The organism is Microcoleus sp. AS-A8 (assembly GCA_039962225.1).
Classification (GTDB): Bacteria; Cyanobacteriota; Cyanobacteriia; order Cyanobacteriales; family Coleofasciculaceae; genus Allocoleopsis.
The window spans coordinates 1-57,671 of the sequence record JAMPKV010000030.1 but is presented as its reverse complement, the minus strand read 5'-3'; the positions used below and the strand labels follow the sequence as shown (position 1 = coordinate 57,671).

Genomic DNA, 57,671 nt, shown 5'->3' with positions numbered 1-57,671 from the left:
GCTGTCCCAAATGGCTATGGGGTCTGAATCTTAAAGACCAGTAGAGCATCCCACTACACTAGAACACCAAGCGAGTCATCATTGTGAGCGCTCAAGACGGTCTTTACTCACGATGGAATCAGCAGGAAGCTACGTTACTTCAGTGCGCCCACGAATGCGGAGAGACCGACTTTAGTGGCAGTGACAAGGGTATTGCCATCGGTACTCAACTCGACGCAACACGTAACTTAAGTTTATTATTCATACATCCCCCCGAAGACGTAATTATGGAGCTATTGCCTAGGGTAATCTGTCTTTTTTTGATTTGGGGAAAAATACAGGCTTCTTGTGAGTGCAAAGCCTTGCTCTAAAAAGATTTTACGTCTTGAGCCATGTTTTTTCTTGAGGACACTGAGTTGTAATCGGGAGAACGCCACACAGCCGTGGGCTGAGTCAAACCATCGCAGAGATAGCGATCGCTTTCTTCTATCTTGGCATCGGTTGTGAGAAATCTACCTGTAGCGTGCGTCAGCTAGGCAGCCTTAACTATAGGACAATAAGGCTGTAGCAAGTCCGCAGGTGATGAGCGAGGTTATTGTGACCGCATTTTTATTTATAACCGATTTGGACAATACCTTAGTGGGTGATGATAAGGCCCTCAAAGAACTCAAAAAGCAACTTAGTCAGCATCGCCAAGAATACGGCACGAAGATCGTCTATGCCACAGGGCGATCGCGCAGTATTTACCACGACCTGAAGCGTGAGAAGCAACTGTTAGATCCAGATGCTCTGATCGCCTCTGTGGGTACGGAAATTTATGATGAGGATGGTCAGGAGACTCCCGATCCAGCCTGGTCAGACAAACTGGCTCAAGGTTGGAATCGAGACTTAATCGTGGCAACAGCCGCCCATTATTCTGACTTGGTTCCTCAACCCGACTCCGAACAGCGTCCGTTTAAAGTCAGCTATTATCTAACGGAAGAAGCCGCCGTGGAAGTACTGCCTCAACTGGAAGCGCTGCTGGCTGAGCGAGGTCTTGATGTTAAGTTGATCTATAGCGGGAGTAAAGACCTCGACCTTCTACCCCGCCATGCTGACAAAGGGTTAGCTGTACAGTTTCTGAAACAAAAGTGGGGATTCGATAGCACACAAACGGTCGTATGTGGCGACTCAGGAAATGACATCGCCTTATTTAGCGTTGGTGAAGAACGGGGAATTATTGTCGGCAACGCACGACCGGAACTGCGCCAGTGGTACGAGGAGAACCCAGCCGATTATCGGTATATGGCTCAAGCGCACTGTGCTGGTGGAATTCTCGAAGGCTTGCACCACTTCGGATTCTTGAACAGTTAGATAAGAGTTGTAGGTTGAAGGTTGGTTGGGGTTGAAGGTTTGCAGGTTACGAGTTAGAGTGTTCAACCGACGCTACGCGTTACACAGAGGTTAAGCCAACGCCTTCTGCTAAGGCGTACCATCTTCAAACCTTTAACCTTCAACGTTCCAACCTTCAACCCTGTGACTCATGATCAGCTATCTCAAGGGGACTGTCGCAACGATTCAGAAAAGCAGTGGCAATCGCGTCACGCTGATTTTGGACGTGAACGAAATCGGCTATGAATTGCAAATCCCTAAGCGTCTGTCACAGGAACTATTAGCGGCGTCAGAAGGGAAGGTGCAAGTCTTTACCCATTTGCAAATTCGGGAAGATCAACAAGTTCTGTATGGGTTTGCCTCCGCAGCAGAACGGGATTTATTTCGTCAGTTGATTGGCGTGAGTGGAATTGGGGCGCAACTAGCGATCGCACTGATTGATACTCTGGGACTACCCAATTTAGTGCAAGCGATTGTGACGGGCAATATCCGCGCCTTAGCCAAAACTCCGGGTGTAGGGAACAAAACGGCTGAACGCATTGCTTTAGAACTGAAAACCAAGCTAGCCGAATGGCGTCAGCTAGCCGGAGTGAGTACACCCGCTTCTGCGACTGGGCCATCCCCAACCATTCTAGAGGATGTGGAGATGACGCTACTGGCTTTGGGTTATGAGAACAGCGAAATTAGCCAAGCGCTAGAAGCCGTTAGCCAGGATACTTTAATAGCGAAAAGCAAAAATCCAGAAGAATGGATTAGAAGTGCGATCGCTTGGTTGAGTCGGTGATGCTCATGATGTTAGCGAAACTCCTGGCAAAATGTTTGCCTATGTCCTGGTTAGCTCACAGATATAGGATTATGCAGGTATTTGGCTAAATTGCTAATGGAGGATTTTTTGATGCGATCGCATTTTGAGATTGGGCGAATTTAGGCGATCGCATCTCTATAGGTACGATAATATCGTGCCCTTACCCTTATTTTTTTTTAACGCCTGCGACGCTTATTTTTCCCACGTTTAACGGGTTCTTCCTCATCTTCAAATTGGCTCAATTTCTGACTGACTTGGGCAAAAACATCGGGTTGTAGATAAGGATAATCACTCACAAAACGGTTCAGACTAGGGATATAAATATCCGTTGTCTTAACAATATTCCTCAAGTCAGGTTGATAGGACAATACCAACATCTCCGCGACTTGACCGGCAGCAATTCCCTTATGGATGCGCCGCAGAGGAACTTGTACTCGTGTCCCGAATCCGTTTTCGTCCTCCACTTCTACATTGAGGCGTCGTTCCCGGTTTTCAACGATGACTAACTCACCGCTATTATTCACCGTTTCTTCTTTACCAATCAAATCCTCTGTGACATATACATCCACCACTTCACCGCGCCAGAAGCCACTGTATGGGTAGCGGCGAATCTCCATATTACGCATCGTTGCCCAGTAAATTGGCCCCCATAGCCAATAAAGCCCAGCAACGATACAGAGTAACAAGATTAAGCCATCAAAGCTACTGCCAAAAAACACTCTTAAAAGCGACACTCCGACGACGGAAAGTAAAGAAATTAAGAGTCGTTTTAAGAAATCCGGAAACTTCCCCCAAAAGTAACCGTACTGGGGGCCGGTAGCAAGGATGGGAATGATTTGTTCAAACTTCTGGCGGGTGATGGGAACTAGCATAGTTAGCGTTTAGAGGATTTTTTCTAATCCGTAGACAAGGGATTTAAGTTGGGTGACTTTGCGAATGGCGAGCAGCACTCCAGGCATGTAACAAGATCGATCTGAGGTGTCGTGACGCAGGGTATAGATTTGACCGGGTGCGCCAAAAATGACTTCTTGGTGAGCAATTAATCCGGGCAGGCGGACACTGTGAATCCGAATATTTTCTTCGGCTACACTTCCTCTAGCACCGGGTAATTTTTCGGTTTCTTTAACAACGGCTGGATTAAATGTTTTTCCTAATTCAGCTAACAGTTGGGCGGTTTGAACGGCAGTCCCACTGGGGGCATCGGCTTTTTGATTGTGATGGAGTTCAATAATTTCAACGTGGTCGAAGTATTTGGAGGCTTGAACAGCAGCTTGTTGAAGTAATACCATCCCAATGGAGAAATTAGGAATTAGTAAGCAACCTGTGCTGGCTTTTTCGGCAAAGTCGGCGAGGTCTTGAATTTGTTCTGGAGACATGCCAGTGGTACCGACAACAGGGCGAACTCCGTAGGCGATCGCAGACCGAACATTGTCATAAACGCTATCAGGGTGAGTAAAATCAACCATGACCCCCTGTACTTTTTCCTGGGTAGCCAGCACTAAATTCGCTTGTAGGTCGTTGAGCACCGGAATTTCCAGAGGGCCACATCCGATCACTTCACCAATATCTTGACCGATGTATTGGGGATTGCGCTCGATCGCACCCACTAAGGTCATATCCTCGGCTTGGGAAACCGCCTTAATGACCTCGCGGCCCATTTTGCCACAAGCTCCGTTGACAACGACTGGGATAGGAGACTGATTCGACATAATTTAAGGATATCCTTAGGAACAATCAAGCGAATTTTAGACTATAGTTGGCAGCCAGCGAAGCAAATCGCTCTGAGACTCATAGAAATTGGGACGTCGGAATTTCCCCATTGGACATGAAGGGTACGATGACTTGTCAGGACAAGCATCGCCAACTGTGAAATTAAGAGGCAATTGCAGTACATTTACATATAGGCGTAAAAATGTTTGTGGGAAACAGATCTTTTGGAACGAATTGAGGTCGCCGAAACTGTCCCCCTTCCGGTGGCAGCCGTCTGGGAAGCTCACGAGGATGTACAGCTCCTAGAACGCATCGCTCCACCTATCCTTTCAGTTCGGCTCAAGGAATCTAATATTGTTTGTGGTTTAGGCACTCACTTGCCTCTGAGGTTTGAACTGTTCGGTTTAGGAATGGACTGGCGAGTTCAAATCACCCACTGGGACCCACCTGTCTGTTTTAAAGACGAACAGGTAACAGGCCCTTTCCGTGTCTGGGAACATACCCATCAGTTCATGGCGATTACGGCTGAATCAACCCGCATTGTGGATGCTGTCAAATTTGAGCTGAATCCTTTACTCGATAGTACAGTAATTCGCTGGGGTTTAGAGGGAATGATTAAAATGCGGATGCAAAATCTGAAACAGGCACTGAGTAGCCACATTACCCAGTAATCCGGAGCCAGAAGTCATTTTTTGAGAGTCATGTGCAGAGTTTCCAGATTTTTACGGGTGGCAAGTGTCAGGGGATGATCGACCCCTAACTTTTGCTCACAAATTTTCAAGGCTTGCATAGACAAGGGTTCGGCTTCTGTGTATCGCTCCTGAGCATAATAACTCCATGCCAAAGTTTGTAACTTGGTAACCAGATCGGGATGATCTGAGCCAAGGTAGTTTTGCGTGAGTGAGAGACATTGCTCCCACCAGGGTGTGGCTAAGTCATAGAACCCTTGACTTTGATAAAACCAGCCCAAGCCTTCTAGGGATTGGATTAAATCTTCATCACTTAAATATTCTGGTAGTGTTGTAGCGGCTTCTGCTATGTGGGGGATGGCAGAAGTCACAGCCTCTATTAAATCACGGTTGGGTGAGTCAGGTATTTGCTTGGCTACAGCAGCCATGACTTGACAAAATGATTCTTTTAAGTTATTTTTTTGTTCTAATTCTGCTAATTTATCTCGCCATAACTCCCGAATTAGCGGATGCAGTTGGTAAGTTTCTTCTCCTATACATTGCAGGAGATGTAGCTGTATTAATTGGTGTCTAGCTGATTTTAAATTTTCCAGTAGCGCTGTTATCAGATTTTCGATATTGGCTTCTGAATCACTGGGCGAAATATCCAGTAATTGTCCTAATAAAGCCCCTGGTAGGTATAGCTGACCGTATACACTTTCCACTTGTGTCCAAGGAATAGGAGCTGAGGCGAATATACTAAGCAAATAGCCTAATTCTTGCGCCTCTTTATCTAAACGCTTCCAACTTAATTCAAAGGCTGCGGCTAGACTCAATTGAGCTGTTAAATTCTTGTTTGTGTTATTTTCATCTTGGATAAAAAACTCGTGAGTAATGCGTTGTTTCTGCCCGTGTAATTGGGTTTTAGAGCCACGTTCAAGGCGCGATCGCATCTTTTCTAAGGATAGATTTGGCTCTTGTTCTAGATATCGCCCTACTAACTCTATTCCTAAGGGTAAGTAACCCAGTAGTTCACACAGATGTTGGGCTACGGTTAACCTCTCCCCCTGCCCCTCTCCTATAAGGAGAGGGGGGACAGACGCGGAAGTTCGGTTCGCCTTAACCTTGTGTTTGCTTTGTTGGCGTTTAGAGTCCATTCCAAAAGGTTTGCCCCTGGTATCTTTCACCCGGTATTTGCCAATGCGCGATGCTAATAATTCCAAGGCGGCAGGTGGTGTGAGAACTTCTAAGGGTAGCATCTGTACTGATGTTTCCAGTTGCAGCTTTGTGGTTATGAGTACTTTAAAACGGGATGAGGGTGGTGGTAGGTAGGGCTGTATCTGGGAATAGTCAGTGACATTATCAATGATGATGAGAACCTCCCCATCTTGCCCTTGGGAAGGGAGGGTAAGCAGAGATTTCCAGTGCTGCCAGCAATACTGAACTTGAGTGGTGGGAGTTAGCTTATCGGGGATAGTGAAATGGGGGAAATGGACTCGCGCAAATTCTACAATCTGCACTCCTAGATCAGAACGGGCAAATAACCAGCAGACGCCGCCTGTGTAATGGTTTAAATTAGCCTTGGCGTATTGAATGGCTAATTCGGTTTTACCGATGCCAGTGATACCCGTGACTGCAACTTGCTCATGTTCCTGTAATAGTTGGTGTAAAGTTTCGAGTTCCTTGTCTCGCCCGACAAATTGGCTGACTCCACTTTGGGGAATAGTATCGTAGGGGTAGGGTAATGCGGGGCTACTTCCGGCTGATGGTGATATGTTCTGGCTATTCTGGCTCATGCGCCCAATCCTTGCGTCTTTATCTAGGCTATCAATTTAATTATTTATGCAACTACAAACACAGAAACGCTACTATACTCCAGAAGAATATTTAGAACTTGAGGAAGCGGCGGACTATAAAAGTGAATACCGAGATGGAGATATCGTTCCTATGACAGGAGGAACAACGAATCACAATAAAATTGCTGGGAATTTTTATGCTTACTTGAAGTTTGGTTTAAAAGGGCAAAAATACGATATCTATATTGGTGATGTGCGGTTATGGATACCTCGTTATCGCCAGTATACTTATCCAGATGTGATGGTAATCCAGGGGGAACCTATCTATACGGGAACGAATACAACGACTGTGATGAATCCCTTGCTGATTGCTGAGGTGTTATCGAAGTCTACTAAAAATTACGACCAAGGCGATAAGTTTTTATATTATCGGTCAATTCCTGAGTTGAGGGAATATATTTTAATCGACCAATCTCAATATCATCTGATGCAGTATGTGAAAACGGCTGAGGGGCAATGGCTGTTTACTGAGTTTGAGGCTGAAGATTCGGTATTATCTCTCCAATCGGTAGATTTTAAAATTGCTTTTAACGACCTTTATGAAAGTGTTAATTTTGCCGAAGGTGAGGATTGATGCTTCTCAGCCTAAGCGCGATCGCTTCGCGCTGCCCCTTGGGGATAATCGGCTTTTTTGTTTCAACGGTAGGGGCGTAGCATTCGGAGGATAACCTTTGAAACTAAACCAAGATTTACCTATCCGAATGCTACGCCCTGTCCCGCGATCGCCAATAACATTTGTACAGAAACATGGGGTTTGCCTACACACCTTGAGGGCGAAGCATTTGGATACAAGAATTCAGGCTGATTAAGTTCAATTGTCGTCCAAATGCTGACGCTCCTTCGTCGCTACCGCTTCGCTAACGCCCCTACACCCATATAAGACAACTGCAATCCGTGCATCCGTGCTTATCCGCCTCGTGCCACCCCCTCCAACCGCAAGAAATGCACTCGCCCCGACGCCTCACCTGCTACAATTTTTACCCCATCCGGCGCAACGGCACAGCAGAATAACGCACTATCTCCACTAAAACTGGCAATTTCCGTCCCACTCTCCAAATCCCAGATTTTGAGGGTGTTATCGCTGGAAGCAGAAACCACTTGTTTCCCGTCGGGGGTGATAGCGACTGCCTGTACCGAGTTGCTATGTCCAGTGAGGGTTAATCGTTCAGCTCCACTGTGCAAATCCCAGACTTTGAGGATGTTATCCCATGAAGCAGAAACCACCTGTTTCCCGTTGGGGGTGATGGCGACTGCCCGTACCGAGTCGCTATGTCCGGTGAGGGTGAATCGTTCAGCTCCACTCTCCAAATCCCAGACTTTGAGGGTGTGATCGTCCGAAGCCGAAACCACTTGTTTCCCGTCGGGGGTAATGGCGACTGCCTGTACCCAGCCGCTATGTCCAGTGAGGGTTAATCGTTCAACTCCACTGTGCAAATCCCAGACTTTGAGGGTTTTATCCCATGAAGCAGAAACCACTTGTTTCCCGTTGGGGCTGATGGCGACTGCCCCTACCGAGTTGCTATGTCCGGTGAGGGTTAATTGTTCAGCTCCACTCTCCAAATCCCAGACTTTGAGGGTGTTATCAAATGAAGCAGAAATAATGAGTTTCCCGTCGGGGGTGATGGCGACTGCCAGTACCCAGTTGCTATGTCCGATGAGGGCTAATTGTTCAGCTCCACTCTCCAAATCCCAAACTTTGAGGGTGCTATCGCTTGAAGCGGAAACCACCTGTTTGGTGTCGGAGGTGATGGCGACTGCCTGTACCGGGCGGCTATGTCCGGTGAGGATGAATTGTTCGGCTCCAGAGTGCAAATCCCAGACTTTGAGAGTGTTATCGTCTGAAGCGGAAACCACCTGTTGCCCATCGGGAGTGATGGCAACTGCCTGTACCCAGAAGCTATGTCCAGTGAGGGTGAATTGTTCGGCTCCACTGTGCAAATCCCAAACTTTGAGGGTGTTATCCAATGAAGCAGAAACAATGAGTTTCCCATCTGGGGTGATGGCGACTGCCCGTACAGAGCTGGTATGTCCAGTGAGGGTGAATTGTTCGGCTCCAGAGTGCAAATTCCAGACTTTGAGAGTGTTATCGTCTGAAGCGGAAACCACCTGTTGCCCGTCGGGAGTGATGGCAACTGCCAGCACCCAGTTGCTATGTCCGGTGAGGGTGAATCGCTCGGTTCTACTGTGCAAATCCCAGACTTTGAGGGTGCTATCGCTTGAAGCGGAAACCATCTGTTGCCCGTTGGGAGTGATGGCGACTGCCCGTACCGGGCTGGTATGTCCGGTGAGCGTGAATCGTTCGGCTCCACTGTGCAAATCCCAAACTTTGAGGGTGCTGTCGCTTGAAGCGGAAACCATCTGTTGCCCGTTGGGGGTGATGGCGACTGCCAGTACAGAGCTGCTATGTCCAGTGAGGGTTAATCGTTCAGCTCCACTGTGCAAATCCCAAACTTTGAGGGTGCTGTCGCTTGAAGCGGAAACCACCTGTTGCCCGTTGGGGGTGATGGCGACTGCCAGTACAGAGCTGCTATGTCCGGTGAGGGTTAATCGTTCAGCTCCACTGTGCAAATCCCAGACTTTGAGGGTGTTATCGTCTGAAGCAGAAACCACCTGTTTGCCGTCGGGGGTGATGGCGACTGCCAGTACAGAGCTGCTATGTCCGGTGAGGGTACGTAGTAATGGTGTACCGGGCGGCATCAAGCTAGGTGTGAAAGGACGACTGCCTGTAGGTAGGCGGTTTAACGATTCAGCTAACTTACCCATTGCCAACCGCCCCTCGCTACATACTATTTGCCATCATTTCAATAATCCCTTGAAGCGTTATCCCCGATCGCTTCACTGTCCTCTCATTCCGCAAAAAATCCCGGAAGCTGCTGTGATACACGCTGTAGAACGTTTGCCCGTACTTCTCCTCTTCCCGTAAAAACTGCATCCATTCATCGAGTATCGCTTGCACCTTCACGGCTAATCCTCTCTCCTCCTCACCGTCCGCTTCCAGGATGGCAACAATCTCCTCAAACGGGATAGGCACGGGAGATTCCGACAAGATGTAGACAATCTTGATTTTAAATAGCGGCTTGGCATTCATGCCCATGCGTTCCCAATGCTTGTAATAGTAGTCTTGCAAGTCACTGGGCAAATCCCGAATCTCTAAATCTGGATATGCGCCTTTCTCAATGTCATCCAACACATAGCGCAGGTACATGAAGTTTCCTTCGCTCTTTTCCACCAGTGTCGAGACGAATTCCTCCTCATCAGCACCCCGACTTTTAACCCACTCTTGTAGGGGCGACACATGTGTCGCCCCTACGGAGGTGAGGCGCTGTCGAATATAAGCCTCTACGTCTTCTTGGTTTCTCGCCGGATACTGCATCAAGTCAAAAAGCCGCTTGTCTTTTACCTGCAACGGCAGTTGGTCAGGTAGTAAGGGTCGTTTTGTGACAATAAAGTAGATCCCATCCGGTAAAACTCCAGGCAGGTAGAGGACGTTAGCACCCGCACTCTGGCTACTCAAGTCAACTTCATCTAAGGCATCAACCGCAATGACCAACCGTTCACCCGACTTCAGCGTCCCACTCACTTCATTGAGTAGCTGCGAGAGAAAATTGCTATTGCGCGTGTTTTCTGGTTGGATGTCTTTAGAGTGGGATAGCTCGTAACCTTCAATGAGCTGGATGCAGACACTCCTGAGGAATTGTTCAGCGCTCGTTATCCCTTCATTGCGCTGGTTGAAATAGACAATGCAATCATTCCGCCGCACGAATTCTGCCAGGATGGAACTTTTGCCCATCCCCGGATCGCCTTCGATGATAAAGTAGCCTTTGCACTGCTGGAACAACTCTTCAATTGCATCAAAGACGAATTCCCGCCCGACAAATCCCGTCGTCTTATCCTCAATAATCCACCGAAAATCATCCGGAACAGGTAGCTGCCGGACTTGCGAGACTGCAATTGTTTGCAACACCTGTTTAATCTCCGCCAACTCACCCCGAATTCCAGACTCTACCCTCGCCATCACTGCACACACCTGCTGGGTTGTTGCCACACTCTCCAATCGTTTGACAATATCCGCATATTGTGTATTAGATTGCTTGAGCGCCGCCGTAATCTTGCCCAGCAGCAACAACAGCATTTCAGAAAACGCTTGCCCCCCTTTACTTGCGTCATGTTTTAACACTTCCCGCAATGCCTTAGGGAAAGTGATGTGCAGTTTCCCAGCAACGTACTCAATTACATCCTCTGGTAATTGCACCCTCGCCTGATTGCTCAACCAACCCAGAGCGTGTTCCCAAGTTGGTATGTCTAACGCTGTAACTTTGGCAAACTCTGCCGGATTCGTGGAAAAAACATCGATTAGCTGCTCTTGGTGAACCCCAACATAGTCTTTATCACCTTCCGTCGCTACGGCAATCGTTTGCCAATCCTTAACGCTTCTCTTGGCTAATCGCTCTAGAGCTGCCTTATGGGCTGAATATCGCTTGTCCTTCGCTACAGAATAGATGACAAGTGCGATCGCTAATCCCACTGCTTGAGTTAATTCGCGATCATTCAGAATCTCCTCATCCTCACCCAACCCCTTGACAATATCGCCCAAATCGTTGCTAAAGATACCACCCGCCACACTCGCTGCCAGATTTCCCAGTGCGCCTGCAACCAAAATCCCACCTGCTGCACCTCCGAGTGCGCCTCCAACCAACGTCCCACCCACCATCAGCGCCCCCGTAGCCAGTAGGCGCGTTTTTGTCTGTCCCAAATTTGGCATAGAGAGAACTCAGCTATCTTGACTGCCTTCTAACATAATCTCCAGCCCAGAGTGCCTCATATCCAGAAGCGATCGCTGAAAAGATGCGATCGCCCAAAGGGCAGCGCCAAGGGCGATCGCATGAGAGCGCTACTCCTTTGGGGCGATCGACTTATTAGTTTTTTTTAAATTGCTTTTGCATCTATATAGCAGTTCTCAGTTACACGCATGTACATTCAGAAGAATCAAAGCCTCTCTCAGCTAAAAAAAATTATCCGCTTCCCTCTCCTGTTAGGAGAGGGTTAGGGAGAGGTGGAGAGAGGTTTTCTAGAAAGCTCAGAATCTACCGCATCCAATCGAGAAGGGCTATATTGTGATGATTTCTCCTAAGCAAAGAGCCATAGCCCCAACCCTAAAAAAAATTCATCCCACAGCTACTAACTGCGGGATGAACTACGGACTTAGTTAAATTTTTTATTGCAAGACACCGCTTTGCATCATCATCACGACAAAGATACCAACACTCGTTGCCACTAAGACAGCACCCAGAGCAATTGATTCACCTAAATGTTTTTTATTTTGTGAAACTTTCATTATTTGTGTCTTTTTCTAAGGTAGTAAATGAACAATACCAGGATTTCCCTCAATTACCTTAGAAAAATACATGTGTCTTTACAATATGCAAATAAACTACATATTATGAGGGGTTATATGAGCTGAAATTGTGAAGAAAAGAAACCTTGTAACGATTCACTTGGTTAAGCCATGTTCCAAAGCGTAACGAACCAACTCCGTGCGACTATTTGTTCCAGTTTTGCTAAATAAGCGGCTGACATACTTCTCAACATTGCGGACACTAGTGTCGAGGCGTCGGGCAATTTCTTTATTCATCAATCCTTCCGCCACCAAATCTAAAACACTCTGCTCTCGCGGCGTAAAATCAATGCGAATGGGGGGAGGAGTTTGAGCAATGCCCGGTCTTTGGTCTAACATTGCTCGAATTGTCGCAATTTCCTGGGCAATTTGCTCCAGTTCGGTACTGCCTGATGTCTCTCCCGCCGTAGCAGTGCGGCGTCCCAATAAGTTCTCAACAATCGCGACTAATTCATCCGGATCAAACGGCTTCGGCAAATAGGCATCAACCCCTGCGTGATAACCCTGTATTCGGTCTGAAGTCATCCCTCTGGCTGTGAGAAATACCACTGGTAGAGTTTTAAACCGGGGGTCATCACGTAACTGTTTCAGAAACTGATACCCATCAACTTTGGGCATCATGACGTCAGAAATCACAAGGTCTGGTGTTTTGCGTTGCAACATTTGCCATGCTTCATCAGCATTACTGGCAACCTGTACATCAAAACCCCCAACTTCTTGCAGGTATTCTTTGACCGATACCCGTACTCCTGGTTCATCATCTACCAGTAACAGTTGTGCTGACATCTATCTTCCTTCGCCGTGACTTCTTTCAATTTAACGGAAATTGCCAGATTCGATGACTGCCAAAGGCTGAGGCAGTCAATCACTAATTTCTGTACTAGCGAAGTCGAGGGCAATCCTGAACCGACTAACCACTAAGTAAAGCTTCAACAAACTCGTAGCTAGAGAAAGGACGCAAGTCTTCAATTCCTTCACCCGCACCAATAAATCGAATAGGCAAACCCAATTGCTGCACCACCGCCAGGGCAACGCCTCCTTTGGCCGTGCCATCCAGTTTGGTCAAAACCACACCGCTGAGTTTTGCCGCTTGTGAGAAGACTTCCGCCTGACGCAGACCATTTTGACCGAGGGTGGCATCCAGCACTAAGAGGGATTCAACCTGAGTGTCAGGAGCTTTTTTATCGATAATCCGCCGAATTTTCGCGAGTTCCTCCATCAGGTTTTTCTTGTTTTGCAGACGTCCTGCCGTGTCTATTAGGAGTAATTCTGTATTTCGGGCTTGTGCTGCTGTAATTGCATCAAATACTACAGCCGCCGGGTCAGTATTTTTACCCGGATTAGCAATCACCTCAGTGCCACTGCGTTCTCCCCAAATCTTCACCTGTTCCACCGCCGCCGCCCGGAAGGTATCAGCGGCCCCAATTAAGCAGCGGTAGCCAGATTTCTGGGCGAGGTGAGCGAGTTTTCCGATGGTTGTAGTCTTACCCGCACCATTCACCCCAGTCATCAGCCAAATATTCAGGGTGTCTTTTTCCGGGACAAAGGTTGGGCTGTAAGATTCCTGGAGAGGTCGGTCGAGCAAATCTCGGATAATTTGTTTGAGATAGGCGATCGCTTGCTCCGGGGGCAAGACTTCCTCCCGCAATTTTTGTTGCAGGGTATTGATGATATAGTCCGTTGCCTCAACACCGACATCAGCCTGCAACAGCAGTGCCTCAATCTCCATTACGGCGTCTTGATTCAACGGCCCTTGACCAACAATCGCTTTGAGCTGGTTAATTAAGCTGCGACGGGTTTTATCCAGTCCTAGGCGCAGTCGCTTGAGCCAACTAATTTCTTCGGCTGAAACATCTTCGGGACGACGCCCCTGTGCTGCCAAAACTTGGGCTGACCACATGAACCCTTCATCAAATGCAAGACCTGGAACGGCCTCTCCCTCAACTGTTGTGGTTGCCACTGGTGCAACGGGCTGGACAGATGCCCTCACGGGTTCAGGTTCTGGCAGTTCAATGGCGGTTTCCTTGAGGCGTTCCAGTCGTGCCTGCCGTTCCGCACTGGATCGCGCCCAGATGGGTAAGGGGGCAGCGGGGGCTGACTCAGTTTCTGCAGCAACTGGGGATAGGGTTTCAGATTCTACGGGGGTCTGAGCCTGCGTAACGGGGGCTACTGGCGATGTTTCTTGCTCAGTGGATGCAACCGTTACGGGTTCTGCTGTGGGAGGTGGGGCTGACTCAACCGTTACCGATTCGATGGTGACCGGTATTTCTGCCTCTACTGCCTCTAAGGCTTCCGCCAAGACTGGGGATTCTACGGCTTCAGCTTCTGGTTCTGGTACGGCCTCTATTGCCTCTGAGGCTTCCGCCACAGCTGGAGATTCTACGGCTTCAGCTTCTGGTTCTGGTACGGCTATCTCTTGTTGAGATTCAGCCGATACCACATCGGGTGAGGCTTGGGGTAAGCTTTCAGCGGTCGGTGCCGTTTCCTCTACCGTTTGGTCAGCCAATTGAGCCATTGTCGGTTCTGCGGCTTCTGTGGTAATTTCTACCTCAGATTCCGCGACAGCAGGTTGTTCGGAAGCAGACTCTTCTTCAGGAGTCGCCTCAGTCGGTTCTGAGGAGGGTTCCTCCTGAGGTTCTGTCGCCTCCTCTTGCTGCTTTTGAATGTTTTTGTAAGCCGTTTTCGCCCAATTCAGGAGGTCATCGTCGGCGACTCCTGCTTCCTGCTCCTCAGTTACCTCTTGTTCCTGTTCAACCTGGGGAGTTTCGGTAGAAGTCTCCTCTGAAGACCCGTCGCTATTGCCAAACTGTCGGCGGAACCAATTAAAAACCATTTGACTTTTCTCACACAGATCGAACCCAGGCAACCCCAGGGGAATTGCCCCTCCACCTTATCCAACTATTTGACGCTCTCTACCGTCAAGTCTAACGACTATCAACAGAGATGAAATTGCACAGCTAAAATAGACTTTTCTATTGCAGATGCAGGCGGGCTTCTATTTTCAGGCGGTCAGTGACGCGACGCAACACACCGTTGATAAATCGGTGTCCTTCGTCATCGCTGTAGCGCTTAGCCAGCTCCACGGCTTCGTTAATGGCGACGCGATCCGGGATGCCCAAGAATGTAATTTCTGCAACAGAAATCCGCAAGATGTCTCGGTCAATATGTGCCAAACGGTTCAGTTGCCAATCTTGCAGGGCTTGGGTCAAGCTTTGATCAATCTCGACCTGTCTACGGTTGATCGTTTTGAGAATTTCTAAGGCGTAAGTGCGGACTTCTTGCTGATTCGTTAGCTGAACCACTTCTGGGATTTCAACGGCTGTTCCCAAGCGATTGATGGCTTTCTGGGCTAGATCAATGGCATCCGCCACCATGGCTTTAGCACTAAGCACATCGCTAGCACGGGTTTCACTCGTAAGGAGGCGATCGCTCCCTCTTTGGAGTTCAGCCGCTGCGGTTTCTAACGCTTCTTGAATTTCTCCGGTGAGAGTGCGGACGGCGGCTAAGACGAGATTATTCATCTGCTGAGCATCTAGTCTATCCGGCGTACTCGGCATTTGTGAGAGGCTCAACAGAGCCAGTTCGCGGGCTATTCGGCGGGGTTGAAGCATGGTTAGCGTCGGGGTTAGGGTAAGGTTATACAGATTTATACACAGATTTGAGATAGGGATTTAGAAGTATTTTCTCTTGCCTCGTCGCTATCGTAGTTCACCACGTTAATTCTGACTATCCCACGCTCTTGAAGGGAAATTAAACCTCTTCTGTGGGTAATGCCTGCCGTCTCAATTCAGGCAAGGGTTGTTCTAGTGGTTTTTTGGCATAGGTTGTCTTAGGAGAAATTGCGAGCGCGGACGCTGAGGGACTGACAATTCCACCGGAAATGACGACCTTGAAGGCATCTTCAATGGACATGGAAAGATTAATGACTTCGTCTTCTGGAACAATGGCATACCAGCCGGTTGTGGGATTAGGGGTTGTGGGGATAAAAATGCTCAACATGGGCCGAGCCATCTGAGATTGAATCTCGCTGCTCATCACGCCCGTCACAAAAGCCAGTGCCCACATTCCCTGTCGGGGATACTCAACTAAAATCACACGCCGGAACTTTCCATTCGTATCTTTTAAAAGCGTCTCCAACAACTGTTTCAATGTTTTATAGACTGCCCCCGCTAAGGGAATAGCCTGTAAAACCCGCTCACCAAAATCCAGCAACCACCGCCCTGCAATATTGCGTGCCATTAAGCCAATCACCAAAATACACAGCAGGGGCACAGTCAATCCCACCAGCAAATTCAGCAAATTGACCAAGATGGGATGGAGGTTATCATAGGGGTTGATTTGCTTGGGAATACGAGTTAGAAACTCAATCACCCAACTGGCAATCGTGATTGTCAGCCAGATTGTCGTAGCGAGAGGAATCACTACCAGAAGACCCGCAATCAGGTCATTCTTCAAGTCCTGCTTTAAGCGTTGGATCACAGATCACCGACTCTCCTTACAATGGCTCTTTAATTTTTGTCGTTACCGCCTCAATCACTGGTTTGAGGGGAAGACAAGCTCGGAAACCTGAACCAAACAAACAGCAAGCGCTATAAGCGCTGCACGGTGCGCGAACCTAGCAGAGAAACCCGCTTTTATGAGAGTCTGCTCCTGCCAAACCACGCTTAGCTGCCCCCAGTGAAACAGTGTTCGTAGCAGAGGGTTCCTTTCCTATTTGTAAGGCTTGTAAAGAATTGTTGCAAGTATCGATATTTGTGTTGAAGTTCCAAACCCTCCACGTTTCTTTCTCCTTTTAGAGGTCAAATACGTGAGCTAGGAGGTAAGTGCCACAAATTGGACACCGAACGCAAGCCTGAAAATTTTTCCAAATAAGTGGTATCACTGAAAACATTTTAACAGAGAGAGCCTATAGGGTTAGGAAGACACAATCCAACAAAAAAGAGACTACTCCACGCCAAAACAGGGACGGTTCAACCTTCAATAGGATGGAGCATGCTAAAATATCCATCACCTGAACAGATCAATCAAGGATGATGGATTTGAGTTAAAAAACCAGAGCCATCTTACGGATTCTCTGGTCTTGTGTAGAGCTTTGGCTTCTATAAATTTGGGCTTATACCTTTGGATAGATTTGAGGACTCCTCTCAAAAAAAGAGGACATGTTTTCTCATGGGCTTTTAGAGCTTAGTAGCCTTTAATCAGACCCTGTTGCCGTGAATTCCTGCGACTTTCTGCGCTTGGCAAAGGGTCATTGGGCTTTGATTCACCATAAGCCCGGTTCTCAGCAACACTGAGAATTCTGGTGTCTCCAATCAACTACGATTTACAGAATTTACCGAAATGGGAACAGCGATGAGGCAGCCGTTTCTACCTGCCAGCGTTTCGCAATCCCGACCAACCAATAGTAATGTAGCCGATCGCTAATAGCAAGCTGCTCAAACCCGTCCTTAAAGCAGACTTCATCGCTCCAGTCTTGGTCTGGTTTTCTAAATCTTGCTTGTCTTTACTGATTTTGGCTTTCGCGGCATCAACTTCTTGACTAATCGCTTTCGTGGGATTTTGCGTAATAGTCTGTAAGAGTTGTTGGTAAGCCTTGGCCTGAGGCTGCTGTTCGGCTGGAACTCGACCACTCTCAAGCGCTTGGTTTAACTCTGTTAGCTGTTGTTTGAGCTGTGCCAGTCCTTTGGGATCTTTGACAAGGGCAGCGATTTGTTGCGCTCGGCCTTCAATTTGAGATTGGGCTAAAGTGACTCGATCATTGAGCTGCTTGAGTTCAACATCGCTTTGCTGAACCACATTATTGATGTGCAGCGGCAGCAACAGGAGAAAAATAAGTCCCAATAGGCTGGAAAGCAACAGCGCCCAAAATCTTAAATCTTGTATCAGCGACCTTCCCTCGGACGAGGGTGCCCCCATGCTGCTTTCCAGCCAATAGCCTAGTAGCAAAAAGGCGATCCCGACCATCGGCAAGATCCCCCGATCCACCAATTGACCTACATAGGCTAGCTGCCAAGCCCTCTGTCCAGCATTCAAAGGAATGGCTAGAAAGATGTAATCCACCAGGGAAGACACAATCATAATCAGCCCGACAACCTTGAGGGCCAGAGCTGTGAAGGGGGAATAGACAGGACTACTTTTCATCGGTTATGTCTGTTGAGAACTGTATGAGCCATTTACAACTTTACTCTCGCAAGCTGTCCTAAACGTACCGCTTTTCACCGACGCAGGAAGATCCGATCCAGAAGAAGCAAGGATGGCTCAACGATAGGGACTTGCCCATGTTAACGCATTGAATTGGAGAGGCTTGTTGGGGAGACTCCAAGTTTTCTTTGAACTTCTCCAGAATAAAAAAACACCTTCAATTGACCGATTTCTAGTCGGCTTTGTGGTAGTGTCATTCTCGCATCAGCTTCATAGTGGTAGTTTACTGTAGCGTATTGCGAGGCAAAATTAACGCCAGAACCCCTATGTAGAACGACAAAGTCACAAACGTAGAGTTTATGAACAAAACAGTTGAAGTTTTACCCGATAAAGAAGCACTCATTGCGCGATCGCTCGAAGTTGTCCTCTCCCAAATGCAAGCTGCCATCTCCGAACGCGGTCAGTGTACGATCGCCCTGGCCGGGGGTGGCACACCGAAGCCTTTATACGAAGCGATCGCCACCCAGGAACTCCCCTGGGATAAAATCCATGTCTTCTGGGGTGATGAACGCTACGTGCCAGCCGACCACCCCGATAGCAATCAAAGAATGGCGCGTCATGCCTGGTTAGACAAAGTCAGTATCCCAGCGGCTAACATTCACCCGATGTCCACCAATGGCGAGAGTCCAGCCGCCGACGCTCAGAAGCACGATGACCATCTGCGTGAGTTCTTCAAGGCAGCCGTAGGAGAGTTTCCCCATTTCGATATCATTCTGTTAGGCATCGGCGATGATGCCCATACGGCTTCCCTGTTTCCTCATACCGATGCGCTGCAAATGACAGACCGTCTGGTTACGGTCGGTAACAAAGATGATCAGCCTCGCATCACCTTTACCGCGCCCCTGATCAACCATGCCCACTGCGTCATGTTTTTGGTTGTGGGTGCCAGCAAAAAACCGGCTCTGGCTCAGATATTTGCTCCTGAAGCCGACGCCATGACCTACCCAGCACGCTTAATTAACCCCCAAGGAGAACTTTGGTGGCTTTTAGATGAGGCAGCCGGTCAAGAGTTGAAAAAATAGGACTCGTTTCTGTTAACAATTTATAAAATTTTACTGTCTATTGTGCTTACCCATTCCGCTACAAGGCTCTTGACAGACTCGTGAGGTGTGACGATGTTAGCTCTTTTCGCCGCTAGGCATAGCCTAGTGAGACATTCGTCCGATGAATGGCACTCAGGGATTTGCTATTATCAGACAGGTTGCAATACCCCGTCCCACTACAGCGTAGGGCTAAATCATACAAAATGTAGATTCTCTCGTATTCGAGAAGACTTACATAGAGACCCATCGGTGGCGAGAACCATCGTCATCCTCGCTAGGGAAACAAACGGAGTACCAACATCAAAAAAAGCATTTGCGGCGCGTTAGCGTCGCTTCGCTAACATCAACAGTACCTAAAGGCATTAGGAAACTGGAGCCAAAAGCTCGAAGGCTCAGAACTCCACCTCTGGCTGGCGACTACGAGAGTAGTGTCAATGATGTGGACTGGATGAACTGAGAACCGACTAAGGGAAACTGAGGTTGGGAATCCCTCGCTACAAGAATTTAGCGGCGGGAGCATGTCAAATAGGGAGGATCAATACTGGCGGCAAGGAGGTTCTATGATTGTCTGCCCTAACTGCAATCACCAAAATCCAGATGGAGCAACCCAATGTGAAGCTTGCTATACCCCTTTACCCGCAACTACCACTTGTCCGAACTGTGGTTCTACTGTTCAGACAGATGCTAGCTTCTGCGGTCAGTGTGGGTTTAATCTGCTGAATGCAGGTGACCCTATAGAGGCAGCAATGACATCTGCTCCTAACTCAATTCCTGATATACCGGACTTGGTGCCCCCTGAACCCCTTGTTGCACCTGAACCTGTGTCTATCAGTTCTCAACAGCCTAATGTGGAACCGAGTTATACGAGTCCACCCACTTCTAATCCAGTCACCCCACTGCCAGCTACCGTTGTCAGTCAGCCGATTAGCGCGGAGGTCGAAAACGAGAGTTCTCCTGATCCAGGAACCCTGCCCCCGTTTCCTGTGGCCAGTCAATCGGAAGCGTCAGCCAAAACGTCCAGTAGCGCCCCCCCACCCCCGGTATCTACTCCTGGCGCTGCCAGAACTCAATTGCAGATTCAGTCGGCGTACTTGCTGCACGTCCAAACGAATGTGAAATTTGAGTTGCCTCCGAATCTATCCGTGGTTCATATGGGTAAGCCCAATGACCAGATTCCACCGGATATTGATGTTTCTGGTCTTCCTAACTCTGAGATCGTTTCTCGGGTTCATGCCGATATCCGGGTTGAGGGCGATATCTACTACATTGAGGATGTAGGAAGCTCTAACGGCACTTACATCAACCATACTCCCCTTCCTCCGGGAAATCGACATCGATTGCGCTCAGGCGATCGCATTAGCTTGGGGAAAGGTGACCAAGTGACATTTTTGTTCCAAAGCACTTGATGGTCGGCAAATTAGGGTCTGCGAATTGCTCTAAACCAATTCACCGACTAATTAGGGGTGAGGGGTCAAAGCAAATTGCAGACCAAGTTTTTAAGTGGTAGCCTGAAAGTGCTAGTTTAGTCAAGATGGCACTCCCACGAGTTGCCAATTTTTAGGAGTCGGATGGGCGACTTCCAGACCGTGCAGGCTAACTGTACCGAAAAAAGAGTTAACTAGCGATGGGAAGTGATAATTTATATTAATCTAGCAGCCTACCTTGACTTATTAGATAATTCAATTATGAAGACTATGACGCTAACACTTTGCCTCTCGTTCTCTTTGCTAAAGCAGTCGAAAGACCGAAGTGTGGAATGCTCAATAGTCGTCGGCGAAAATAAGTAGAGTGAATTCATAACTATATGAGTTTGGATTCCCTCGAACTTACTTAAGCAAAGGCGTCAGTTGATTCTCAAAGGAAACTCCCGTTCCTAGCAAGGCGGGGGGAGTCTAAAGAGTCAAGAGGCCGCAAGGCGAAAGTCTTTGAAAGATGTAATATCGGTGATTACTCTGACCCTGCTGCATCCTCTCCAGTCCGTGCCTGTTCAAAGTTGGACCTTTGAACCCGAATCTGTGATTCGGATTGGGCGCTCGACAGATAATGAAGTCATTTTATACAGTGCTGTGGTTTCTCGTCATCACGTAGAGATACAGCGCAATGGTTTAGGTTGGGAAATTGTCAGTTTAGGTGCGAATGGAACCTATATCGATGGCAAACGCATTACCCAAATGCCGGTCGTAGATGGGATGATCATTCGTCTAGCTAGCTCAGGACCGAAAATTCAGATTCATCTTGAAGGAGAAACTTCTAAGTCAAAGCTCAAAGCGGCTTTAGGGAAGCGCTCATCGTCCAAGCTCCAAGGGATCGATATCTCTAAAGAGACGTTCGTCAACTCCAAAAGGACACATACAGAGGAGGGGAACTAACCCCAGAAGCGGTACTCTTGGCGCACAGAAAACGCAATTGACCCTATCCTCTTGACTTTTAGGGTGCGTTAGGCATTCCTCTGACCTGCTTTCCACCCTCGATATAGATTACCTAGGGCTAGGTAAAAATATTCTTCAATTATTAAAAAATATTTCTGTAGTAACTCGACAAGTAGGGTGCGTCCCAACGCACCCTACTTAATTTTTGAGCGATGGTATCCTAATGATTAAAATTGTCCATTAGTCCCTGATGTAATCTCGTTTTGTCAAAAATTTAAGAATTTTTGGCATAAAATTCCTAAAAAAGACTGATAACACAAGAAGTGCCGCCTAAAAACGGACGGATGTGATTGTTCTAAGTCTATGGACGCTTACCTCCTACATCGCTTAAGCCTCAATTAAATTTTCATAACTTAGAGCTAGGCAGGACAGAGGCTGCAAGGTTAAGGTTATGGGAAATTTAGTAGGATAGCGATTCCTGCAAAAGATTCTCCTACCAAGACACTCAAACGCCTAGACACAAGAGAGAAAACACTCCTCGTTCCTAAACATGGAATGGACGCTGCGGGAATCGCACAAGAGCATATTTTTGGAATGGGTGAACGCTAATGAATTCTCCAAATGATCAAGAAAACGAGTTTCAGCGTCTGGAGCGAGAACTGCATGAACGAGAGCGAGCGATGCGACTCCGGGACATAGAGGCTGAAATCAATGAAGCACAACCACCTCTCTATCAAACCAAAAAGCATCAGCCGCCTGAGAGTTCACTAAAACAGCGGTACAGACAACTTTTGAACGTTGGGAAGTTTTTCCTCCTTGTCGTTGCTGTGGCGGTGAGTTTTAAAATAGCCAGCTCCCTTGCCACAGTGATTCTGGTTGGAGGAGTGTCTTGGGTGGCTTACAAACTATTTTTTGAGCGCGATCGCTCCAAACGTTAACACGACATGCCTGCTCATTGGGATGAGCGACTGGTTTTGAAATTGAAAGATTGCCGAACAACCCTATATCTGGGAGCTAAGACTCTAAGGGTTCCCGCTCTTGTCTCCCAACCAGCTTGGCAACGGCAGACTCAGCCTAATTCCTTGCTCTACTTTGTCCAACAATCGGAGGTTACCAGGTCACAACCATGAGCGATACAGTTGAAACGGACAGTTTTATCAATGATTTGGGGCGAGTTGCAAAAGTTCGCTCAGAGGTGGCTAGTTGCCTGAAGCAGATGGTTACCACTCTAGAGCAAGCCGAATCTGAAGGGAAAATTACCTTTGGGGAATTGGGTTTAGAGGAAGAAATAGAAGACCTCAATATTGCTAGTAAAAATTTACGCCAAGGTGTATTTCGTTTACTCGTTTTAGGCGATATGAAACGGGGAAAAAGTACGTTTGTCAATGCTTTAATTGGGGACAATTTGTTGCCGAGTGACGTAAATCCTTGTACAGGGGTGCTGACAGTTTTACGTTATGGCCCTCTGAAAAAAGTAACGATTTACTTTAAGAACAACAAACGTCCCGAACAACTGGGATTTCAAGAATTTAAGCAGCAATATACTATCGATCCGGATGAAGCTAAGCGGCTAGAAAAAGAGAACCAACCAGCCTTTCCCGATGTAGACTATGCTGTCGTTGAATATCCCTTACCCTTGCTGGAAAATGGTATTGAAATTGTAGATACTCCGGGGTTAAATGATACCGAAGCGCGAAATGAACTCTCTTTAGGTTATATCCATAATTGCCATGCTATTCTGTTTATTCTCAGAGCTTCTCAGCCCTTAACGCTGGGAGAACGCCGCTATCTAGATAATTACATCAAAAATCGAGGATTAACGGTTTTCTTTTTAATCAATGCTTGGGACGAAACTCGCAAAGAAATGCTCGATCCCGATAATTTAGAAGCCCTCCAAGAAGCAGAGAATAAAGTCCGTCAAGTTTTTCAAACCAATCTATCAGACTATTGTCAAGTTGAGGGGAGTAATCTTTACGAGGAGCGCGTCTTTGAAGTTTCCTCCTTGAAGGCGCTGCGTCTAAGGTTGAAAAACCCTGTAGATCCGCTAGAAAAAACTGGCTTTCCCAAGTTTATGGCGGCTCTCAACACTTTTTTAACCAAGGAGCGAACGACTGCTGAATTGAGACAAGCGAGGACTCTAGCACGACAAACTCACACTCGTGTTCATGAAGCTGTTGAACGCCGTTTACCTTTGCTGAGTCACGATGTCAAGGAATTGCAAGCCAAAATTAATTCTCTAGAACCGGAATTTAACCAACTCGCTGATATCCGCGATCAATTTCAGGATGGAATTCGAGAAATGCGAGATCGAAAAGCAACAGCGATCGCAGACTCATTTCGTAACTATGTTTTGAACTTAGGGAACACGTTTGAAACCGATTTTGTTCAATATCAGCCGACACTGACCTTTGTGGATGCTCTGCAAAAAGGGAAACGAGAAGAGTTTAGTGTTTCCTTCCAACAAGCGTTTGAACAATACATTAATAACAAGATTTCGGCTTGGGAACTTACTATTGAGCAAGAGATGAACGATGCCTTTTCCCAACTCGCAAAAAGTGCAGCAAACTATGGGGCTTCCTATAGCCAGGTCACTGAGAAGATGAGTGAAAAGTTAATTGGGCAAAAGATATACACCCCAACAGTCAGTGAGGAAGAGAATTCTCCAGCTTGGGCAAGTTGGGCAATGGGGTTTTTAATGTTAACGACAGGTAACGTTGCTGGCGTAGCACTGGCAGGAGCGGGTTTTGATTGGAAAAGTGTGCTAGTAAACGCTCTGGGCGTGATGGGTATCTGGGGCTTTTTAACAATTTTTTCGATTCCGTTGATTGCTATTACAGGGCCGCTTGGCATTGCCCTGCTAGGGTTGGGAGTTGGTGCAGTGCAAGCTGATCAAGCTCGTCAAGAATTGATTAAAGCCACCAAGAAAGAGTTTGTGAAATATCTACCTAAAATTGCCCAAGAGCAATGGACACCGATTAATCAAGCCGTCAAAGAATGTTTTGATGCCTATGAACGTGAAGTGGCTAAGCGGGTGAACAATGACATTAAGGCTCGAAAAGCCGAGTTAGATAATCTGCTCAAGCAAAAGAGTTCTCAAGAATTTAATCAGGATGCTGAATTAAAGCGTCTGAAGAGTTTAGATGCTGATGTATTAACCCAATGTCGGAGTATTGAGGTTATTTATGAGTGTTTATTAACTTCACCTGCTTAAAGTTTTACTTCTAGTCAGGTGGGCAGGAACCACCTAAGTCTAGACATCTAGTCTTTCACCAAGGAATTTCAATGAGTTACAAAATTGAAGCTGACAGTTTCATCAACGATTTGGAACGAGTCACTCAAGTCCGTTCTGAAGTGTCGAATTCTCTGGCTAAAATTGCCGAAACTCTCAATCAATCTGAAACGGAAGGAAAACCAACTTCGGGAGGACTGGGGTTAGAGGTAGAAATTGACGACCTCAGGGTGGCGAGTAAAAATCTCCGCAGTGGTGTATTTCGGCTCCTGGTTTTAGGAGATATGAAACGGGGGAAAAGTACGTTTCTCAATGCCTTAATTGGAGAGAATCTATTACCCAGTGATGTCAATCCCTGTACGGCGCTATTAACTGTTTTACGCTATGGCCCTGAAAAAAAAGTGACGGTTTACTTCAATGATGGAAGAAGCCCGGAACAGCTAGATTTTAAAGAATTTAAGCAGAAATACACGATCGATCCCGCTGAAGCCAAGCAACTCGAACAAGAGAAAAAGCAAGCTTTTCCAGGGGTTGACTATGCCGTCGTTGAGTATCCCTTACCTCTGTTAGAAAAGGGCGTGGAAATTGTTGATAGTCCGGGACTCAATGATACAGAATCTCGGAACGAATTGTCTTTGGGTTATATCAATAATTGCCATGCTATTCTCTTTGTGCTAAGAGCCTCACAGCCTTGTACGCTTGGGGAACGCCGTTATCTGGAAAATTACATCAAAAGCCGAGGATTGACGGTTTTCTTTTTAATTAATGCTTGGGATCAGGTGCGAGAGTCATTAATTGACCCCGATGATGAGGAAGAACTGCAAGAATCCGAAGAGAAATTGCGTCGAGTTTTTAAAGCGAATTTAGCTGATTACTGTCTGGTGGATGGTCATAATATTTATGAGGAGCGAGTGTTTGAAATTTCCGCGATTAAGGCACTGAGGAAGCGGATGAAAGATGCTTCTGCTTCTTTAGGAGGAACAGGATTTCCGGAGTTCATGGGCGCACTCAACACGTTTTTGACTCAGGAGCGGGCAATCTCCGAGTTGCGGCAAGCGAGAACCTTGGCACGCCAAACTTGCAGCCATGCCAAAGAAGCGATCGCACGCCGTGTTCCTTTACTGGAAAAGGATGTCAAGCAACTCAAAGAACGGATTTTTTCAGTTGAACCTGAATTTACCAAATTAATCGATATCCGCGACCAATTCCAAGCTGAAATCCGTTCCACCAGAGATAATAAAGCAAGAGCGATCGCCGATTCCTTCCGCGCCTATGTTTTAAATCTGGGCAACACCTTTGAAACGGATTTTCTCCGCTATCAACCAGAGCTAAAATTACTTGATTTTTTGAGTAAAGGTAAACGGGAAGCCTTCAATGCTGCACTGCAAAAAGCCTTTGAGCAGTACATTACGGATAAGTTTGCTGCTTGGAGTCTGACCGCAGAGCAAGAGATGAATGCGGCTTTCTTGGGATTATCTCGAAGTGCGGTAGAGTATGGTGCATCCTACAACCAAGTGACGGATCGGATTACGGAAAAACTCACCGGACAAAAAATAAACCTTAATTCCAACGCCTCAGTAGACGAGGATAACTCACCCGGATGGACAAAGTGGGCAATGGGTTTATTTTCCCTGGCTCGTGGTAACATCGCGGGTGTGGCAATGGCGGGAGCCGGTTTCGATTGGAAAAATATCCTCTTCAACTATGTAGCCGTGATTGGCATTGGTAGCATTCTTTCTGCTGTTACAGGTATTTTTCTAGGGCCACTTGGACTGGCATTAATTGGCATGGGAGTTGGCTTTATGCAAGCCGATCAAGCCCGACAAGAGTTGGTGAAAACAGCTAAAAAAGAATTGGTGAAATATCTCCCCCAAGTGGCAAATGAGCAATGGTTACCGGTTCATGATGCAGTAAAAGAATGTTTTGATGCCTATGAGCGTGAAGTCACCAAGCGGATTGATGATGATATTCAGTCGCGCAAAGCGGAGTTAGATAATCTGCTCAAGCAAAAAGAATCCTATGAAATTAATCAGGGGGCAGAATTGGAGCGTCTGAAGAAGCTGGAGACTGATGTTTCCTCCGAATTACGGAGCGTGGAGACACTGTATCAGAACTTCCTATCTGTCGTGGCCTGAATTTGACGATTCAACGACTAGTAAATAAGTGTAGGGAACGAAAAATGAGAAATTGGCCCGCTTGGATTCCTAACCCTAATTCGTGGATGAGTGCAATTCTCCTAATTTTGCTCGTCCGGGGAATTGCCGTTGTCATCAGAATAATTGGGCAATACGGCTACTCCCTGATGGAGATTTCACCGAAGTTGAGAATCGTATTCTATTTTGCAGCGTTACTGTCGCCTATCTTGGTGATTGCCGTTGTCCACCATTTGCTTCACATATTTCTGGATCGTTATGCTCCTAGTAGCCGATCGCCAGGGATGAGTAACGCGGAGGGGCTACTTCCTAGTTTAATGAGTTGGTGGGAAGGGTTCTATGGCTGGATGGCGATCGCTCTGGCGCTAGCGGTGAGTAGCATGATTGAAATTATCTTCTCATCCTCGTTTAACTCTCTCTACGATTTGCTGGGTTGGTGGGATGAATTGAGAGATTTATTCACACTGCCTACACTGTATCGAGTGATTACCGCCGCGTACCTTTACCAGTTTGAATATTTAGTTCGCCATCATCTGATGGCTGTTGGTTCTGGTACTCAGTCTCATCGGGAGTGAGGCAAAGGCAGGAAGTCTCAAGTCAGCTATTGGTCTAATTGATTTTGAGTCGGACTCGCAGTTAAGAAAAAATATAAATTGCAGAGTCTTGAGTGGTCTATGCAGGTTGACTGGCATCTAAAACAAACAATTGATTTAGCAAGTGCGCTCTTGGCTCTAGCTTTTTTCCAGGGAGTTTCATGTTTTCCTGTTTATGCACTCCAGGAGACGGGGACTCCCAAAGGTTTTGCGGATTGGTGTGTCAATAAAGCCAACCTTCCCCTGGATACAAGACGTACTGTGGATGCGTTATTGCAGAAGGCGGGTACTCAACAGTGCGATCGCGCCGAAAAGCAGCTTTCGACTCTCACAAAACTCGACCTTTCATCAAGTCAAATCGCTGATGTCAGACCACTCTCATCTCTCAGCAACCTGATTGAGCTTGACCTTTCCTTAAATCAAATTACCGATCTGACAGCGCTATCCTCCCTAACCAATCTCACTTATCTTGACCTTTCCAATCCCGTCGATCAGCTACTGTCCTCATTAGAATTGTCATCCCCAAATACACCTAGCCTCTTCTACAATCAAATCGCCGACCTGAGACCGTTATCATCCCTGACCAAACTAACCACTCTTGACCTGTCCTTAAATCAAATTGCCGACTTAACACCCCTATCATCACTGAGCAACCTGACAACCCTTGACCTCTCCTACAATCGAATCAGCGACCTAAAACCCTTATCATCCCTGAAAAATTTGAGGAGGCTTGACCTCTCCAATCCCAGCGAACACCAGACATCTTTGGTATACCTCACTGCTATTGGTTTTAAGCTCCCCTTAAATCAAATTGTCGACCTAAAACCCTTATCATCCCTGATTAACCTAAGTGAGCTTAACCTCGAATCCAATCAGCTTAGTCGAGTGACGGGTCTATCATTCCTGAGCAATCTAAGCAAGCTTGACCTTTCCCACAACCAAATTACCGACCTAAAACCCTTATCACCCCTGATTAACCTGAATCAGCTTGACCTTGAAGCGAATCAACTTAGTCCACTGACGGGGTTATCACCCCTGATGAATCTAAGTAAGCTTAACCTTTCCCAAAACCAAATCGCTAACCTGAAACCCTTATCATCCCTGACCAAGCTGAGTGAGCTTAACCTCACATTCAATGAAATAAGTGAAGTGAGTGGGTTATCACCTCTGACCAACTTGAGAGAGCTTACTCTCTCGTTTAATCAAATCAGCGACCTTAAGCCATTATCATCTGTCACTAATTTGAGTGGTCTTAGTCTCGACAAAAATAAAATTGCCGACTTGGAAGGGGTATCATCCCTAACCAATTTGACGAGGCTGAGTCTCAACAACAATCAAATAGCCGACGTAACACCCTTGTCATCCTTGAGGAAACTGAGTCAGCTTGACCTTTCCTACAATCAAATAGCCGACCTGAAACCACTGTCACCTCTGATCAAGCTGAGTAATCTTAGTGTCAACAATAATCAAATAGCCGATTTGGGAGGCTTATCATCCCTGAGCAACTTGACGACGCTGAGTCTCAACAATAATCAAATAGTCGGCCTGAAACCGTTGTCACCTCTGAGCAACCTGACGACGCTGAGTCTCAACAATAATCAAATAGCCAACCTGAATGCCTTGTCACCTCTGACCAACCTAACTGAACTCTGGCTCGGAGAGAATCAAATAGCCGACCTTACACCCTTGTCATCTCTGACCAAGCTGACTTTCCTCTACCTGAACAACAATCAAATAGCCAACGTGAAACCGTTGTCATCTCTGAATAACCTGATTTCGCTTTGGCTGGAAAACAATCAAATAGCCGACCTGAAACCGTTGTCATCTCTGAATAACCTGACTCTCCTGGAACTGTCCAACAATCAAATAGCCGACCTTACACCCTTGTCATCCCTGACAAAATTAGAACAACTCAGAAGTAGAGAAAATCCGCTGACTAATCAAACTTGTCCTGTCACGCCAGAGTCTGTCTGTTCCTTCTAGACTACCAATACTTATTGATTGATATTTTTTAATTTTCTATTTCAGATATTTGGGAATGCATATTTTGGAAAATATAGGAATAGTCGTATGCAAAAACAGGACGTTTATCAAAACCTTGTAAGTAACCTTAGGTCTGCCTTAGGGGTACTTGAACTCAATAAAAGTTCACAACTTTACCGGGATGCAATATCCATTTGCGACTATCTCGAAGACCCAATTTTTCGGATTGCTGTTTTTGGCCCCTTTAATTACGGCAAGTCCACCCTACTGAATGCCATTCTAGGAAATCGTACCTTACCCATTGATTTGATTCCAACAACAGGCGCGGCGATTCATGTGCGATATGGTAACGAATTACACACTCGAATTACCTTTAAAGATGGTACAGAAATTAGTGAGAGTGGCACTGGAGTTCTGAAGCAATATGCCATCCTAGATGACCAAAGACGGATGCGCGGCGATGTTACCTCTGTTCATGTTTACTGTCCTCATCCTTTCCTACAAAGGAGTGTGGAATTGCTGGATTTACCGGGAACGAATGACAGAGAGGCACAGGATGATTTAGTGCGCGATCAACTGCTAACGGCAGATTTGGTGATTCAGGTACTTGATGCTCGAAAACTAATGACATTATATGAGCGTGAGAACCTAAGGGATTGGCTGCTGGATCGTGGCATCAAAACTGTTGTTTTTGTTGCCAATTTCCTGAATCTGCTAGAATCTGAAGACCAAAAGCAAGTCTATAATCGCTTGCTGTTTGTGGCTGAAAGTTTTCGTTCAGAGTTACCGAATAATATCAGTAATTTGTATCGCGTGGATGCCTTGCCAGCCTTAAGAGCCAGACTCAAAGGCGATGCATCAGCGGCGCAAACGACAGGACTTGCGATGTTTGAATCTGCCTTACAATCGATTGTGGCAGTGAAGCATGAAAATCAGGAAATTCGGTTTCCCCGCGTACAGGCGATCGCCACCCAAATTCAGCAAGCCTTACAAACCAAAGCGCAAACCATTAGCGGCGAATTAGAACTGGCTGCAAATAAACGCAATCAGAAACTTGAGATTAAACAAAAAGCCCAGAAACTCATTCAAAAAGGGTTTTCTAAAAGTGTTTCTGATTTTATGAGTTGGCTGTACCTGCCAAAACTCCAAGACGCCTATCAATTTCAGATTGTTTCAGCACTCCAACAAGGTACTTTTAGTAATTGGGAACATGGAGTATTTAAGCAGGCGATCGCAGAATATGAACAGTCAATTATGAAATGGGTTCATCAAGCCTGTGAGTTTTTTGATTATCCTCAGCCTGCCGAACTATCGATTCCATTTCCTAGCCAGCCACAAGTGATTCTCCCCGAACCCCCTCAACAATCAACCAGTTCCAAATCATCGCCTGATGTTACTCCTATTGCTTTTACATCGAGCGTCGGTTGGATTTTAGGTGGGCCAGTTGGAGCCGTAGTCGCGGGTGGTGCTTCTTATTTACTAAATAAGCTTACTCAGGATTCTGAACCCCAGCAACCTATCTCTTCAAACGCTTATTTAGAGCAAGTCCAAGAAGCTTATAATCTGGCAGCTAAAGACTATTTGACACGATTCAGCAATCAAGGGTTTTCTACTCTAGCTCAATATCAAAAGTTAGCTGAAAAAATGATTAACATTGAAATTACAAAAGAGCCACTCAAACAAACAACACAGCATTATCAGTTGCAGTTATTGCAGACATTGCTGGCTAACCTGAATCAAGAATTAGAGGTAGTCAGCACTAAATTACCAACCTAAACGGCATGAACTAAAGCGTAAAATTGGGTTTGAGTCGTTCATTTCCTTCTGTTATAGCAATCGCCAAGGCAATTAGGACTCTCGCCAAAATCTAAACTCTTGAGTCGTCAATTTTTTACCCTATTGAGCTATAGATGCTGGGTACTTCCACTTACGGAACTTTCCATAATCGGATAGTTTTATCCGCGCTTCCACTGGCAAGAATTGAGCTGTCAGGACAAAAAGCTAGAGAATAAACAGCATCAGAATGCCCAGTCAAGGTGTTAATTAAGTCTCCCGTTAGGGCATTCCATAGCTTGATAGTTTTATCATAACCACCCGTTGCGAAAAACTGTCCATTCGGACTGAAAGCAATCGCCTTAATTTCTTCGGAATGTAGGGTATCTTTAATCACTTCTTCCTGAATTTTCAAGGCCCATAAGCTGAATGCACCTTTTAATCCACCAGTTGCAAAAGTCTGACCATTTGCATTGAAACAAACTGACCGAGGTGCTGAAGAGGCGGCAAAGGTAATTTGTTCATCCGTATCCAGTTTCCAAAGTTTAATGGTGTTGCCGGCTGTACTAATGATGCAGGATTCAACAGGGCTGAAGGCGAGGGAAGCAATCGCGGATGAATGTCCAGTGAGCGTAGAGATTTCTGTCCATGTTTGCGTGTCCCACAGCTTAATGAGTTTATCACTTCCTCCACTCGCAAGAATTTTTCCATCTGCACTGAAGGCTACCGCTCTCACACCTTGCGCCAACAAACTCCCTTGAGAGTGTCCGGTTAAGGTGCGGGTTTTTCCTCGTTCTGACCGGAGAAAGTGCTGCAAGTGCCATATTTTAATGGTCTTATCCGTGCCACCACTGGCAATAAACTTGCCATTGGGGCTAACACTTAGCGATGTCACGGCTGATTCTGACCAATTGTCCGCGTGTCCTCTCAACGTTCGGATGAGTTTGCCACTGGTCAGGTTCCACAGTTGAATTCGGTTATCTCCAGCGCTGAGCAGTATTTCTCCGTCAGGACTAAATGCAATCGCTGTCACTGGAAATGTATGACCATTAAGAATACCGATCTGTGTGTTTTGTTGTACACTAAGCATACTGATTCCCCTGGAATGTATAACATGAGGAAAGTGCAGTTAATTCTGCTAAGTTGAAAGAATTAACGTCTCTTCGCAGACGCAATTGCACTGAATTTCTCTATTCAGTGTGCTGATTATAAAAGCCTCTTTCCCTCACTCGAAAAGAGACTATCTTCCAACACCTTAGCAGGGGTACTGTAGCGATCGCTATTTGTTAAGCAAGACCTAATGAAAACTTCATTAAGGCTTTAAGGTTGATCTAACGCTGCAATGCTCAAAAAAGCAGGTTAAGGGTGCGCTTTGCCTACTGATTGGATCAATGAAAAATACCTTACCTGTGAACCTTAACTCGCTTTCCCCGTGGGTTCCGTTAAGGATTCCTCTTCCATCTTGATGACTAAGTCAATTAGGTAGCGAGCGAAGCGAATCGTATCGGCCAAACCTCTTTCGGTAACAGGATAGCTATAACGAGCGAAGCTTTCTCTAGGGTGCTGCCATCGCAACCATAACTGTCCATCAACAACCTTCGTACTAATCAACCAGCCTCGATATCGCAATGGTTTCATCTGCAAGCTGATTTCAGGCGTGTTTGCAGTTACTGGCATTCTCCGTCTCCTTCATCATCGTTTATCGGCGTCTCTAGCTCGCTCAACCCCTACCCAAACAATGCATTTCTGCATTACCTAGCAATCGGTTGACAAATCCGCCTAATTTTGATATCTATGTTGGGCAATATCCCGCTAAAAGTGTAGAATGTTTTTTGATTTTTCTCTATCGTGTATTTTTTCACTCACCTCAGAAGGAGTCTCTATCCTTAATCTAAGGTGATTGACTATATTCTGAAGTGTAGCTGTTCAATCATAATATTCTATCTCTGCGTAAAATTGTGTATAGACTTGCCTTTTTTATTAGGCGTAAAATGAAGTTTGTATAAAGTTGCTGTTCTTAAGAATCCCCTCGCCACTCCTCGACGGACTAATGGGATGAACTCACATTTTGCACCAGAGCCTTGAATTAAAATTCAGGCTCAAAGCTTAAACCTATTGAAACAGGTTGAAAACTTTACCAGGTGAATCTTTCAGTCAGTTAAAACTGACTTGAGCTTTCAGCGCGTTCCCGCAGGGTAGGGTACTTTAGTTCAGGGCATAGGTGCAAGAATTGAGGTGAACCAAGCCGGAAAGCGGAATCTCTCCGGCTTAGCCTTTCTCATATCGTGCACAGCGACAAAAAGCCACTACCCTTCTAGGATGGAAGCCAGCTTACTTGGCCAAACTCAAGGGAGATAGGGTTTCACTGACTGCGGTTGCCAATAATCCCTGGAACAATTTGAGGCCATCAGTCCCCCCGATGAGGGAATCTGACTCCCGTTCTGGGTGGGGCATCATCCCCAAAACCCTGCCTGTGCGATCGCAAATTCCGGCAATGTTGTTCAAGGAACCATTGGGGTTGCCCTTGTCGTCTGTCTCACCCGTAGTCGTGGAGTAACGAAACAAGACTTGTCCGTTATCTTCCAATGCTTTGAGCGTGTCAGAATCGGCATAGTAGCGACCTTCCCCATGAGCAATGGGCAGGGTAATCACCTCTTGAGCTTGGTAAGCCGAAGTCCAGGGCAGATCGGTGCGTTCCACTTTGACAGGAACGCGATCGCAAATAAAATGTAAGTCTCGATTGCGAACCAGTGCCCCTGGCAGTAGCCCCATTTCCGTTAATACCTGAAAACCGTTGCAGATACCCAGGACAAACTTACCCTGCTTGGCATGTTCTACCACCTGCCCCATCACCGGCGAAAATTGGGCAATAGCCCCACAACGGAGGTAATCCCCATAACTGAAACCACCCGGTAGTACCACCACATCTAAGTCAGAAATATCCGTTTCCTGGTGCCAAACCATCCGCGTGGGTTGATCAAGTAAACTCTGAGTCACATAAGCCACATCGCGATCGCAGTTTGACCCCGGAAACACCACAATTCCAAATTTCATGACGACGCCCCCATCAGTGCCGCTACCTCAACCAAATCAAACCGATAATTTTCAATCACTGGATTCGCCAAAAGTTGATCGCAGATGCTGTCAAGTTGCTGCCGTGCTGTTTCTTCATTGGCAGCGCTTATCATCAAATCAATATACTTGCCAATTCGTACCTGCTCGACATTGTCGAAACCCAGTTGCTTCAGTCCCGACTCCACCGCCACTCCGGCTGGATCTAATACTGAAGGTCGGAGGGTAACATAAATGTGCGCTTGATATTTGTGAATCACTCTTCATTCCCCAATTGATAAGAAAGCCCATTTTAAAGTTTGCAGTACCAATTCCCAAACTCTCCCAGAAATTTTTAGTGAAATTCAGTAGCAAGCCCATGAAAGTCCAGCGTACCCGCTCTCAAGACCGAATTTTGAATTTGCTCAAAAGTTTAAACCGTGCCGTCTCTGCCCAGGATATTTATGTCGAGTTACGCAACCGCGAACAAAGTATGGGGTTGGCAACCGTCTACCGCTCTCTGGAAGTGTTGAAGCTCGAAGGTGCCGTACAAGTGCGAACCCTTGCCAATGGCGAATCTCTTTATAGTTCGGTGCAGCGCGACCAACACCACCTCACCTGCCTCAATTGTGGGGCATCCATTGCGATCAATGAATGTCCCGTTCATCAACTCGAATCACAGTTGGAAGATTCTCACCAATTCAGAATTTACTACCATACGCTGGAGTTTTTTGGACTATGCGATCGCTGTTCTACGGCTCATGATAGCGAAAAAACCGATGCAACTCCTCATCCTCATCCCTAAGAAATTCAGGCGTTTTCCGTCAATCCATCCTGGGAATTAACGCCATTGTTGGAGTACTCATCTACCAAGACAGTCAACCGTTGTGAGCGTTCTACAAATCGTAAGGTACGTCCTATGTGGGATAGGCATGACCTATTCTAGACGGAGGAAAGCAGAGCGATCGCTCCTTATCCCTTCATTTTTCCTCAAGTTGGGTAACGTGCGATCGCTCTAGACGGTCTCAATCTTATTTCCTAATCAAGAAGTCTTGCTGAAAAAAGACCCATCTTTTTTGAACACAAGTTGTCCTAATCCACAATAAACAAGATTCCTAACAGGATGACAACCCTGTCAGCTAACTTATAATGAGCATCAGCTCAGTAAGGGCACGCTTAATTTCTAACATCAAAACCCCCTGCTTCGCTTCCTTATCTGCCAGGACAAGAAAGACCGCATCCGCACCACAACTCGTCAAAATGCTAAAGCCTTCCTGACCGTGAATATAGACACGATCCATTTCACCTCTGCCGAGTTCTCCACCAATGCGTTCGCCCAAAGACAACATGGCGGCAGACATCGCCGAAACCCGATCCTCATCCATACTACCGGGCAAGCATGAAGCCAAGGGTAAGCCGTCTGTGGTAACCATCGCTGCCCCTTGAACATTAGAGGTTATTGAAACAAAGTTTTGCAGAACATTGCCCAGCTTGTGAGTATTGATTGGCATTATTGTACTCCTGTCAAATTTTAGACACTTTGACTGAATGAATGTGTCATATTATTAGGTGCAGAAAGCTCTTAGCCGATAGCTCATTTATAAGTTACGGAATCCATATTTTTACTCAGCTATGGCCTAGCTGAATCAAGGCTTGAGCAAAGTTTTTCTAGGCGCTTAATCTAGGATTACGTATTCGAGTACATCAGTATCAATTGTGGCTATTGTGGCTATTAGCTATCAACTCGGATATATTTAAAAACATAAAGATTAGTAAAATAAAGCTGTATATAAAGACACGGCTTTACTTAATGCAAATATCGTTGTAAGTTAAACCTCGTTGTATTTGAATATCTAAATCTACAAGTGCAAAAAGTCTATTTGGCTCTAAATATGAGTTAGTGCTGTCCTTAGCGTGTAATTCTGAAAGAGCGAAGTAGGTATCTATTACATCTTTGCGATCGCCACAGTTAAAAAATTGGGGTCGATACTGACTCCACCAGTGTGGAACACATGCATTATAAAAGTTTGAATCGGGCATCTGCTCCATTCTTTTATACAATTGAGGCGATAGTCTGCCTTAATTTTTTGGAATATCGCCTTCGCATAGCACAACAATTTTATTCAGAATCCTACGAGATTTAAGGATTTTACAAAACCAAACAATCTTGCCACTGATTGGTGATTGATTTAATAATTCGTGAGCGTGATACTGCGTTGCAATCTAACGTAGAATTTAACGAACCACAGAGGCACTCCAGGACGCTGAGGTAAGAGAAAGAGAGAGTGATACATTTGAATGCAACTTGGTATGAGCAGCCTCAACCAAACGCGTAAAGTTTATCGGTAATTACTCCGAGCATAAAATGGTTAAGTTCGGTTCTGGTGCAGGGCCCAGGTTAGATAGGGTGTGCAGGAAAGGGTTTATCCGTTTGCAACCCAATGATTTGTTCTAAGTCCTTGGCAATATAACCCAGTTCATGAGAGGTAATCGTCGATACCACCTTTGTATCGGCATCCAGTACGCCATTTTCCCTCTCTTGCTGCATCAGGAATTTTACTTTATCCCACAAGGTGGCGGTGCGTTGTGTGGGATGAGCTAAAAACGACTCATCTCCTACGTATGAAGTGTAATTTTTTTGTATAAAATCCCGGACATTAATTTCCTGCGTCCATAACATCTCGAACGGCTATACTTGCGAGTTGATAATTGGGTGGAGTGAGGGTAAGACAGACTGAACAGCCTGTCATGATGAGCTGGCTTATGAGCTAGGGGAAGCGATCTCACGTTCTAGCTTAATCATCGAACCTGATGCATTCGTGCGATAAATCCAGCGTTGTTGCCCACTCATCACAGCGATTTGCCAGCCAGGAACGACCATCTGGGTACACAAAGCCGCAGAATCAGCTAGCCCCAGGCAATTATCCGACCAGGTTTGTGGTTTAGCCTGAACAATGCGGAGAGCGGAGGTTGGTAAACCCGACTGCTTGGAGGCATGGTGCAATACAGAATTCCCAAAGCTGATCGAAAAGGTGGTTCTGGTTCCCTCAGGACGGAACAGAGCCTTTGTTGTATCTGGTGGTGTCTGACCAACGCAGAAGTACAAAATCCCTGTAAATGCCAATGCCTGGATGATCAGACGGGGCTGAATCACTCTTCTGTCGAAAGTCGCTGTAGCAGAGCCTCTAGTATTTGTGTCTTCCATCGCCGTCCTCACAACTGGTGCTTTAGTCTCTTGAGCGTACTAATCCATAGATAAAAAGCACCCCAATGCTGAGTAGCTCCGGAAACCTGAAAAATTTCTTCCCGGTCGGAAAATATGGAATGCACTTGCATGATTTTTGCGCCGGAGCATAAACTCGTTTTGTTTTTGGAGCCGATGCTTGCCAATTGCAATCGGATTCTCTGGAGCAGTACGCAAAAATGTTTTGTTGTCGAGGTAGGAAAATTCACAACCACGACGCGCCTTTAAGGCTGCACTCTAAAGAGCGCTTACGCAAATGCATAATTTTTACAGAAGGTATGACTGTAGCCTTTGAACAGTAGGTTCTGCAACCAATTTGGATTTGGGAGAACCTTGTCAATCCCTCTTTGTACTAATTTTTGGACATAGAAATAGGAGATCTCATTTTAACCGGGAAAATACTGAATTGCCATGCACCTATGGTAAAGAATGCATGACAATTGATTAAGGTTGCTATAGGGACGGGGTCATACCCAATCCGTTTCGATAACCCCCTTATTCCTCAAAGCAGTGGGAGAGAGGAGCCAAAGCTCATACGAGGATGGGGAAGAGATTCTTTAGACCCTTAACAAAGGGATCTACTAGTGGGATTTGGGATCAGAGGGTTGAAACTTGTAAAGTTTGAAGTTTGAAGTTTAGAACGCATTAACTTGCCAATTTTCAACTTGCTAACCTCCCTTCAAAGGGTAAAAGTCATTTAACCCCCAATTCCCAGACGAACGGCTAAGGCGGGAGTAAAGGGAATGAGGGTTGCCACCATCAAAAACAGCATTAACAATCCTAGAATAGCTCGTGTGTCATTGAGTTCTGTAATCTCATTGAGCGTTGGACGTTCTAGAGCCCGCAGCAAAAACAGAATCACGATTGCCCAGTACAAAACAATAGGATTGGCTGGATTCACCAAAGCGACAATTCCCAAGACAATTAAGGTAGCAATGGTGGTACGTCGAGCGGTTTTGCGTCCGTAGATAGCTTGAACAACTCGCCCTCCATCCAGTTGCCCTGCTGGCATCACGTTTAATGCTGTCACCACCAAGCCTAGCCAACCAATAATCACTAATGGGTGAACATCCACCAAATTTCCTTGTAAAGCCGAACCCAAGAAAACTCGTGCTAGCGATCCCACCAAGATCGATCCCTGAAAAAACTGAACAGGGACTTGAAAGGAACTGCCCTGATGAGAGAGGATAAATCCGGCAATCAACATCAGTAAGGAAACAATACCACCGGCGGCTGGCCCTGCGAAGGAGATATCAAACAAGGCCGCTCGGTGAGGAATTAAAGACTCAAAGCGAGTAATAGCACCAAAAGAACCAATTTGCCAACTGGGAATGAAAAAAGGCAGACTGAGCTTTACTTTATGGCGTATGGCTTGCCACCAGTGACCGAGTTCGTGCGCGGCAAAAACCGTCCAGATTCCCAGCGCGAAGGGCAGGACTTCCTGAAATCGCTCTGGGTTTTTGAAGAAATCGAAGTTCAGCAGCAACCCAGCCGCTTCTAGGGATGTGGCGATTGTGGCAACCAGAAGGACAACGGCGAGAATTTTTTGAGGGACGGTTGCGGGTTGGGGATCATTGCTGCTGGGAAGAACAATCACGACGGGTCTTCCTTCGGGGCTTTCGACTAAAAAGAGTCGGTAGCGATCATCTAATCGTTCTTTGACACTGCTCGCTAAACGGGAATACACTTCTTCTGGGTCTGTGCCCCGCATATTACCTTTGAAAATCACTCCTTCCTGATAGGGAATCGTTTCCGTAGCAAAGAAGGTGTCAATGCTAAAAATCCCTTGCAGCAGCTTCAGATCGTCTGCCGGAATGGGAACAACCTCAATTGCGGGATTCGTGCCATTGTTGGGCGGCGCTGCATTCTCAGTTGTTGCGATTTGTGGCTGCTCCGGCTGTTGGGGAGTATCACTCGGTTGGGCTTTGTTATCGAGCAGTTGTTTAGCCTGTTCCTGCAACACCGCACCCTGGCCGGCATCCCGTAAAAGCTTACCCAAATAGATGTACAACCCGGCTGAAGCGACCAACAAAAAGAGAATGCCCACGAAATTGAGATAAATTCCAGCGGTCACTAAGCCAAAAAACACTAACCAAGGAGCTGTTAATACGACAGACTGCAACCAGGCTAAGATTCCCAGTTTGCCGTAAGTCCGGGCACGGTTGAAGCCCCAACCCATGACGCCGAGCGCCACGAGAATAATTAATACCGTTGCAGTCGTCTCCGATCCAGTAAACATTTTAGAGTAGTTAGTCGTTTCTTATAGGTGATGGGAACAATCGCAGAAAAAGCCTCAACTGTTCTCCTTACTATTGTTATTCCAGCTTTGCACGGCAATCCTGAGATCGCCTTGATGTTGAAGCAGGAGGCGATCGCTTTCTTCTTTGTCGAGTCCTGTCCAATGCATCACAAGCGCTAGTTTGACATGGCGTCCACTGCGCTCTAATAAATATCCTGCCTCCTCCCGGCTGAGACTGGTGAGGTCTTGCAGAATTCGCAACGCACGGTCATGAAGTTTTTTGTTGGTCACGGCAACATCTACCATGCGATTGCCGTAGACTTTGCCCCGCCGAACCATCACACTGGTGGAGATGATGTTTAAGGCCATCTTGGTCACGGTACCCGCTTTCAGCCGCGTGGAGCCAGCCAGGACTTCTGGGCCAACCAAGAGTCGAATATCCAAGTCAGCCTCCGTACTCACCTGTTCTGCCGGAACACAGGCAATTAAAATTGTTGTCGCTCCTCGCTGTCGTGCGGCTTGGAGAGCACCGTGAACGAAGGGTGTGGTGCCACCTGCGGTGATGCCGACGACAACATCGAGTTCCGTAACATGGCGATGGGCGATCGCTTCTGCCCCATCTTCCGGTTTATCCTCCAAATCTTCCGAACTCCGCACCAAAGCACCGGCACCCCCAGCAATGATTCCCTGAACCAGTTCGGGCGGTGTACAAAAGGTGGGGGGACACTCTGCTGCATCCAGTACCCCTAAACGTCCACTCGTTCCTGCTCCCACATAGAAGAGCCGTCCCCCCCGACTCAGAGCAAGAGCCGTGCGGTCAATGGCTTGTGCCAGCTCAGTTCGTGCTGCTGCGATCGCACTGAGAGTTTTGGCATCCTCGCGATTAAATAGATCTACCAACTCCAGGGATGTTAGCTGGTCAAGGTTCTGACTTGCTGGATTAATCTGCTCAGTCAGCAGATGACCCCGCTCCTCCAAATTCTTCATGATTTTACTGTTTGGTCATCGGTCATTGGTCATTGGTCATTGGTCATCGGTCATTGGTCATTGTTTGACTTTTTCCCTTTTCCAATTCCCTGAATATTTACAATAGTCCCTCTAGCTGACGACGAATGCGCTCTAAGTCAGTCATTTCCGGTTCTTCAGATTGAGCGGCCTTCGCTTGCCAGTCTGTTTGTTCCACATTCGTCTCTGGCGGAATTTCCAAACGTCCGGGTTCAATCAGCTCCCAATCATAATCATTCGAGCGGCAAAACTCTTCAATTTCATCAGCACCGATGGCTTCCACAGTGGCTTCTGGGAAATCCTGCGCTTCCAATAACAAACCAAAACGGGTGGCATCGTCTTCTGATTCAAACATCAGTACCTTGTTGCGATCACCAATCCGAATCGTGTGAATTCCCTCGTTTTCCGTTCGGGCATGAAATAGGAGAACAAATACTCGCTGGGGTGCAACCATATGTTGTTTCTTTCTAGGGGTACATGCTAAACAAAACCGTCTTTACCTAGATTATCTGACTTCTGGCTGCCGGCACCTGACACTTGACCCCTGACACCTGATACCGAGTTGGGTTCAAAGATAGTAGATCAGTTGGATGGGCAGATGGGGAGATGGGGGGAAAGATAAAGTACTACGTTTGACTGCAACTGTGTATGAACACCTTCCTATTGATGGGCAACGCGACCATAACGTGCCCTAACAGTCACCGTTGGATTGTCTTGATTGCACAGCCACGCCCACATTTGATCCCCCAGGCAGAAATGCCACCACTCTCCTGGATGACGGCGGAAGCCAGCCGAGTACATGACATCCCGCAATAGCTGCCGATGCTCATGATAGGGCTTGTCCGGCTGATTGGCGTAATAGTCGGGATGAGAACGGGGTGAGAGTTCGTCAATGGCTGAACCCATATCAATCATCTGACCTGTAGCATCCACCAAGGTCAGATCGATGGCGGCACCAGTACTGTGAGGCGGCGGCGTCTTTGGGTTGGGACTGGGCACCGCCCAGATTTGATAGACTTGCTGTAAAATGGCGTCGCGTTGGTCGTCGGATAGGGTCTCTGGGTCTAAGTTTTGGGCTTGAACGACCTCAGCGAATGTGTGATCCACCATAAATTGTTGAACGGCTACGGGTCGATAGGCATCAAAAATCTGGATGCGCCAATCGGCATGTCGTTGTTGGAGTTCAGCTTGTACAGTAATCAAGGCTGCGATCACGCTCTCGCGCAGATAGTACGGAGAAGTGTCCCCATAGGGCGCTCCCAGTTTTTCGTAGGGATGAGGTGATTCTACGGCAAACTGTTCTAGGGGAATAGGTACGAGCGGCTCTCCACACTCTTGAATCGGTATCTTCTGATAAGGTTTCATCGCGGAGTCAAATTTTTAGCAACCTGGAAATAATTGATAAATTTTATATCAAATAAAATCCCTAGCCATGCTTTATGGAGAGTGTATCAGTAAGCCCGAAGAATTAAAAAAACACTAAAAGCCCCGATTGACATTTGACGAAGCTATGAATAGTTAGGAACTAATTGAACAACTAGGTGAAATGTAAGACTGGCGATATCCACGGACTTTCAATGCTGACTGACGAGCTGACGTTTGAGCGGATACCACAAGTACCCATCGAAAAGGCACAGAAGATACACCCGTTGTCACAGGGGCACTTGTTCCTCCTATTTCTGCACGTTTCTGAAGTTTTCTTCTGAGGCTTTTTCCCGGTTCACAGTAAATTTTGTAGTTTTTGAGTTCTGGACATTCCGAAAGTTTCTTAAAGGTTTCTAGCGCAGCAACGACGAATGCTTCCCTAATATCTTCATTCATTTTATGTGCATCCCATTAACTTATACCTTCTACCTTTAAGCATCTCGGTTTGTCAGACTTATTTGCATAAAGCAGTTTTGAGGATTGAGGGAAAATGGATGAAATTTTGGTGAAGCAGCCTAAAGTCATCGGTAGGTAGTGTGCCAAGACGCACTCTAAAGCTGTGGCTGAGCCGAAAAACTCGGACTGAGCCGATTAGGTGAATCAGTAATTTTACTTACAGCCGTGGAATTCCGAATGAAAGTGTTTTACAAAATCAAATGACCCTCTTTGAAAACGCCCAGTTCCGGCGCACACAAGAGGGATTATCTATTTGCTAGATGGGATATAACATCCCTTAACTTCGCAGAAGCTGCTTTACTGTACCAACAAGCTCTTGAGGGTGGAAAGGCTTGGAAATATAAGCATCAGCACCTTGCTTGATACCCCAGTAGCGGTCAAATTCTTCTTTCTTCGCCGAACACATAACCACCGCCAAGTTTTGGGTTCTAGAGTTGGCTTTGAGCCGACGGCAGACTTCATAGCCATTCATCCGGGGCATGATGATGTCTAAAACCACGAGATCTGGAGAAGACGATTGAATTTGCTCTAGGGCTTCGACGCCATCACCTGCCACAATGACCCTCAGTCCATACCCTTTCAGAAGTTGTGAGATCATTTCTCTTTGTGGAAGACTATCTTCTACCACCAGGACTGTACTCATAACTAATCCCTACCTACTTGGCCTCTTTCAAATATTAATGAGAAATTCTGGGACAAGGCACCTAATTAGCTTCGCTTTTCTTGGCTTAAACAAGATTTACGCCGTCACTCTATTTGAGCTAGTGTACTCCGATACGCCCCAAGACGACTAACTTCTTTTAGGGCGTCCAAGAGTAGTGATGTACAAAACGGCTTCATCGGTTGGGATACCCAATACTTCATTCACCTGGTCATCAAAAAATCCACCAATACCACTAACCCCTAAACCCAGGTAAATGGCGGCTAGATTCATCCGTTGTCCCAAATGACCCGCATCCATGTGGAGATAACGGTAGGCGCGATCGCCTTGTTTGTCCACCGCCCTTTTCAAGTCAGACGTATGGAATACCACAACTCCCGCATCTCGACCCAACTCTTGTCCTAGACACAAGTAGTGTAACTCTCGCCGGAAGTTTTTAAATCGAATTTGCCGTAATTCTTGAGCTTTCGGCGCGTAATAGTAACAGCCCTCTTCTAAGTTCGTCACGCCCGACACGGCGATAAAGGTTTCAATTAAACTCAAATCGAAATAATCCGGCGAACCGTCCAGCCCTTGGTCAGTATAGTGCTGAGGCTGATAAGTAAAATCGAGTACATATTTGAGTTCATCTAGAGTTAGATTGGCACCATTATAAGCACGAGTGGAGCGACGTTTCAGGATGGTATTCTCCAACGATTGGAGAATACCATCGCTGCTGCCCTCTGCCCAATTGATTGGCCTTGTAACTGTTGAAACCTTTGTACAGAACGGAAAATTATATTTATCTCCTTGTAGCAGTTGTGCCTCTTTAACTTGATATTTCTCAACCTCAACATCCCAATTCCGCATCTGATCGATTTCGGTGACATGATGCAAATAATTGAGTAATTGCCCGTCTGGAATTTCTGGATAGTGTAGGAAAATCATGGAGGGCAAGGTGGTGGGAGCCGGCGGCAGTTGTTGTCGAAAATTGAGCTGATCGGCGATGGGAATCACCGCGATCGCAGCTTCCTTCTTCGAGTCTAGATAAAGCAGCTCGTTCACCGTCTCATCTGAAAAACCACCAATCAGGTGCGGTCGGTAATCGGTGAAGGCTGAAGCTAGCTCAATGTTACCCAGGATATGACCCGTATCCAAGAAAATCCGCCGATAAGCCCGGTCTTCATAACGCCATGCGGAACGATAAAAAACGGCTGTAATCACAATGGCGATATCTGTACTGCCTAAGGTCGTATGCCAGTAACAGGCATCTTGCAGCACACACCAAACTTCGCTCTCCCAAAAATGAACCAGAGAATGGCTTCGGCACTGATAGTTATACAGCCCTGTCGGTAAAGCCGGTGTTCCTCGGCAGACCAAATATACCTCGGCTGGGTATAATCCCCCGGCAGAGGGAGCTGCTCGCAGATACATGGGTGGGCCCATCAAGGTCGGCATCCTCGCCGTCAATCCATAGCTGTAAAAGAGCAGTTGTGACAGCCGCCACAACGTTTTACCCGGTTCACTCGTAAACGCCTTTGGGTCTTCTTTTAGATAGGGTTTCAGGTCAATGTTAGCGCCAACTTTATAGTCCTTATAAGGTACGGGTTGATTTTCCCAGTCGAGAACCTTGCTTTTGGCGGCGATCGTCTCTGGATAATATTTAGTGCGCTCGTGGTAATGCTGAGCAATTGATAATTGCTGGTCTGACATAATTGTTTTAATACGTTTTTGCTTCGTCGTTTATCTTGACATCATAAGGTCACCCAACTTTTTACACACTTCTGAGCAGAACCTACCAAAAGACGATGCTCTTAGCTCGGATAGGTGACAGACTCGTCTCTCAACTGTCTCAATCCCCTGCATTCTGTCTATCCTTAAGGTTAATCCAATACCTTGACCTTCGTTTATGGATGGCTGTAGAAGTTGATAGGGCATTCATGAAAATTAAATTTTGTCAATAAAATTCTAAGATATTTATTTAATTCTTTACAATTCTTAAGAAAATATTAGAACAAATGTGTCTTTGGTTACAGTGGCTTACCTTATTAAAGTGGAACAAAAAATGGGTATAAATACTCATTGACATTGGGGGAGTAAAGTTTCTCCGTCGGAGAGATGCATCCAAACCAAAAGCACAGATGAAGAAGATACGTGGATCAGAGCTACTCGCTCAATATGCGAGTGGGAGACGAGACTTTAGCAAAGTAGATATCAGTGGGGCTGACTTATTTGAATCCGATTTACCAGGAATCGATTTGAGGGGTAGCAACCTTCAAAAAACTTACCTGCCCTACGCTAACCTGAGTCAAGCTGACTTGCAGCAGGCTCAGCTTCAGGCCGCACAGTTGAGTGATGCCCAGCTTTTTCAGGCCAATTTAGAGAATGCAGATCTTGAGGCAGCCAATTTGTTTAGAGCCAGTCTGCGACGAGTCAACTTGCGGGGCGCTAATTTGTCGCGTGCAAATTTACAAGGAGCTGATTTAGCTAAGGCTGACCTGAGTTATGCCAATTTAAGTGGTGCTGACTTGAGCGGTGCAAATCTGAGTCAAACTAACCTGACAAAGACACAGTTAAGTGGCAGTAACTTGTTTCGTAGCCATAAAGCTGAACTCTCTGAGGCTTACGTGGACAGTTCAACGATTTATCCAGATGGACATCGTCCTCCTTTGCCATCGGCAGAGGAAGGAGATTGAGTCACAGGATCTACCAATCGAATGATACGTATTAGAGCCGCTCTTGTTATTTATGGTTTAGTTTGCTTGTGCAGCTTAGGCATTGCCACAAACCAATCTCCAGCCCACGCTAACTGGCAAAACTGTTCGATAAGTATGCACTCATCACAAACAGATACACTACTGGTTGACTCGAAAATTCAACAACTCGTAGAAAGACAGGCTAAGGCTTGGGAAGCCGCCGACTCTAAACAAATCATTGCTGATTTTGTGGACGATTGTTTGTTTGCTGTACCGGGTTTCCAGTTCAGGGGAAAACAAGAGGTTAAACAGGCAGCGGATAGTTACTTCGCCGAATTCACAGATACAAAAGTGACGATAAAACGGATTATTGCCAAGGGGAATGAGGGAGCTATTGAGTGGAATTGGAGTGAAAAAAATAAAGAAACGGGTGAAAAATCTCAAGCTGAAGATGCCATCATTTTTGAGCTTGAAGGAGATCAGATAAAATACTGGCGAGAATATATTGATAAAAAAATCATCAAGTAGGGAGTATGAAACTACACAGCCTCGGTACTAAAGAGGTTTCTTGTGAGGGAGAACAAGATCTCGTGTCTGGTTACAGCTCACCTTATATCAAAAAGTATTCGATCATGCATCTATCAGAAGGTAGGTTTATGACATTTTTTGATAACACTCTAGAGATTTCTCTATTACTTTTTGTCCTTGATTTCAGTCAATCCAAGTTTTTTAACCAAAAAGGGACTTAAAAAACTATCTGTACAAAGAAGACGGCATTCTGTAAAATGCTAGATTAAGTCTGTCTGAGTAATCTTTATTTTCAGACATTATGCGTCTGTTTTGACAAATTTAGACGACTCTCTATAAGCCTTTCCATCACTCTTATTATGGTCTCAACTCCTCCCCCCCAATCCTCCTCATCTCAGTATGAAATATCAGAAGCAAAAGTTGAAGCAGAAGTCGATGCGTTAGTTTCTGAGACTCCATCCGAAAGTGAAATAGATTTAGAGTTTTTATATACCAGAGATATTGAATTTCGCCAGGAGAGCCTCTACTTCATTGTTGTCGATCGCTTTTCTGATGGCGATCCAGAAAATAGTGAAGGCCCAAATCCAGAGCTTTATGACCCCGAAGGAAAGGATTGGGGAAAATACTGGGGGGGAGATTTACAAGGAATTATTGACAAATTGGACTACTTAAAAAACTTGGGAGTGACAGCCATTTGGCTCACTCCTTTGTTTGAGCAAGTTGAAGCTTTATTTATTGATAGTGCCGCTATTCATGGCTACTGGACAAAGGATTTTAAGCGACTCAATCCTCGCTTTATTCACAAAGACGATGACCCGTCTCTCAATAAAACTCAAGAAAGTAGAAATACGGTTTTTGACAGATTAATTGATGAATTACACAAACGGAACATGAAAATGATTCTGGATATTGTGTGTAACCATAGCAACCCTGATTTTAGCGGCAAGAAGGGATTACTCTACGATGATGGCAAGCTAATCGCTGATTTTAATAATGATAAAAATCACTGGTATCACCATTATGGTGAAGTGACAGATTGGGAAGACGAGTGGCAAGTGCAAAATTGTGAATTGTCAGGGCTTGCCACGTTTAACGAAAATAATATCCAATATCGGAACTACATTAAGTCAGCCATGAAGCAATGGCTAGATCGAGGAGTCGATGCTTTACGGGTTGACACGGTGAAGCATATGCCGATCTGGTTTTGGCAAGAATTTATTGCTGACATTCAAAGCCATAGACCCGATGTTTTTATTTTCGGAGAGTGGATTCATAGTAGCCCTCTGAATGACCGTTCCGTTGAATTTGCTAATGAATCTGGAATGTCAATTCTAGATTTTGGTCTTTGCATGGCGATTCGACAAGCCTTAGGGACGGGGGCTGAAGGAGGATTTCACTTAATTCAAGAAGTCTTTGACCAAGATTATCACTACTATAGTGCAACTGAGCTGATTACATTTATCGATAATCACGATATGCACCGCTTCCAAACGCTAAATCCTGACCCGGATATTTTGCGTTTGGCGGTTATATTGATTATGACGGCTCGTGGTATTCCCTGCATTTATTACGGCACAGAACAGTATCTCCACGATGACACCAATGGAGATATGGACCCTTATGGAAATAACGACCCTTACAACCGTCCAATGATGGATAAATGGGATACTGATAGCCAGCTTTATCGAGATATTCGCTTACTTTCTGGCTTGCGGCGACTCAATCCTGCTGTATCGATGGGAAGTCAGTGGCAAAAGTATCTGACTCCTGATGTTTACTGTTATGTGCGGCGTTATCGGGATTCACTGTTGTTTGTGGCGATGAATCGTGGAGAATCAGTGACGCTGGACGAGGTTGAAACCGAGTTGCCTGAGGGAGAACATACAGATGTCTTATCACGACGGAAATATGAAGTCAAAAATGGCAAGTTGTATGACTTTCAGTTAGATTCAAAGGAAGTCATTGTTATCAGTCATGTTGGAGAGCGAATTAAGGCGCAAACCATTGTACGAGCGCAACTTAATGGCGTCCAAACGAAACCTGGTGAAAAAATTGTCGTAATCGGAGATTGTCCGGAATTAGGCAACTGGGATATTGCCAAAGCTTATCCTCTGGAATACATCAATACCAACACTTGGTTTGGAGAAATTCCTTTTAATGAAAGTGCCGGAAAGCCAATCGTTTACAAATATGTCCTATTGCGTGAAGGTACGTCTCCATTGCGGGAAAACATTGTTGCTCGTCGCTGGGTGATTGCCAGTGAAGGAACTGTAAAATGGCGGGATCAATGGGCATCTGGACGAGAGTCTTAATCGGGGACAAGCGCTTTGGCGGCAGAAAAACCGGAAGAAGCGATCGCTTCTTTGCAAAAAGCTAGAAGCCGATTCAAAGAACATACTAGATTTTTCGAGGGAGGCTAACTCCCTCGAATACTGTTGCAACAAATTTCGGAGGTAGACAAATTAGCAGTTTTAGCTAGGTGGACTTGGCATCCACCCATCCTATCAGCCCCCATTTCTCCACTCCACTATGTCCCAGCGAAAGCCATTTGTTTTAGTCGTCAATTCAGCGATTTGTAGCCTCATCAGTGGTTCGGTGCTATCCACTTATCAGCTACCTAACTATGCTAAGTGGTTGGATACACCGAAAAACGCAGCAAATCCTGTGAGTGTTTCTCAATCTAACTTCCACCAAGCCCCTGTGGCGCAATCATTGCCCAGTAGAAGTTATACAACAGCTCAAATTAATTATTTTATAGAGGTGGCTCTCAAAAGTGAGTATGCTGACTCAGAGCCAACTATTAAAAAATGGGATAGAGATATTAATATACAAGTGCTTGGCTCACCCACGCCAGAAGACCTCAATACGTTGCAAACGGTCATTGATGAACTCAATACTTTAATAACAGGAATTCGTTTGCAAGTGGTGACCCAAGCAGGAGCTTCTATTCAAGACATTTCATCCAACAAACCTCGTGTTTTTGGCAATAACCCCAATGTAGAAATTTACTTTGTTCCGGAATCAAAATTTTCCCAATATGAGCCTAACTATCAGCCGATCAACTATGGTTTTTTCTGGGGATGGTGGAATGATCATCATGCCATCCATCGATCGAGGGTTTTGATTTCTACAAATGGAGTCACTCAGCAAGAACGTTCCCATTTGATTCGAGAAGAACTAACCCAATCCTTAGGACTGATGGAGGATTCCGAGCAATACAGCGATAGTATCTTTTATCAAGGCTGGACAGACACCAATCACTATGCCGAGATTGATAAAGTTGTGATCGAAATGCTGTATCGACCCGAAATTCATCCCGGTATGACTCAATCCCAAGTTCTAGAGGTTTTCCGAACCCTCAATGCCAGAAAATAGCCCACACAGAGGTGTGGGCCGAATGAAACACAAGCATCTCTTGAATTTTCAGTTGCTCCATTGTGTGAAACTCATGAGTCACAAACAATGGAAGCTCACAAGCTTTGATTAATAGGTTACGCTGCTTCCACTATACAAAGCGGCAGTAGTTTGGGGGCCAGCAATGCCGTTAATCTGTATTCCGCGCGATCGCTGAAAGTCTCTCACCGCCGCTTCGGTTACGTCCCCATAATACCCGGTGACTGAAGCAGTATAGAACCCAAGCGTTCTCAGACGATTTTGCAGGTTGTTGACGGCTTGCCCACTACTACCACGTTGCAAGCTAGCTGAGGGTGTACCGCCGCCGCCGCCGCCGCTGCCACTACTGGTACCATACAAAGCGGCTTGAGTTTGCGCCCCAGCAATTCCATTGACTTGGATTCTCCGCGATCGCTGAAAGTTTCTCACAGCGGTTTCGGTTAACTCGCCATAATAGCCAGTGACGGGCCCTGTAAACAAACCAAGGGCTTTCAGCCGATTTTGCAGATTGGTAACGGTTGAACCTCGGCTACCGCGTTGCAAAATCGTTGAGGGTGAACCCCCACCACCGCCCGCACTGCCACCACCACTGGTACTATACAAGACCGTTTGGGTCTGGGGGCCAGCAATTCCATTAACTTGGATTCCCCGCGATCGCTGAAAGTCTCTCACCGCCGCTTCGGTTAAGTCGCCATAATAGCCGGTGATGGGAGCCGTGTAAAAACCAAGGGCTTTCAAGCGATTTTGCAGGTTGGTGACGGCTTGCCCACTACTGTTGCGTTGTAAAGTACCGGAGGGCGCACCCCCACCACCGCCTGCACTGCCGCCACTACTACTAATCCAGCGCGTCGAAACCCAGTTCCCATTAGCAAGCTGCGTCCAACCCCCTGAAGACCGACCACTGAGGGAGATGCTGCTACCATTGGGTAAGCTGCCAACAATCCTACCACCGGGGCTAGAGCGGACATGGAGCAAACCGCCATCGGTGCGGACATAAGCCGAGACACCGGGAGTACCCCCACCGCCGCCGCCACTGCCGCCGCTATTACTAATCCAGCGACTATAAACCCAGTTCCCATTGGAAAGCTGAGTCCAACCCCCGGAAGCGCGACCACTCAGGGAAATGGATCTGCCATTGGGTAAGCTGCCAACCACTCTACCGCCGGGGCTGGTGCGGACATTGACAGGACTCCCGTTTGTTCTCACGAAAGCCGCCATCGCGCTAGTAGCGACGCTTAAAATGAGCAGCGCCATGATCGAGGAAATCAACCCAATCCAAGCCGAGCTCCGTGGCTTCCAGTTAAGTCCCTGGAAGAATTTCAACTCGTCAGCTTCTAGTTCGGGGTTATCTGCCTGTTCGTGATTGAGCGACCAATGAGTGTATGCAAGGATTTCCATGGCTTTTAAAGTAGATTTTAGTTTTGTAATCTGTGTTAAAGTGTGCTATTTCGTAGGGAATAGCGCACCCATAGAGCCACCTGACCTAAGAATGTAGTTAAGTTCGGCAATTTAGGCTTGGCGATCGCAATGCACCCACTAAAATTTGACTAGACTCCTCAGTAGTCAATGGTCTTAGCCGCTTTTTGCCAACTATGGACTTAAACGGTCAAGCCGTTAGAGCCGCTAACCCTTTGTCAATCTTCCTTAAGGGTAATTCTCAAAGATTTTCTCGACAGGGGAAATTATCTAAATCACCTTAGTTCTGTGTCTTAGATCGGTTTGCCCTGTGAGCCGAGTAACAAGCGTAGAACTTACTCCTTGACAAAATCAACATTTTGTCAAGTAGAAGAGGCAAGAGATCACTTGAGTGAACTCTTCTATTGCTCTAATAGGTAAAACCCAGGTTGATTGATGCAGGAAGCAGGCGAGTGTCAGCTAAAAATTAACGGTTACCCCGGTATCTACACCAGAAATCGCCTGAATCCCTGAAAGCTATGTTTATTAATTTCAACTGTAGGGGAGACTCTTATATCCAAATTGCGGTAAGTTTCAATTACTGATAGGGATTTTAGAAAAACACTGACTGATTCGCTTAACTCAAAATCCGATGCTGGCTTTTTTAATTCATGCTTAAGATAGATTGACAAATAGCTACCTGTATTCAAACAACGTTAAAATCAATAACACAATCAACTAGCTTCCATAAACGTAGAGAATGAAACGCCTGATCGTTTGCTGTGATGGAACTTGGCAACAGTTAACTAGTCCTTGTCCAACCAACGTCGTTAAAATTGCACAAGCGATTCAACCCTTTGCGAGTGATGGAACTCCTCAAGTCCTCTTCTATGAGGAGGGCGTTGGCACGGAAAATGACGCAGACAAGCTTTTCGGCGGCGCTTTTGGCAAAGGAATTGACGACAATATCCAAGATGCCTATCGCTTTCTTTGCCTTAACTATGTTGAGGGAGATGAGATCTACCTCTTTGGTTTCAGTCGAGGTGCTTATACGGTCAGGAGTCTTGCTGGACTGATTTATAATTCGGGTCTGCTCAGACGTTACCACATCCGCCAAGTGCCAAAAGCTTATGAACTTTACACGAGTAGGGGCAGCAAACCCAGTAGCCAAGAAGCCTTAGAGTTCCGGCAAAACTATGGCGATCGCGTCCCGATTACCCTTTTAGGTTGCTGGGATACAGTGGGTTCTTTGGGAATTCCCGATCTAACGCCTTTCCTGCACCTGGATCAACGGATTAATAGTAAATACAGATTTCACGACACGCAACTCAATCCTATGATTAAAAACGCCCTCCATGCTGTGGCGATTGATGAGGCGCGTAAAGTATTCGATGTGACGCCGATGGTAAAAGATCCTGATGCGGAAGACCAAGTTCTACGTCAAGTCTGGTTTCCAGGGGATCATGGCTGTGTTGGGGGCGGGTTGAAGGAGCATAGTCAGTTATCGGATACCGCCTTGCAGTGGATGATTGACTCCGTTGGCTCACTAGGACTGGGACTGGAGTTCGATCTCAGCCATATTAATCCCACTGTTGACCCTGATTCTTGCTGCGATTTTCATACTGTTGCCAAGAGTCTTATTGGTAAGGCGACCCTATTGGCAGGTTTCAAACTCCGGGATGTTGGCGATAAGTTTGAAGACTTGCATGAAAGTGCGATACTTCGCTGGAAAAAGCGATCGGACTACCGACCGGAAAACTTGAAAAAGTACCTAGCTAAACTCGAACTCTAACCCCACCGCCGTAACGCACTGGTTCAAGGCGGTGCGTTACACGGCGCTAATACACCCTACAAATTTAATTTTTACTTTATTGACATCTTATTAGTTGATTAAACCTGAGTTGCTGTCAGCTTGATCCGGTACGAATTTACAGATAGATGCGGGTTTGACAGGACAAGTTTTATCGGTCAGCCTTTGATTGTTATGGAGCCAGAGGTTAGTCAAATTGGTGAGTGTTGATAATGGCTTGATGTCCGCTATGGAATTGTTACCGAGGGAGAGGTTAGTCAGGTTGGTGAGTGTTGATAATGGCTTGATGTCCGCTATGGAATTGTTACCGAGGGAGAGGACAGTTAGGTTGGTGAGTGTTGATAAGGGTTTGAGGTCGGCTATGGAATTGTTATTGAGGGAGAGGTTATTCACCTTGGTGAGTGTTGATAATGGCTTGATGTCCGCTATGGAATTGTTATGGAGCCAGAGGTTAGTCACCTTGGTGAGTGTTGATAATGGCTTGATGTCGGCTATGGAATTGTTACTGAGGGAGAGGTAAATCAGGTTGGTGAGTGTTGATAAGGGTTTGAGGTCGGCTATGGAATTGTTATTGAGGGAGAGGTTATTCACCTTGGTGAGTGTTGATAAGGGTTTGAGGTCGGCTATGGAATTGTTTTCGAGGGAGAGGACAGTTAGGTTAGTGAGTGTTGATAAGGGTTTGAGGTCGGCTATGGAATTGTTATTGAGGGAGAGGTTAGTCAGCTTGGTCAGAGATGACAATGGCTTGAGGTCGGTTATTTGATTGCGACCGAGGGAGAGAGTAGTCAGGTTGGTGAGTGTTGATAAGGGTTTGAGATCGGCTATGGAATTGTCATCGAGGGAGAGAATAGTCAGGTTGGTGAGTGTTGATAAGGGTTTGAGGTCGGTTATTTGATTGCGCGCGAGGGAAAGCTCAGTGCGAGTTGAAAGAAACTTCGATGCCTGATTACAATCTTGACTTGCAGCCACTTTCAACATGGCATCAATAGTGCGGAGTGTTTCCACACTCGAATTGGCTTTATTCAAACACCAATCAGCAAAGGTTTTAGGAGTAGTAGTCTCCTTGCGGGGGACAGGAGTGGCAGGAAAACATGAAACGAGGAGGAAAAGCGCCAAAGCGCTGAGCAGCCTAACGGTAGGTAAGGCAGGTTGGCTCATGGGAAAATACTCGGAATGTTAAATTGTCAGTTTGTTCGCGACTGTACAGTACAACTAACAGATTCAATCCTCATATCCGTATAAATACCTTTTCAATCAGCATTAGAGATGATCGATAGTGTCGCAGGGGGTGGGGAGGATGCTGTTAGGCGATCGCGGGTGAGCTTCAATTGACTGAGGGGGTCACATAATACATATGTTCTGGTGCGAGATGTCAGTTTATCAATCAGTTGACTTAAAGCATTGTCGCGGCATCAGCATCCAAAAATAATATCGCTTGAGCTTTTGTCCGCAGGATTGAAGCCGGGTTATCTTCAAAAATTGAACCTTGCAATAGTGTTTTTACCGCAGAGGCTTTATGTTTCCCAGGTGCGAGACAGAGGATTTTTTGAGCAGAGCAAAGCATGGGAATGGTCAGCGTAAAAGCATACTGTGGCACAGCTTCAAGAACGGGGAAATCACCGCTTTTCATTTGTGCAAGACGCGTAGATTCGTCAAGCTTTACGAGTTTCACAGAATGAGGGTCATTAAAATCAGCGACAGATGGCTCATTAAAAGCCAAATGTCCATTGCCTCCAACTCCTAAGCAACATAAGTCAATGGCTTGTGCTTGTAAAAGTTGGGTGTAACGTAAGCATTCATCCAACGGTTGCAATGCGTCACCTTCAAGGTAGTGAAATTGAAATGGGGTGACCCGATTTTCCACACGCTCTTTTAAATAGCGACGAAAACTTGCAGGATGTTCGGCATCAATTCCGAGAAATTCATCGAGGTGAAAAAAGGTTACTTTAGACCAATCCACACCTTCTAAAGCGGTTAGAGCATCTAGAAATTTGAGTTGTGAGTTGCCGGTTGCCAAAATAACCGTAGCTGTACCTTTTTGGAGAAGTACAGACTGCAAATAATTTTGGGCAAGCTGTGCCGCATCTAAAGCCAGTTCAGCTTCGTTGTGATACTGACGAATTGATAGAGCATCGACTTGAAAGATTTTTTGGGGCGTATGCAACATGATGGTGCTTTTTTAGCTACCTGTAGGGTGCGTCGCAACGCACCCTACTTTTCACTCTAGGCGACTGGGTATTGTTTTAAATTTATCTGGAGAGCCGAGAGAGTATTCCTGAATCTGGAAGTCACCAAAAGGTTTCTTTTCTAAACGCGATCGCAGTGCTTCGTCGAGAACGACCCCTTGTGTTTCTTGTTTCACGCCAATAATAATCACACTTCTTTGGTAGGACGTTTCATCCTGATTGGAGTTACAACTATCTCCTCGAAATTGACCTAAATTTAATAAGCGATAATTTTGGACGCTGGGCACCTGACTAAATAATTTTTTGCCTAAAAGCTGGATTTGCTTAGCTCGTTCAAACGCCCGACGCTCTTCCTGAGCAGACGACCCTTCACAAGATGCAGTTCCTACGGCAATAATCTGACTTGGATTTTCCATAATCCGCTGAATTCCTTCTGATTCAAGGTCAGATTTTAAAGTATCAAGCGGAATCAGGCGATCGTTATGTTTCACTTGGTAGGAACTGCCAAATTGCCATTTATATTCTCTGGACAGAACCGCTACGTTGAACTCAGCCGTTCTCCCTTGACTATCTGCTCCTTCTACATAAGGAAAGTAATCAACCTCTCCTTTCTCTTGGGGAATTTGAGCATTTTTAGGCCACGAACGCCGGGAAGTAGAGTCGGAGTCGAAGAAGGCTAATGCGGCTAAACCGATTAATCCTAACAGTAAGAGAGCCGCCAAAAAAGCTAGGGGGTACAACTTGTCTCGTTGATTGTCTTGGGCTGGCAGTGGATGAGTGCCAGTCAAGCCCATCTTATCGAGCAGAAATGCCCAAAAAGCGAAAAAGGGCCATGGCTCTCGCTGATTTTGTTGGGGTGGCAACGTTGTCGTTTGTGGCGGCGGCAACTGTTGAGTGCGAGGAGCGCCCACCACATTGACGGTTGCCACCGCACTTAAACCCGGTTGGCGTTCGAGTTCTGCAAGACGATCTAAAATGGCTTGAGCATTGGCAGGGCGCTGATTGGGATCGCGCACCATCAGCCAATCCACCAAATTCAACAGCCCCGGTGAAATCCCGGAGGTATGACTGCGCCAGTTCAACTGATCTAACCGGGCATCATACATCGTATTGGGATACTGTCCCGTCAGTAAAAAGACAAAGGTGCGTCCTAACGCGAAGAAATCGGATTGCACCCGTGCTTCCCCATTCGCTTGTTCGGGTGGGGTGTAGCCAGAGGAGACAATGGCTGTGATACCTTGTCCTGAACCCAGTTTGGCGAGGTAGGTTCGGGTGACTTCCCTGGCTGTGCCAAAGTCGATTAGTACCAACTGCCCATTCGGTCGCAGCATCACATTGGATGGCTTAATATCCCGATGCAGGTAATGCTTGTCGTGTACTAGCTTTAAAATGAGAGCGAGCTGCTTTAACCAGGCGATCGCATCCGGTTCAGTAATCGGGCGATTCCCTCGCGCTTCCATCCACTCCTCTAAGTTAGAGCCTTCGATTTTTTCCATCACAAGGCAGTGCAAGGGTGGGCCATTTCTGGTCTGATATGGAAAGTAGCCATCTACCTTGGGAATACCGGGATGAGAAAGCTGCCCTAATACTTCCGCTTCTTGTTTGAAGAGTTCTACGGCTTTCGCGTCGCTGTTGAGATTCTCTTTGAGGACTTTGAGGATTTCGGGCGTCCCCTGTTCGTCAGATTCGTAGATTATACCAAAGCCACTTTTGTCACTGAGGAGGCGCGTCACTCGATAGCGTCCATGTAAGAGTAGGTCAGAACCACAATTTTCACAGAAGCGGTTGCGAGTGTTATCGGGATCGTCGGGTTTACGGCAGTGAGGGTTAATACAAAGTGACATCGATGGCTATGCGATCGGGATATTCCCACTATAAATAAGGAATCGCTAAGGCTCTACCCTCTGGCCGAAAAGGGCGTCGAGACTGGGGGCTAAAGACGGGTGCATCCCAATGCATGTCAAAATGCCTAATGACTAAAGTCGCGGCTACACAAATGAAGTCCGTCTGCGCGGACTTTCAATGACGCTGCTTAGGCAGGCTACCCTTCGGGAAGCCGCTTCGCGTCTATGTTTGTGTAGCCCCAGGCTTCCAGCCTGCCGATGTATATTTGCAAAAACGGGATGCTCCCCTAAAGACTAGTGCAGCGCGGCGGAAATAACTATCCAGTTGACAAAGGCAATAAGGCTTACTGTACAAGCAATGTTGCTTCTGCCTTCTGCCTCCTGCCTTCTGCCTTTTTGCACTAGGCGGAAGAGGGAGAGGTGAATCCCCCAATTTATCTATGGGATTCCCTAGTGCAGGCTGGCAGAAATAACCCACCAGTCTAAACCGTCTTTGGGTAGCCTTCGTACTTCCACTTAAATGGTTTAGCCAGGGTTCGGTTGAAATATTCAATAAATACCAAAATGCGATCGCTTAAATCTTTAGTTGAAGTGAAACTGGAGCGCTTGAGCAAGCGTCTCATCAGGATGC

General features: G+C 46.3%; 48 protein-coding genes and 1 pseudogene. 20 read left to right on the top strand and 29 right to left on the bottom strand.

All coding sequences use genetic code 11. The features are described 5' to 3' along the window. The first annotated feature begins 83 nt into the window (after positions 1 to 83). The 3 genes from NDI48_28320 (at position 84) to ruvA (ending at position 2,134) form a co-directional block, all read left to right on the top strand. Positions 84 to 350 carry a hypothetical protein gene (locus NDI48_28320; GenBank protein MEP0835074.1) on the top strand — a complete coding sequence of 89 codons (267 nt, stop codon included), beginning with the start codon at positions 84 to 86 and terminating at the stop codon, positions 348 to 350. A 226-nt stretch (positions 351 to 576) separates the two neighbouring features. Then, complete coding sequence (locus tag NDI48_28315; protein ID MEP0835073.1) at positions 577 to 1,332, top strand: sucrose-phosphate phosphatase; 756 nt, start codon at positions 577 to 579, stop codon at positions 1,330 to 1,332. 169 nt (positions 1,333 to 1,501) lie between these two features. Next, positions 1,502 to 2,134 (top strand): Holliday junction branch migration protein RuvA, encoded by a 633-nt coding sequence (gene ruvA / locus NDI48_28310; GenBank protein ID MEP0835072.1) that lies wholly within the window; start codon positions 1,502 to 1,504, stop codon positions 2,132 to 2,134. A gap of 197 nt (positions 2,135 to 2,331) precedes the next feature. Here ruvA and NDI48_28305 read toward each other — a convergent pair whose 3' ends face one another. Both NDI48_28305 and dapB read right to left on the bottom strand, forming a co-directional pair. Next, on the bottom strand, positions 2,332 to 3,027 hold the full coding sequence (locus tag NDI48_28305; GenBank protein MEP0835071.1) for a phosphate ABC transporter permease: 696 nt from the start codon (positions 3,025 to 3,027) through the stop codon (positions 2,332 to 2,334). Positions 3,028 to 3,036: 9 nt separating this feature from the next. Beyond that, positions 3,037 to 3,864, bottom strand: a complete 828-nt coding sequence (dapB, locus tag NDI48_28300; GenBank protein MEP0835070.1) for a 4-hydroxy-tetrahydrodipicolinate reductase — start codon at positions 3,862 to 3,864, stop codon at positions 3,037 to 3,039. Between the two features lie 225 nt (positions 3,865 to 4,089). On the opposite strand from dapB, the gene NDI48_28295 reads away from it, so the two are divergent. Continuing rightward, entirely contained in the window at positions 4,090 to 4,536 is a 447-nt protein-coding gene (locus NDI48_28295; GenBank protein ID MEP0835069.1) for an SRPBCC family protein, read from the top strand. A 14-nt stretch (positions 4,537 to 4,550) separates the two neighbouring features. Here the strand turns inward: NDI48_28295 and NDI48_28290 are convergent, their stop codons facing one another. Beyond that, on the bottom strand, positions 4,551 to 6,329 hold the full coding sequence (locus NDI48_28290; protein ID MEP0835068.1) for a tetratricopeptide repeat protein: 1,779 nt from the start codon (positions 6,327 to 6,329) through the stop codon (positions 4,551 to 4,553). Between the two features lie 46 nt (positions 6,330 to 6,375). Between NDI48_28290 and NDI48_28285 the strand changes: the two genes are divergently transcribed. Further along, on the top strand, positions 6,376 to 6,963 hold the full coding sequence (locus NDI48_28285) for a Uma2 family endonuclease (GenBank protein MEP0835067.1): 588 nt from the start codon (positions 6,376 to 6,378) through the stop codon (positions 6,961 to 6,963). A gap of 332 nt (positions 6,964 to 7,295) precedes the next feature. Here the strand turns inward: NDI48_28285 and NDI48_28280 are convergent, their stop codons facing one another. The 7 genes from NDI48_28280 to NDI48_28250 form a co-directional block, all read right to left on the bottom strand. Beyond that, positions 7,296 to 9,152, bottom strand: a complete 1,857-nt coding sequence (locus NDI48_28280; GenBank protein ID MEP0835066.1) for a WD40 repeat domain-containing protein — start codon at positions 9,150 to 9,152, stop codon at positions 7,296 to 7,298. 16 nt (positions 9,153 to 9,168) lie between these two features. Next, positions 9,169 to 11,151 (bottom strand): ATP-binding protein, encoded by a 1,983-nt coding sequence (locus NDI48_28275; GenBank protein ID MEP0835065.1) that lies wholly within the window; start codon positions 11,149 to 11,151, stop codon positions 9,169 to 9,171. Positions 11,152 to 11,880: 729 nt separating this feature from the next. Further along, positions 11,881 to 12,570 carry a response regulator transcription factor gene (locus NDI48_28270; GenBank protein ID MEP0835064.1) on the bottom strand — a complete coding sequence of 230 codons (690 nt, stop codon included), beginning with the start codon at positions 12,568 to 12,570 and terminating at the stop codon, positions 11,881 to 11,883. A 124-nt stretch (positions 12,571 to 12,694) separates the two neighbouring features. Continuing rightward, a complete protein-coding gene (ftsY, locus tag NDI48_28265; protein MEP0835063.1) occupies positions 12,695 to 14,617 on the bottom strand; it encodes a signal recognition particle-docking protein FtsY in 1,923 nt (640 codons plus the stop codon). A 139-nt stretch (positions 14,618 to 14,756) separates the two neighbouring features. Further along, entirely contained in the window at positions 14,757 to 15,395 is a 639-nt protein-coding gene (nusB, locus tag NDI48_28260; GenBank protein ID MEP0835062.1) for a transcription antitermination factor NusB, read from the bottom strand. Positions 15,396 to 15,534: 139 nt separating this feature from the next. After that, positions 15,535 to 16,263 carry a DUF502 domain-containing protein gene (locus NDI48_28255; GenBank protein ID MEP0835061.1) on the bottom strand — a complete coding sequence of 243 codons (729 nt, stop codon included), beginning with the start codon at positions 16,261 to 16,263 and terminating at the stop codon, positions 15,535 to 15,537. Positions 16,264 to 17,151: 888 nt separating this feature from the next. Continuing rightward, positions 17,152 to 17,925: an HpsJ family protein gene (locus NDI48_28250; GenBank protein MEP0835060.1), complete on the bottom strand. Its 774-nt coding sequence runs from the start codon at positions 17,923 to 17,925 to the stop codon at positions 17,152 to 17,154. 359 nt (positions 17,926 to 18,284) lie between these two features. Here NDI48_28250 and pgl point away from each other — a divergent pair, with 359 nt between their 5' ends. Continuing rightward, complete coding sequence (pgl, locus tag NDI48_28245; GenBank protein ID MEP0835059.1) at positions 18,285 to 19,007, top strand: 6-phosphogluconolactonase; 723 nt, start codon at positions 18,285 to 18,287, stop codon at positions 19,005 to 19,007. Positions 19,008 to 19,119: 112 nt separating this feature from the next. On the opposite strand, the gene NDI48_28240 is transcribed toward pgl, so the two are convergent. Next, positions 19,120 to 19,275 (bottom strand): hypothetical protein, encoded by a 156-nt coding sequence (locus NDI48_28240; protein ID MEP0835058.1) that lies wholly within the window; start codon positions 19,273 to 19,275, stop codon positions 19,120 to 19,122. A 313-nt stretch (positions 19,276 to 19,588) separates the two neighbouring features. On the opposite strand from NDI48_28240, the gene NDI48_28235 reads away from it, so the two are divergent. From NDI48_28235 to NDI48_28200, 8 genes are all read left to right on the top strand, one after another. Next, positions 19,589 to 20,434 carry an FHA domain-containing protein gene (locus NDI48_28235; protein MEP0835057.1) on the top strand — a complete coding sequence of 282 codons (846 nt, stop codon included), beginning with the start codon at positions 19,589 to 19,591 and terminating at the stop codon, positions 20,432 to 20,434. 537 nt (positions 20,435 to 20,971) lie between these two features. After that, positions 20,972 to 21,397 carry an FHA domain-containing protein gene (locus NDI48_28230; protein MEP0835056.1) on the top strand — a complete coding sequence of 142 codons (426 nt, stop codon included), beginning with the start codon at positions 20,972 to 20,974 and terminating at the stop codon, positions 21,395 to 21,397. Between the two features lie 608 nt (positions 21,398 to 22,005). Then, a complete protein-coding gene (locus NDI48_28225) occupies positions 22,006 to 22,335 on the top strand; it encodes a hypothetical protein (GenBank protein ID MEP0835055.1) in 330 nt (109 codons plus the stop codon). Between the two features lie 188 nt (positions 22,336 to 22,523). Next, positions 22,524 to 24,608: a dynamin family protein gene (locus NDI48_28220; GenBank protein MEP0835054.1), complete on the top strand. Its 2,085-nt coding sequence runs from the start codon at positions 22,524 to 22,526 to the stop codon at positions 24,606 to 24,608. A gap of 71 nt (positions 24,609 to 24,679) precedes the next feature. Continuing rightward, a complete protein-coding gene (locus tag NDI48_28215) occupies positions 24,680 to 26,761 on the top strand; it encodes a dynamin family protein (protein MEP0835053.1) in 2,082 nt (693 codons plus the stop codon). A gap of 44 nt (positions 26,762 to 26,805) precedes the next feature. Continuing rightward, positions 26,806 to 27,354 carry a hypothetical protein gene (locus tag NDI48_28210; GenBank protein MEP0835052.1) on the top strand — a complete coding sequence of 183 codons (549 nt, stop codon included), beginning with the start codon at positions 26,806 to 26,808 and terminating at the stop codon, positions 27,352 to 27,354. A gap of 99 nt (positions 27,355 to 27,453) precedes the next feature. Then, complete coding sequence (locus NDI48_28205; GenBank protein ID MEP0835051.1) at positions 27,454 to 29,355, top strand: leucine-rich repeat domain-containing protein; 1,902 nt, start codon at positions 27,454 to 27,456, stop codon at positions 29,353 to 29,355. Positions 29,356 to 29,442: 87 nt separating this feature from the next. Then, complete coding sequence (locus tag NDI48_28200; protein MEP0835050.1) at positions 29,443 to 31,131, top strand: dynamin family protein; 1,689 nt, start codon at positions 29,443 to 29,445, stop codon at positions 31,129 to 31,131. A gap of 151 nt (positions 31,132 to 31,282) precedes the next feature. Here NDI48_28200 and NDI48_28195 read toward each other — a convergent pair whose 3' ends face one another. The 4 genes from NDI48_28195 to purS form a co-directional block, all read right to left on the bottom strand. Beyond that, complete coding sequence (locus NDI48_28195; GenBank protein MEP0835049.1) at positions 31,283 to 32,218, bottom strand: WD40 repeat domain-containing protein; 936 nt, start codon at positions 32,216 to 32,218, stop codon at positions 31,283 to 31,285. Positions 32,219 to 32,544: 326 nt separating this feature from the next. Next, on the bottom strand, positions 32,545 to 32,805 hold the full coding sequence (locus NDI48_28190; GenBank protein MEP0835048.1) for a hypothetical protein: 261 nt from the start codon (positions 32,803 to 32,805) through the stop codon (positions 32,545 to 32,547). Between the two features lie 654 nt (positions 32,806 to 33,459). Next, positions 33,460 to 34,182, bottom strand: coding sequence for a phosphoribosylformylglycinamidine synthase subunit PurQ (gene purQ, locus NDI48_28185; protein ID MEP0835047.1), 723 nt, complete (start codon positions 34,180 to 34,182; stop codon positions 33,460 to 33,462). Next, positions 34,179 to 34,460 carry a phosphoribosylformylglycinamidine synthase subunit PurS gene (purS, locus tag NDI48_28180; GenBank protein ID MEP0835046.1) on the bottom strand — a complete coding sequence of 94 codons (282 nt, stop codon included), beginning with the start codon at positions 34,458 to 34,460 and terminating at the stop codon, positions 34,179 to 34,181. Before purS ends, purQ begins: the two co-directional genes overlap by 4 nt. 98 nt (positions 34,461 to 34,558) lie before the next feature. On the opposite strand from purS, the gene NDI48_28175 reads away from it, so the two are divergent. Then, a complete protein-coding gene (locus NDI48_28175) occupies positions 34,559 to 34,984 on the top strand; it encodes a transcriptional repressor (protein ID MEP0835045.1) in 426 nt (141 codons plus the stop codon). Between the two features lie 334 nt (positions 34,985 to 35,318). On the opposite strand, the gene NDI48_28170 is transcribed toward NDI48_28175, so the two are convergent. The 10 genes and pseudogenes from NDI48_28170 to NDI48_28125 form a co-directional block, all read right to left on the bottom strand. Beyond that, positions 35,319 to 35,690: a roadblock/LC7 domain-containing protein gene (locus NDI48_28170; GenBank protein MEP0835044.1), complete on the bottom strand. Its 372-nt coding sequence runs from the start codon at positions 35,688 to 35,690 to the stop codon at positions 35,319 to 35,321. Positions 35,691 to 36,598: 908 nt separating this feature from the next. Beyond that, positions 36,599 to 36,859: pseudogene (locus tag NDI48_28165) on the bottom strand (formate acetyltransferase). Between the two features lie 81 nt (positions 36,860 to 36,940). Beyond that, on the bottom strand, positions 36,941 to 37,384 hold the full coding sequence (locus NDI48_28160) for a hypothetical protein (GenBank protein MEP0835043.1): 444 nt from the start codon (positions 37,382 to 37,384) through the stop codon (positions 36,941 to 36,943). A 736-nt stretch (positions 37,385 to 38,120) separates the two neighbouring features. After that, positions 38,121 to 39,662 (bottom strand): site-2 protease family protein, encoded by a 1,542-nt coding sequence (locus tag NDI48_28155; protein ID MEP0835042.1) that lies wholly within the window; start codon positions 39,660 to 39,662, stop codon positions 38,121 to 38,123. A 54-nt stretch (positions 39,663 to 39,716) separates the two neighbouring features. Then, complete coding sequence (murQ, locus tag NDI48_28150; protein MEP0835041.1) at positions 39,717 to 40,649, bottom strand: N-acetylmuramic acid 6-phosphate etherase; 933 nt, start codon at positions 40,647 to 40,649, stop codon at positions 39,717 to 39,719. Between the two features lie 97 nt (positions 40,650 to 40,746). After that, positions 40,747 to 41,121: a DUF3110 domain-containing protein gene (locus NDI48_28145; protein MEP0835040.1), complete on the bottom strand. Its 375-nt coding sequence runs from the start codon at positions 41,119 to 41,121 to the stop codon at positions 40,747 to 40,749. Positions 41,122 to 41,327: 206 nt separating this feature from the next. Further along, on the bottom strand, positions 41,328 to 42,032 hold the full coding sequence (locus NDI48_28140; GenBank protein ID MEP0835039.1) for a D-alanyl-D-alanine dipeptidase: 705 nt from the start codon (positions 42,030 to 42,032) through the stop codon (positions 41,328 to 41,330). A gap of 153 nt (positions 42,033 to 42,185) precedes the next feature. After that, positions 42,186 to 42,488, bottom strand: coding sequence for a hypothetical protein (locus NDI48_28135; protein MEP0835038.1), 303 nt, complete (start codon positions 42,486 to 42,488; stop codon positions 42,186 to 42,188). A 337-nt stretch (positions 42,489 to 42,825) separates the two neighbouring features. Then, complete coding sequence (locus NDI48_28130; protein MEP0835037.1) at positions 42,826 to 43,191, bottom strand: response regulator; 366 nt, start codon at positions 43,189 to 43,191, stop codon at positions 42,826 to 42,828. 147 nt (positions 43,192 to 43,338) lie between these two features. Then, a complete protein-coding gene (locus NDI48_28125; GenBank protein MEP0835036.1) occupies positions 43,339 to 44,901 on the bottom strand; it encodes a SagB/ThcOx family dehydrogenase in 1,563 nt (520 codons plus the stop codon). 428 nt (positions 44,902 to 45,329) lie between these two features. Between NDI48_28125 and NDI48_28120 the strand changes: the two genes are divergently transcribed. The 4 genes from NDI48_28120 (at position 45,330) to NDI48_28105 (ending at position 49,787) form a co-directional block, all read left to right on the top strand. Next, positions 45,330 to 45,884 carry a pentapeptide repeat-containing protein gene (locus tag NDI48_28120; GenBank protein MEP0835035.1) on the top strand — a complete coding sequence of 185 codons (555 nt, stop codon included), beginning with the start codon at positions 45,330 to 45,332 and terminating at the stop codon, positions 45,882 to 45,884. Positions 45,885 to 45,905: 21 nt separating this feature from the next. Beyond that, positions 45,906 to 46,412, top strand: a complete 507-nt coding sequence (locus NDI48_28115) for a nuclear transport factor 2 family protein (GenBank protein ID MEP0835034.1) — start codon at positions 45,906 to 45,908, stop codon at positions 46,410 to 46,412. 359 nt (positions 46,413 to 46,771) lie between these two features. After that, on the top strand, positions 46,772 to 48,724 hold the full coding sequence (locus NDI48_28110; protein ID MEP0835033.1) for an alpha-amylase family glycosyl hydrolase: 1,953 nt from the start codon (positions 46,772 to 46,774) through the stop codon (positions 48,722 to 48,724). 217 nt (positions 48,725 to 48,941) lie between these two features. Further along, on the top strand, positions 48,942 to 49,787 hold the full coding sequence (locus tag NDI48_28105; GenBank protein ID MEP0835032.1) for a DUF2927 domain-containing protein: 846 nt from the start codon (positions 48,942 to 48,944) through the stop codon (positions 49,785 to 49,787). A 108-nt stretch (positions 49,788 to 49,895) separates the two neighbouring features. Here NDI48_28105 and NDI48_28100 read toward each other — a convergent pair whose 3' ends face one another. Next, positions 49,896 to 51,203 (bottom strand): peptidoglycan-binding protein, encoded by a 1,308-nt coding sequence (locus NDI48_28100; protein MEP0835031.1) that lies wholly within the window; start codon positions 51,201 to 51,203, stop codon positions 49,896 to 49,898. Between the two features lie 757 nt (positions 51,204 to 51,960). On the opposite strand from NDI48_28100, the gene NDI48_28095 reads away from it, so the two are divergent. Continuing rightward, positions 51,961 to 52,992 (top strand): DUF2235 domain-containing protein, encoded by a 1,032-nt coding sequence (locus NDI48_28095; protein ID MEP0835030.1) that lies wholly within the window; start codon positions 51,961 to 51,963, stop codon positions 52,990 to 52,992. A 90-nt stretch (positions 52,993 to 53,082) separates the two neighbouring features. On the opposite strand, the gene NDI48_28090 is transcribed toward NDI48_28095, so the two are convergent. The 3 genes from NDI48_28090 to NDI48_28080 form a co-directional block, all read right to left on the bottom strand. After that, complete coding sequence (locus NDI48_28090; protein ID MEP0835029.1) at positions 53,083 to 54,168, bottom strand: leucine-rich repeat domain-containing protein; 1,086 nt, start codon at positions 54,166 to 54,168, stop codon at positions 53,083 to 53,085. Between the two features lie 235 nt (positions 54,169 to 54,403). Beyond that, the gene (locus NDI48_28085; GenBank protein MEP0835028.1) at positions 54,404 to 55,177 is read right to left on the bottom strand and encodes a glucosamine-6-phosphate deaminase; all 774 of its coding nucleotides are present in this window, start codon (positions 55,175 to 55,177) and stop codon (positions 54,404 to 54,406) included. Between the two features lie 51 nt (positions 55,178 to 55,228). After that, complete coding sequence (locus NDI48_28080) at positions 55,229 to 57,040, bottom strand: serine/threonine protein kinase (protein ID MEP0835027.1); 1,812 nt, start codon at positions 57,038 to 57,040, stop codon at positions 55,229 to 55,231. Positions 57,041 to 57,671 lie beyond the last annotated feature (631 nt).

Coding starts and splice junctions, on each gene's coding strand:
- NDI48_28195 (MEP0835049.1), bottom strand. CDS start 32,218: ATGCTTAGTGTACAACAAAACACACAGATCGGTATTCTTAATGGTCAT.
- NDI48_28285 (MEP0835067.1), top strand. CDS start 6,376: ATGCAACTACAAACACAGAAACGCTACTATACTCCAGAAGAATATTTA.
- NDI48_28280 (MEP0835066.1), bottom strand. CDS start 9,152: ATGGGTAAGTTAGCTGAATCGTTAAACCGCCTACCTACAGGCAGTCGT.
- NDI48_28215 (MEP0835053.1), top strand. CDS start 24,680: ATGAGTTACAAAATTGAAGCTGACAGTTTCATCAACGATTTGGAACGA.
- NDI48_28190 (MEP0835048.1), bottom strand. CDS start 32,805: ATGCCAGTAACTGCAAACACGCCTGAAATCAGCTTGCAGATGAAACCA.
- pgl (MEP0835059.1), top strand. CDS start 18,285: ATGAACAAAACAGTTGAAGTTTTACCCGATAAAGAAGCACTCATTGCG.
- ruvA (MEP0835072.1), top strand. CDS start 1,502: ATGATCAGCTATCTCAAGGGGACTGTCGCAACGATTCAGAAAAGCAGT.
- NDI48_28110 (MEP0835033.1), top strand. CDS start 46,772: ATGGTCTCAACTCCTCCCCCCCAATCCTCCTCATCTCAGTATGAAATA.
- nusB (MEP0835062.1), bottom strand. CDS start 15,395: ATGCTTCAACCCCGCCGAATAGCCCGCGAACTGGCTCTGTTGAGCCTC.
- NDI48_28130 (MEP0835037.1), bottom strand. CDS start 43,191: ATGAGTACAGTCCTGGTGGTAGAAGATAGTCTTCCACAAAGAGAAATG.
- NDI48_28240 (MEP0835058.1), bottom strand. CDS start 19,275: ATGGGTCTCTATGTAAGTCTTCTCGAATACGAGAGAATCTACATTTTG.
- NDI48_28160 (MEP0835043.1), bottom strand. CDS start 37,384: ATGGAAGACACAAATACTAGAGGCTCTGCTACAGCGACTTTCGACAGA.
- NDI48_28225 (MEP0835055.1), top strand. CDS start 22,006: ATGAATTCTCCAAATGATCAAGAAAACGAGTTTCAGCGTCTGGAGCGA.
- murQ (MEP0835041.1), bottom strand. CDS start 40,649: ATGAAGAATTTGGAGGAGCGGGGTCATCTGCTGACTGAGCAGATTAAT.
- NDI48_28120 (MEP0835035.1), top strand. CDS start 45,330: ATGAAGAAGATACGTGGATCAGAGCTACTCGCTCAATATGCGAGTGGG.
- NDI48_28305 (MEP0835071.1), bottom strand. CDS start 3,027: ATGCTAGTTCCCATCACCCGCCAGAAGTTTGAACAAATCATTCCCATC.
- NDI48_28145 (MEP0835040.1), bottom strand. CDS start 41,121: ATGGTTGCACCCCAGCGAGTATTTGTTCTCCTATTTCATGCCCGAACG.
- NDI48_28290 (MEP0835068.1), bottom strand. CDS start 6,329: ATGAGCCAGAATAGCCAGAACATATCACCATCAGCCGGAAGTAGCCCC.
- NDI48_28235 (MEP0835057.1), top strand. CDS start 19,589: ATGATTGTCTGCCCTAACTGCAATCACCAAAATCCAGATGGAGCAACC.
- NDI48_28200 (MEP0835050.1), top strand. CDS start 29,443: ATGCAAAAACAGGACGTTTATCAAAACCTTGTAAGTAACCTTAGGTCT.
- NDI48_28090 (MEP0835029.1), bottom strand. CDS start 54,168: ATGAGCCAACCTGCCTTACCTACCGTTAGGCTGCTCAGCGCTTTGGCG.
- NDI48_28270 (MEP0835064.1), bottom strand. CDS start 12,570: ATGTCAGCACAACTGTTACTGGTAGATGATGAACCAGGAGTACGGGTA.
- NDI48_28220 (MEP0835054.1), top strand. CDS start 22,524: ATGAGCGATACAGTTGAAACGGACAGTTTTATCAATGATTTGGGGCGA.
- NDI48_28210 (MEP0835052.1), top strand. CDS start 26,806: ATGAGAAATTGGCCCGCTTGGATTCCTAACCCTAATTCGTGGATGAGT.
- ftsY (MEP0835063.1), bottom strand. CDS start 14,617: ATGGTTTTTAATTGGTTCCGCCGACAGTTTGGCAATAGCGACGGGTCT.
- NDI48_28115 (MEP0835034.1), top strand. CDS start 45,906: ATGATACGTATTAGAGCCGCTCTTGTTATTTATGGTTTAGTTTGCTTG.
- NDI48_28155 (MEP0835042.1), bottom strand. CDS start 39,662: ATGTTTACTGGATCGGAGACGACTGCAACGGTATTAATTATTCTCGTG.
- purQ (MEP0835047.1), bottom strand. CDS start 34,182: ATGAAATTTGGAATTGTGGTGTTTCCGGGGTCAAACTGCGATCGCGAT.
- dapB (MEP0835070.1), bottom strand. CDS start 3,864: ATGTCGAATCAGTCTCCTATCCCAGTCGTTGTCAACGGAGCTTGTGGC.
- NDI48_28140 (MEP0835039.1), bottom strand. CDS start 42,032: ATGAAACCTTATCAGAAGATACCGATTCAAGAGTGTGGAGAGCCGCTC.
- NDI48_28095 (MEP0835030.1), top strand. CDS start 51,961: ATGAAACGCCTGATCGTTTGCTGTGATGGAACTTGGCAACAGTTAACT.
- NDI48_28080 (MEP0835027.1), bottom strand. CDS start 57,040: ATGTCACTTTGTATTAACCCTCACTGCCGTAAACCCGACGATCCCGAT.
- NDI48_28175 (MEP0835045.1), top strand. CDS start 34,559: ATGAAAGTCCAGCGTACCCGCTCTCAAGACCGAATTTTGAATTTGCTC.
- NDI48_28205 (MEP0835051.1), top strand. CDS start 27,454: ATGCAGGTTGACTGGCATCTAAAACAAACAATTGATTTAGCAAGTGCG.
- NDI48_28135 (MEP0835038.1), bottom strand. CDS start 42,488: ATGAATGAAGATATTAGGGAAGCATTCGTCGTTGCTGCGCTAGAAACC.
- NDI48_28105 (MEP0835032.1), top strand. CDS start 48,942: ATGTCCCAGCGAAAGCCATTTGTTTTAGTCGTCAATTCAGCGATTTGT.
- NDI48_28125 (MEP0835036.1), bottom strand. CDS start 44,901: ATGTCAGACCAGCAATTATCAATTGCTCAGCATTACCACGAGCGCACT.
- NDI48_28100 (MEP0835031.1), bottom strand. CDS start 51,203: ATGGAAATCCTTGCATACACTCATTGGTCGCTCAATCACGAACAGGCA.
- NDI48_28170 (MEP0835044.1), bottom strand. CDS start 35,690: ATGCCAATCAATACTCACAAGCTGGGCAATGTTCTGCAAAACTTTGTT.
- NDI48_28275 (MEP0835065.1), bottom strand. CDS start 11,151: ATGCCAAATTTGGGACAGACAAAAACGCGCCTACTGGCTACGGGGGCG.
- NDI48_28085 (MEP0835028.1), bottom strand. CDS start 55,177: ATGTTGCATACGCCCCAAAAAATCTTTCAAGTCGATGCTCTATCAATT.
- NDI48_28250 (MEP0835060.1), bottom strand. CDS start 17,925: ATGAAAAGTAGTCCTGTCTATTCCCCCTTCACAGCTCTGGCCCTCAAG.